Consider the following 57,671-nt stretch of genomic DNA (forward strand, 5'->3'; position numbering starts at 1 on the left):
TCCACGGCACCGATGCGGTGGAGACGTTCGTAGATGCCGTTCTATCTATTCAGGAGCATGTTGATCCTCAGCTGATCAAGCCAAGACGGCTGGATAAGAAACGGTATACCGAGGAGAAAATGCGGAAGATCAAAGAAGGACTCCACGCCAAAAAACCTGCCACTCCGTATGACGATCTATGGTCTATGGATCAGTCGCAGTCAGCGTCCGGTCCGGCCGAGCCGGCCGGGCAGCCCGCGTTCCCTCCGGCACCGGAGAAGGATCTCGTCTGGTTCATTCAGGAATATTCGGAGACTTTAGAAGATTGGCAGCGGGATATCATGAGTATGCTAAGGGAAGAAATGCTTTATTTCTGGCCCCAAATGGAGACCAAGATCATGAACGAGGGCTGGGCCTCGTACTGGCATCAGCGGATTATCAGGGAGCTGGATCTGTCCAGTGAAGAGACGATTGAGTTCGCCAAGCTGAACTCGTCAGTCGTGCAGCCCTCGACTCAAAGCCTGAACCCCTATTATCTGGGACTGAAGATCTTCGAGGATATTGAGAGACGCTGGGATAAGCCGACTCCCGAGGAGCAGGAACGCTTCGGCAGACAGCCTGGCAAGGGCAGAGAGAAAATATTCGAAGTGCGGGAGCTTGATTCCGACATCTCTTTCATTCGCAGCTACTTAACGAAAGACTTAACCCGTGATCTGGATCTCTATGTGTTCCAGAAGCAGGGTTCTGAATGGAAAATTACAGACAAAACATGGGAGACCATCCGTGATCAGCTCGCACTATCCAGAGTGAATGGCGGCGCGCCATATATTGTAGTGCAGGATGGGGATTACCAGCGCAGCGGCGAACTGGTGCTCAGACATCAATATGAGGGGATTGAGCTTGACCTCAAATACTTAGAGCGGACGCTCCCCCATGTATACCGTCTTTGGGGCAAGACCGTGCATCTCGAGACCGTGATTGAGGATAAAAAGGCGATATTCAGCTTTGATGGTCAGAAGCATTACCGGAAGTTCGTAAGCTGAACAAGAGAGGAATATGTCTTCAATCCGTGGGCAACCTGCGGATTGAAGACTTTTTGCCGTGCGGAGCATAGTTCTTAACACGCCTGGGGATTCTAAGCTAGTATTCCACAATATTTCAGTTAAAAAGGAGTAACTTACATGGCTATCTTGGGTGGTAATCCTAAAGACGAACCTCTGCATTATGGTGAAATTTTTGGAGTATGGCAGTTCTCCACGAAGAGCAAGGCAACCCTATCGGGCTATCAGGCTTTTCTGAACCATGCCGGTGACAAGGACTTGAAGAAGATCATCGAAGACCTCATCGATCAAGCGACCCGGGAGATTAAAGAGGCGGACGAGCTTCTGCTGGCGAATGGCATCCCTCCAGCTCCAGCCTTACCTGAAAGGCCATCAGCCGATCTGGAGGAAATCCCGGCAGGCGCCCGTTTCACAGATCCGGAGATTGCTGCATCTATCGCGGCTTCTATATCTATGGGAGTTATTGAATGCAGTCAGATTATCGCCATCTCCATCAGGGAAGATGTGGGTGCTCTCTTCCTGAAGAACCACGGGCTTAAAGCCGCACTTGGCGTTCGGGTTCTCCGCCTGCTTAAGGACAAAGGCTGGCTAATTCCACCTCCTCTGCTGATAAAGAGACCTGAGGAAGTTTAAAGTGTCTTCGCAGCAAAAGGAGTTGTGACAAAAGTAAGTTAAGTTGGCCTCACTCTATTGTACGAGAGGCCAGTTACTCAAAGCAGCACAAAGAGGCCGCCCCTTAAGATCTGGAATCTATTGGGACGGCCTCTATTTAGAACGCTTATTACCTATTCAACAAGCTTCCCACATAGCGCAGCAGCTCATTCGCACATACCGGGCAGTAGTCATGATTCTCGATCAGACGCTTGCTTACTTCATTAATACGCTTAAGCTGGTTCTCATCCGGCGTCTTGGTTGATGTTGTGATCTTGACGATATCTTTCAAATCCACGAACAGCTTCTTCTCAATTGCTTCCCGAAGCCGCTCATGATCGTTATATTGGAACTTCCGTCCCTTTCTGGAATAGGAAGAGATTCGGATCAGGATCTCCTCGCGGAACGCCTTCTTGGCATTCTCGGATATCCCGATCTGCTCCTCAATGGAGCGCATAAGCCGCTCATCCGGATCAAGCTCTTCATCTGTCAGCGGATCCCGGATTCGGGTCCAGTTGCAGAATGCCTCAATATTATCGAGGTAATTCTCGAACAGCGTGCGTGCAGATTCCTCGAATGAATAGACGAAGGCTTTTTGCACTTCCTTTTTAGCCAACTCATCATACTCTTTGCGGGCAATCGCGATAAAATTCAGATAACGCTCCCGTTCTTCGCGTGTGATAGAAGCATGCTGGTCCAGCCCATCCTTAATCGCTCTTAATATATCCAAAGCATTAATGCACTGAAGATCCTGCTTGATCAGCGCACTGGATATCCGGTTAATAACATAACGCGGATCCACACCAGACATGCCTTCATCCAGATACTCATTCTGAAGCTCCTTGAGGTCGGCAATTTTGTAGCCTTCCACCTCTTCCCCATCGTACAGACGCATCTTCTTGAGCAGATCTACCCCCTGCTTCTTGGAGTCTTTAAGACGGGTAAGAATTGAGAAAATCGCTGCAGACCGCAGGGAATGCGGAGCAATGTGGATATGCTTCATATCACTCTGGCCGATGAGCTTGGAGTAGATTTTCTCCTCCTGCGACACCTTAAGATTATAGGGAATCGGCATCACAATCATCCGGGACTGGAGTGCTTCGTTCTTTTTATTTGCGATAAAAGCCTTGTACTCCGTTTCATTCGTATGGGCGACGATAAGCTCGTCAGCACTAATCAGCGCAAATCTCCCTGCTTTGAAATTCCCCTCTTGCGTAAGCGACAAGAGATTCCAGAGAAACTTCTCATCGCACTTCAGCATTTCCTGGAATTCCATCAGCCCCCGGTTGGCCTTATTCAACTCACCATCGAACCGATAAGCTCTTGGATCGGATTCAGAGCCGTATTCGGTAATAGTCGAAAAGTCAATGCTACCTGTGAGGTCGGCAATATCCTGGGACTTGGGATCAGAGGGACTGAAGGTACCAATCCCAACCCGGGCATCCTCTGAAATCTCCAGCCTTGTCACCCTGACATGTTCAATGTTATTATCATATTCCGTCTTGAGCCTCATTTGGCAGACCGGGCATAAATTCCCCTCTATTCGAATTCCAAGCGCCTGCTCCACATCGGGACGCAGTTCAAGCGGAATAAGATGAAGCGGATCCTCATGCATCGGGCAGCCCTCAATAGCATATAAGGCACCTTTATCTGTACGCGAGAACTTTTCCAGGCCCCGCTTGAGAAGCGTGACGATTGTGGATTTCCCTCCACTAACCGGGCCCATCAGCAGCAGGATTCTTTTACGGACATCCAGCCTGCGGGCAGCGGAATGAAAGTATTCCTCCACCAGCTTCTCGACCGCACGATCGAGTCCAAAGATCTCCTGTTCAAAAAACTTGTAGCGTTTTTGGCCATTCACTTCTTCTACACCATAAGATTCAATCATGTCGTATACCCGGGCATGAGCTGTTTTGGCCGGAGACGGGTCTTTCTTCAGCAGCTCGATGTATTCTTTAAAAGTACCGCTCCACGCCAACCGATCACTTTCTGCCCGGTATGCTGCAACGCGTTCAAAAATATCCATGCTTGGTACCTCCTGTGCTTCCGATATGAACTACGCATCTTTGTCTGTCCCTGAGAGCAGTACGCCGTGAGCTTTGACAACGGTTAAAAAAGGATATTACATACTTATGCGAGCTTATACAATTAATTGACGATTTTATCAGAACTATATTTTATACCTATCGGAAAAATGGGTTTATTACGGACATAACTGGCCCACTTCGTTCGCAATTTGAGGCGGGGCCTTATGATATACTTTATATACTATGACTATCCGCGCAGACTTCGCGCCAGGAGAGGAGCACGAACCTATGGCGGTTCAACACGAGACGGAATTGTATAAGCCGCTAAAGCTTTTTTTCGAGGAGCAGGGCTATGAGGTGAAGAGTGAGGTGCGGCACTGTGACCTGGTGGGATTCCGGCCTGATCAAGCCGAACCCCTGATCGTTGAGATGAAGAAGACCTTCAATCTTGCTCTGCTGCTGCAAGGACAGGCGCGGCAGAAGCTGAGTAAGGAGGTCTATCTTGCTGTAGAGCGGAACCGGCAGAAGAAAGGTGCTCATAATCAGCGCTGGGGTGAGATTACACAGCTGTGCCGAAGACTCGGGCTTGGGCTGATTACGGTAACCCACTACAAGACCAAGAAGCCTTTTGTGGAGGTTCTGTGCAGACCGGAAGGAATGGAAAGCTACGGAGGACCAAGACCGGTAAAGACCCGGGTTGCCCGGCTGACTAATGAGTTTCGGGAGCGAAGCGGGGACTACAATGTTGGAGGAAGCCGCGGACAAAAGCTGGTAACGGCTTATCGCGAAAAGGCGCTTCGGGTAGCCGAGGTCATGTCTCGCGTCGGCGGGCAGATGTCTCCGCGGGAGATCCGCGATCAGAGCGGTGTAGGTACCACTGCTGATATTCTGCAGCGCAACTATTACGGCTGGTTCCAGAGGATCAGCCGCGGGCGTTACAGCCTGACTCCGGCAGGACTTGCTGCGCTGGAGCAGTATGAGCAGGTGACGGCAAGCCATCGCCAATTCGCGGCCGCTGCAGAAATAGAAGACGCCACGCTGCTGTTAGACTGATGCTGGACACGAATGAAGTCCTATAACCGCGGGAGCCTGCCCTGAAGCTTGGTGAGTGGGCATGAGAATTAATCAACATTGAGAAATCAATCAGGTATGATATTTATCCAGTATGAGAATAAAAGTGAACGGGTCAAGTGAAGATCGGATCTGGCAGACACCGATTGCGCCCGCAAATACGATCACTTTCCAGCAGCACGGACTTCCAGCAGCGTGGCTATCCTTCCCAGCGGGCCGTGAACTCCTCAGCGGCATCGCAGATCCGCTGAAGCCCCAGCCGCAGCCGCGGCCGGCTCTGCTCCGCCAGCGACAAACGCAGCGTCCGCGGATTCCCCGCTCCCGCATAACACCGCGCGCCGGGCAGGAACGCCGCGCCCTTGAGCCGCGCCGCCCTAAGCAGGGCGGCGCTGTCCATCCCTGTCGGCAGCTCCGCCCACAGGAAGCGTCCGCGGCCGGCAGCGTGCTGGCAGGCAGCCCCGAGCGCCCGGCTGCCTGCCAGCACAGCAAGAGCCTCCGCTCGCCGCGCAGCGTACTCGCGGTTCAGCGCCGCAGCATGCTCCGGCCAGCTGAAGCCAGGCCGCACCAGCATCTGCGCCGAAGCCCCCGCCGGGCAGCTTATGCCTTCCGCGCTGCCCCGCCCCTCTCTCGCCTCCTTCAAGCGCTGAATCAGCGCCTCATTCGCTCGAATCCATCCGGCCTGGATGCCATGACCATCCAGGGACACGAGCTCGGCAATACGTCCGCCAAATCCCTGGTCTCTGCCGATCTCGTACAACGAACATTCTTCCCTTCCCAGCTCCACTGGTTCAGCAGCAAAGGGAGCCTCTGCGCTGCTTCGGTCTGACAAGAGCCATATATCTGCTTGCCCAGCGATCTCTACAATCTCCCGTCTGCGTTCAACACTCCACGAACTCCCTACTGTGTCCGAGCAATCAGGAGTGATATATATGAGTACAGGCTTATGCATGGCAATGCGGCTTCTCCACTCATCTGACAGCATGCCTTCCGCGTCGCAGCCTGCTTGAATGACCTTCACCTGTCTGCGAAGGAGAGCGGCAAGGACCACAGGTGAGACGGGAGTCTCTGTAAGCACGGTCTCCCCAGGCTTCAGCAGTTCCTCGAACAACAGCTCCACAGCCTCTTCTCTGCCGTTTGTCAGCAGCAAGGAAGTTCTCTCTGCGTAAGTTCGTTCATGATTTCCGAAAGCTCCTGTAATGAAGCCCGTTAAATGAGAAATCCATGGTTCCCCTAACCTGCTTGGTGTAGTGTAAGTCCCTGATTCGGCCTCCCCCTCACTTATGCTCCATATCCCCTTCTTGCCGGAAGGATATAGCTCCTTCTCTATCCCATCACCCGCAAGCGACACAAAATCTCGTTCCTGTTCTACGTGCCACAGATCCCCCTGGTTCATACCTGCACCGCTCCTCCCGGATTCAGATTTAGATTTAGTGTATGAGAAAGTCTGTCTCTCTTCTCCATAGTCATGAAATAATTTTGTCTCATAAACTTTGAAAACATTTACATATTTTGCGAACAAGAATAGGGAATGTTAAAATGAAATTTGGTGAAAATTCATAAAATTCTTTGAGGTGATACACATGTCTTACTCTACGGAGCCTGTTTCCACCCCTACTTCAGCGCGCAGCAAGAGAACCCGGGGAACGTCCGTAAAGGTGTTTCTCGTAATCTGGCTGCTGCTTATCGGTATAGGTATAGCGGCAACCTACTGGTACAGCCATCATCTGCAGCAGTCCATGCTCTCCACTCTCGATGCCAAGTGGCAGGCTCAGACGAATGCGATCAAGGCCGATTACAATTCTAAATTGTCCTCGTTATCGAAGGAAGTTAACCAGCTGGGCAGTAAGGTTCAGTCATTTAATGAGCTGCTCACCTTCACGAAAGATAATGCAAGCAATAAGACCGACAACAGCAACAAGCTCTACACCCAGCTTAATGAAGTCAAGAAGCAGCTGAATACACTTCAGAGCAAGATGGAGCTGCTCAAATGAACATCCAGGCCAAACAGCTAAACCGGTTCTTCTTGCTTGCAACCGCCCCCTTCTTCGGGCTGATTCTTGCCCTTCTTCTCGGAAGTGTACGGCTGGACTGGGAGGGACAGCCTGTGAAATTAGCTGCTCCGGCTGAACTTGATCAGCAGGTGAACCAGGTGTCTACCGCTATATCAGACGCCGAGGAGACCGCGAAATATACAATTTCAACGATTCGCAAATCGGCTGCCTTGTATCAGAAGACGACCTCAGCCATGGCTCAGGTGGTCACCGCTGCCCGGAAGACTTCCAGCCGGCCTGAAGCGATATATGACCGGCGCATCACTTCCAAGTTCGGTTCGTCGCCTTATGAGACCGTACAAAGCGACAAAATACGGATCGAACTGTACAAGATTAACCCTGGCAGCTATAAAGGCTATGCTATGAAGATCAAGCTGAAAGATCCTTCAGCTATGAAAATGGCGGTTGCCGCAGACAAGCTCGGCTCTTCGGAGACCACGATGCAGGCGGTCAAGCACAGCGGAGCTATCGCGGGAATTAATGCAGGAGGGTTCGCGGATTCAGGAGGCAAGCGCTATCCGCTGAGTACAACGATCCAGAACGGCAAATACCTGACCGGCTTCCAGCCAAGCTTCAAGGACTTGTCCTTTGTCGGGCTTAACCAGTCAGGCAAGCTGATTGGGGGTAAGTTCTCCAGTCAGTCACAGCTGGACAAGCTCAAGCCCTTGTTCGGGGCTACCTTCGTCCCGGTCCTTCTACAGAATGGGACCAAAACCCCAATTCCCCAGAAATGGCTGACCTCTCCCTACCGGGCGCCCCGCACGGTGATTGGCAGTTACAAGGATGATCAGCTTCTGGTGCTTGTGGTGGATGGATATGATGAGAATGGACATTCGGGAGCCTCCCTGCCAGAGCTGCAGGACAAGCTCTATAACCTCGGCGTGCAAAGTGCTTACAATCTGGACGGCGGCGGCTCCACTTCATTGATTCTGGGCGGCAAGGTGGTTAACAAGCCTTCCGACGGCGCCCTGCGGCCGGTCCCTACTCATTTTTTATTTTTCAAATAATATAGCTTTTAATTTTGTTCATGTGATGGTTATAATAGGAGTAGAGAGTATACGTTGGAGGTGGCTGCATGTCCTTTTCACTAACATTCTGGATTGTTTCATTAGTGTTTGCCTTGTTCGTAGCCGGAATCTTAACTGCATCCTATAACGATGACAAGACCAAAGGTTTATAAGAGGTTGGATTGAAGAAGAAGCCCTTCCAGAGGAAGGGCTTCTTCTTTTATTCTTCTTCCATGTTAAGAGGCACCGCAGAATTCTGCGGTGCCTCTCGTAACACGCAACTTACGCGTGTCGTGGCAAGTGATTCATTTCAACCAGGCATTGGCCACAAATCGACCGTTCTTTGAACTCGCTTACATCTTCCATATTGCCGCAGAATACACATTTGGGACGATAACGTTCAAGGATAATATGATCGCCCTGCACGAGAATTTCGACAGGATCCCCTTCATTCATTTGATATCTCTTGCGAAGCGATTTGGGTAAGACGATTCTCCCCAGTTGATCCACTTTACGGACCACACCAGCAGGTTTCATAAAAAAGCACACCTCTCCCGAAAAATATAAACAGACCGCGCATTTATAGGGTTCTTTCCTGAGGATATAATAAAGCATCCCCTTATATATATCGGCTAGAAAAGAAAAAGATGGAAGGTCTCTGAGTAAATATAATTCGTCATTTTTTTACTAAATCCTGCTGGGTCATCTCGAATTTGTGAAAAATCTTTTGAAATTCGCAACTTTGGTCGTATTTACAACCCGCAAACTCTATTCCATCCCAGGAAAATTCAATTGTCTGAGCGCTTCATACACAATAATCGCAGCAGAATTCGACAAATTCAGTGACCGGACTTTATCCGTCATGGGCATCCGGATTAGGCTGTCCGGGTGAGCCTGGAGGATTTCAGGCGGAAGCCCCTTGGTTTCTTTTCCGAACACGAAGAAATCACCATCCTGATACTGGAAGTCACTGTATCTCTGATCTGCCTTGGTGGTGGCGAAGAAGAATCTGCTCCCTTTATACATTTCCTCGAGCTCAGCAAAAGAATCATGATATTCAATATGGACAGCATACCAGTAATCAAGCCCGGCACGCTTAAGAGTCGCGTCATCCGTACGGAATCCAAGAGGACGTACCAGATGCAGGTGAATTCCGGTTGCTGCGCAGGTACGGGCAATATTTCCGGTATTTGCCGGTATCTCGGGTTCCACAAGTACAATATGTAAGGCCATGATGAACAAAGCACCTCTCTCTACAAAATCACTAGAAATACATCCTAATATTATATCATACAGCAAAAAAGATGATACCCGGAACTTAGGATATCATCTCTTGCTTCTTGCGCCAGAACTTAGCCGTTCTTTCTTTGGAATTCTCCCATGAAATCAACCAAAGCTTCGATGTGCTCGTAAGGTACAGCGTTATAGATCGAAGCACGCAAGCCTCCAACACTGCGGTGGCCTTTAAGTCCTACAAAGCCTTCCAGCTCAGAAGCCTTGATGAATTGCTTCTCAAGCTCTTCAGATGCCATACGGAAGGTTACATTCATGTTAGAACGGCTGTCACGATCTGCGAAGCCGTGGAAGAATCCACCACTGTTATCAATTGCATTGTAGAGAAGCTGAGCTTTCTCACGGTTCTTGGCCTCTATTCCGGCCAGGGAACCTTGTTCCTCGATCCATTTAAGCACCTGGTTCACCATATAGATTGAGAAGGATGGAGGAGTGTTATATAGAGAGTTGTTCTTGGTGTGTGTATCATATCTGAACACGGTTGGAATGTGCTTCGGTGAATTCTCAATTAGCTCTTCACGGGCAATAACTACGGTTACGCCTGAAGGACCAAGGTTCTTCTGTGCACCCGCATAGATCATTCCGAAATTCTTCACGTCTATGGAACGTGACAGGATATCGCTGGACATATCCGCAATCAAAGGCACACTTCCTGTATCCGGGAAGGCTTGGAACTGCGTACCTTCAATCGTCTCATTAGAAGTTAGATGCAGGTAAGCCGCATTCTCAGGCAATTGAAGCTCCGCAAGGTCTGGAACAGACTTGTATTGGTTGTCTTCAGAAGAAGCGGCAATGAATGTCTCGCCAATTAATTTGGCTTCACTGATCGCTTTGTTGGCCCAGCTGCCTGTCTTAACATAACCTGCAGTCTTGCCCTCACCAAGCAAGTTCATCGGAAGCATAGCGAACTGGGTGGATGCTCCGCCTTGCAGGAACAGAACCTTGTATCCTTCCGGATTGCCAAGAAGGTTCAGAAGACGGCTCTGAGCCTCATTGTGTACTCCCTCATAGACCGCTCCACGGTGGGACATCTCCATAATCGACATTCCATTATCCTGATAATCGACAAATTCAGCTTGGGCACGTTGAAGCACTTCCAAAGGCACAGCTGCAGGACCTGCATTAAAATTGTAGGCTCTCTTACTCATTGGACTCCCATCCTCTCTCTTCATCAAAGTAAGTTGAATATGACGGTGCATAGTTACGGTTTACTATAGCAACATTCTATCGATGCATCAAGAACATATTGGACAACTTTGGACAAGTTTGCAGAATTGACACATTAACGCTTTATCTTGTGAAAGAGCAACTGACGCTCTGCGTGGACTATTCAAGGATTCAGCAAGGTCTCTTACAGCAAAAGAGGCCGTCCCTCAGGTTCGAATTGACCTTAGGAACGGCTCCTCAGCTATCATATTACTATGCTGATCGGACTTCGATTACAGATCGTAGTATAGTCCGATTTCATGCGGATGTACGCGCATGGCTACAGCTTTTGCTTCTTTACGCTTCAAGGCTACAAAGTTATCAATGAAGTCTTGTGTGAATACGCCGCCTTCAGTCAGGAATTCGCAGTCGGCAAGCAGTGCGTCAAGAGCCTCATCCAGGGAAGCTGGAACGCTGCGGATTTCTTTCTTCTCGGCATCAGACAGATCGTAAATATTTTTGTCAAATGGTCCGTAGCCCTGCTTTTGCGGGTCAATTTTGCGTTTGATTCCGTCAAGACCAGCAAGCAGCATCGCTGAGAATGCCAGGTAAGGGTTAGCCGTGGAGTCCGGTGTACGGAACTCGATGCGGCAGCCTTTAGGGGTTACAGCCGCTACCGGGATACGAACTGCAGCGGAACGGTTACCTTTGGAATATACAAGGTTAACTGGCGCTTCATAACCAGGTACCAGACGCTTGAATGAGTTGGTACTTGGGTTGGTGAAAGCAATCAGAGCTGGGGCGTGGTGCAGGATACCCCCGATGTAGTGAAGAGCCATTTCACTCAGATTCGCATATCCGCCTTTTTCATAGAAAAGAGGTGTGTCGCCATCGAAGATAGATTGGTGAACGTGCATACCACTGCCGTTGTCACCGAAGAGAGGCTTTGGCATAAAGGTTGCTGTCTTGCCAAATTGTTGTGCTGTATTATGAACGATGTATTTATATACCATCAAATTATCGGCAGTTTTGAGAAGGGTGTCGAAACGGAAGTTGATCTCTGCTTGTCCTGCAGTTGCCACTTCGTGGTGATGACGCTCAATACGAAGTCCTGCTTCTTCAAGCAATCTGCACATCTCACTACGGATATCCTGCTGCTTATCGGTCGGCGCTACAGGGACATATCCACCTTTAACAGGTACTTTGAAGCCGAGGTTACCGCCCTCTTCATCACGGCTTGTGTTCCAGCCAGCTTCTTCGGAATTCACTTCATAGTAAGAGCGGTTCATGCTGCTCTCATGACGTACATCATCGAAGATAAAGAACTCGGATTCAGGTGCGAAGAATGCTGCTGTTCCTACACCGCTCTTCTTCAAGTATTCTTCGGCGCGAACAGCAATACTGCGGGGATCACGCTCATAACGGTTACCATCCGGGGTGAAGATATCGCAGAGAATGTTCAAGGTAGGATGTGCTGTAAAGGGATCAACAAAGCATGAGCCCGGATCCGGCATCATAACCATGTCAGATTCTTCGATACCACGGAATCCCGGGATGGAAGAACCGTCAAAAGCTACACCATTTACAAAAGTTTCTTCATCAACCTCTTTGGCTGGGAGACTGATGTGGTGTGCACGACCCGACAGGTCTACAAAACGGAAATCCACCCACTCAATTTGTTTCTCCTCAATAGTCTTCAAAACCTGCTGTACTGACATCATTAATCCTCCCAATCACGAACATTAAAGCAAGTAGTAACATTTAACGTTCATACTATATATTTTCTGTCGTCATTATAATCCCAAGCAAAAGCATCCGTCAATAGTTATGTAAGGTATTTTTATGATCCATGTCAGGTATCATCACATTGCTTAATATTGTAGATAGATAAGAGCCCTGCGCTATACAGCGAGGGCTCTTGTCTTGTATCAATTTACTAGAAGTATTCTAGACTTGCACAGGGTTTGCAGCTGCCTTAGATGCGGTAAATGTCCGGCCGACAATCGGCGCCAGCTTCTCCAGATCCTGCAGAAGGCCAGCGAATTGATCCGGGAACAGAGACTGTACACCGTCCCCGGTCATCGAATTATCAGGATCTGTATGCATTTCGATAATCAGGCCGTCCGCTCCAGCAGCTACGGAAGCCTTAGCCATCGGCTCCACCAATTCCCGTCTTCCCGTTCCGTGACTTGGATCCGAGATGACCGGCAGGTGGCTGAGCTGCTGCAGTACTGGAATTGCGGACAGATCTAGTGTATTCCGGGTGTAAGTCTCAAAGGTACGGATGCCCCGCTCGCACAGCATGACATCCGGGTTGCCACCCGCAAGAATGTATTCGGCCGCATTAAGCAGCTCATCATATGTCGCGCTGAATCCGCGCTTCAGCAGGACCGGACGGCCGCAGCTCCCCAGCTTCCGAAGCAGATCAAAGTTCTGCATATTCCGTGTTCCAATTTGGAGAATGTCGGCATATTCGGCACATACATCAACATATTCAGGTGTCATAACCTCCGTGATCGTCAGCAGGCCATGCTTCCTCCCTGCTTCGGCCATCATGATCAATCCTTCCACACCGACACCCTGGAAGCTGTACGGGCCGGTACGCGGCTTGAATGCTCCTCCGCGCAGTACTTGGCCGCCGGCGGCCTTGACCAGGCGTGCGATTTCGTCAATCTGCTCCGGAGTCTCAACGGCACATGGCCCTCCCATAACAACAAGCTCTCCTCCGCCGATTTTGACATCACCCATGGTGATAACTGTATTCTCCGGGTGGAAGTCGCGGCTGGCAAGCTTATAAGATTTGGAGATCTTGACCACGTTCTCAACATCCTTCATCTGGCGCAGATGCTCTGCAAGCTTAGGTTCAATATGTCCAATCAAGCCAATTACGGTACGATCATTGCCGCGGGATACATGCGCCTGCAGTCCCACATTCTCTATGACTGCGATAATCTCCTGGAGGCGCTCCTCGGGGGTCTGGTTAGAAATAATTACGATCATATTCATACTTCCTCTCGTAAGGTCTATAGTCTCACACGCTTATTAATTATTATAATTAAACCAAAGTCATACTTTCTCACTTAAACGCTTGTTTGCTTTTAAGCTTTTAAGCTTTTATGCTTTTAACCACTAAAGCAAATATACAGGATATTTACTCCTTCGTCAAGATACGGAATGAGCTATTTTGGCGACATGACCGTGGTACCGGATCGGCAGCTATAACAGACCCCTTCCCAACATAAAAAAGCGCCCCTTGCAGGGCGCCTTCGAAGCCTGATTATATAGTCTTAGCCGTATTCTTATCCTTAACTGGAGGAAGCAGCTTCTGCATATTCACCGTACGCACAATCTCCCAAGTCTCGGGCCGGTCAGGGTCATACTGCTCCAGATACGCGATAACCTCCTTGGTAATCGGAGTTGGCGTGGATGCGCCGGACGTGACTCCGACTTTCTTGACCCCCTCCAGCCATTCCCGCTTAAGTTCGGTCACATCCGCGATCCGGTAAGCTGTTACGCCTGCAATCTCCTCCGACACCTGAGCCAGACGGTTGGAGTTATTGCTGCGCGGATCTCCAACTACAATCACAAGATCCGTCTGGCCGGCCTGCTCAGCCACAGCCTCCTGCCGAACCTGGGTGGCCAAGCAGATCTCATTATGCACTTCAGCCCCCGGGTACTTCTCAACCAGCTTCTTGATAATATGCTTGATATCCCACTGGCTCATTGTAGTCTGATTCGTAATGATAATCCGGTCCGCGGTGAGGTTCAATTGGTCAATCTCCTCTTCCCGCTCGATAAGATGCACATGCTGGGGTGCGATCCCAATCGCTCCTTCGGGCTCGGGATGTCCCTTTTTGCCAATATAAATAATCTCGTACCCCTCAGAGACCTTCTCCTCAATAAGGACATGGGTCTTGGTCACATCGGGACAGGTGGCGTCCACCGTAGTCAGTCCCTTATCTCTGGCAATCTTCCTTACCTCTGGAGACACCCCATGGGCGGTGAAAATTACGGTGCCTTTGTCCACCTGACTTAGAATCTCCAGCCGGTTAGGACCATCCAGCGTGATGATACCCTCATCCTCAAAAGAATTGGTTACGTGGCTGTTGTGAACAATCATACCCAGTATATAAATCGGACGAGGAAGATCAAGGTTCTTGGCCGCCTGACGGGCCAGGACCATTGCATCTACAACGCCGTAGCAATAACCGCGCGGTGAAATTTTGACGACTTCCATGGATTATACCCCGCTTTCTTGGAGCTGCACTTTAGAACTCCCTTTAACAAACACCTCTAATTATACTCTATTGGAGCGGGGTCGGGAAGGCTGGGAGCCAGATAACAAAGGCTGTGCCCTCCCCCTTCCGGGAGATGACCTCCACAGATCCGCGGTGCTCGTCGATGATCCACTTGGCGATCGAGAGCCCGAGTCCTGTCCCCTGGGTTACCCCCCGGGACGGATCTGCCCGATAAAACCGTTCAAATATGTGCGGAATATCCTTCTGATCCATACCAATCCCTGTATCTGCGATTCGGATACCGATCTGGCCGCCTACCCGCACCGCATCAATCATCACTTTACCTTGGGGTGTATACTTGAAGGCATTCTCAATAAAGATGAACAGCATCTGCTGCAGATAGTCCCGGTTACCTTCCACATAAATGCCATCAATTGCCGAGAGATCGCCCTGAACCCAAGCCGCGGAACGGGTAAGGAACTGGGATCTGCGGATGACGTCCTGTACAATCGGAGACATAAGCAGCGGCTCCTTGGTAATCGTCTGTCCCGTATCAGCCCGGGCCAGGGAGAGCATATCATTCACGAGCCGGCTCATCCGCTTGGATTCATCAGCGATATCGCTGATGGCTTCCATCGATAGACTGCGAAGACTTTGCTCGTCCATTTGAAGACGTCCCTCCGCCTCCTGATCCCAGGCTTTCTTCAGCAGATCGACATTCCCACGTATGGTCGTCAGCGGTGTTCTCAACTCATGGGAAGCGTCTGATACGAATCTGCGCTGGGTAGCATAGGCTTCCTCCAATTCCTTATAGAACCTGTCTGTTCTTGATAACATCTGGTTCACCGTGCCAATCAGCTGCCCAATCTCATCATTGGGCCCCTCATAGTCTATACGGACACTGAGGTCATTACCCGTCTGAATCTGGTTAGCCGCTTCAATGACCTTGCCTATCGGACGCATTGATTTGCGGGCCAGGAACAGTCCTAAGGTAGAAGCACACAGCACAGTAATGAAGAATCCGAATACAAGTACTGTTTTCATCTGATCCATGAGGCGGTCTTCAGACATGGTATTCACAGCCAGAGACAGTACACCGAAGGGCTGGTCGGCTGAGGGCACAGGCAGTTCAAACAGGATAAAGGAATAGCCGTTCTTGGTGTACACAGAGAACTCCCCGCCATTAACCAGGGAATTCGGCTTGGGCACAGGCAGACTTAAATTGCGGTCCTGCAGGGCAGGCGCCAGGCTTGTAATCCCTGTACCATAGAAGCTGTATATCTGCCAGGAAATATTGTTGTCTTCCAGCCGGTTCTTCTGATCCCTGCTTAACTGAAGGTCAATATTCTGTCCGTCCGTATAAGTGTCCAGATTGCGTATTTGATTCGCCTGCTCCACGATCTTCCTCTTGACCTCAGAGTATATGTTATAGCGTACAAGTCCATAGATCGAAGCTCCGAACAGCACCAGAGTTACGGCCAGTATGCAAGTATACCATGCGGTCAGCCGCCATCTTATGGACATGGTTAGGAGTCTCCTCTTAGAATATAACCGGCTCCACGGATCGTCTGAATGACCCGCTTCCCGCCCTGCTCCTCCGTCTTTTGCCTGAGCATAGCAATATAGACCTCCAGAACGTTCGATTCCCCGCTGTAATCGTAGCCCCAGATTTTGTCCATAATCAGATCCCGGGTAAGGAGCCGCTTCGGATTCTGCATGAACAAGTACAGCAGCTCGAACTCTTTGGCGGTTAGTTCAAGTCTGCGCCCGGCTCTTAGGACTTCCCTGGAATCATAATCCAGAATGATATCCTCAAATACGAGCCGCTGGGCTTCCCCGTCCGCCGCGTTCTCTTTGCGCCGCAGCAAGGCCCTGACCCTGGCCAGCAGCTCTTCCAGAGCGAATGGCTTCACCAGATAGTCATCGGCACCCAGATCAAGTCCCTTGACCCGGTTCTCTACCTCATCCTTGGCGGTAAGCATGAGAATAGGGACGCTGCTCCCCCCCTCGCGAATCCGCCTGCAGACCTCAAATCCATCTACCTGCGGCATCATCACATCCAGTACGACCAGATCAGGATCTGCCGTCAGCATCATTTGAAGCCCTTCCATGCCATTAGGGGCGGAATGCACATCATAGCCTTCAAAAGCCAGACCGCGCCGCAGCATCGATATAATTTTCTCATCATCATCAATGATTAATATACTGGATCTCATGGGACCTCTCCTTTTGCAACCCAGCCCCGAGGACTGGTCCATCTCTACTACCTGTATTGTATCAAAATACTTCCCTGTAATTAAAACTATAGACCAGCATTGCTGTTCTTTTGGTGCTACAACAAGAAGCGGTAGGGTTCTCCCTGCCGCTTCTGCTTCATACGTGCCTGGTATATCAGCCCATCAGTCCTATTGAAGATTCTGGAAGCTGTTCTTGTCGCCGATCGTAACGGTAACATCCAGTTTAGTATCATTACGCACCACGTTCAGCTTAACTTTGTCTCCGACTTTATGAGTCTGAATATAAGCAATCAGATCTTCCTTGGTTGCATAGTTCTTGCCGTCAGCACCGGTAATAATATCATATGGGCGCAGATCCGCAATGTACGCGGGAGATCTGTAGACAATCTCGGAGACTACAGAGCCTTCCTTGACACTCGTTCCCATTTGCTTCGCAACCTCGTCCGTTAAGGTCATTAATGAAGCCCCGATGAAAGGTACCGGCTTCTTGGGAATTGCCTGATTGTTCTTCAATTTATCAAGAACTTCATTAATTGTGCTTGTCGGAATCGCAAAGCCAATCCCTTGAGAGTTCTCGCTCACTGCCACATTGATCCCGATGACCTCGCCTTTCAGGTTCAACAGAGGTCCCCCGGAGTTACCCGGATTAATCGAAGCATCTGTCTGCAGCAGATTCTCATATTTGCGGTCCTTCTCCCCATTCTCACCGGCTATGGCAATTTCACGATCCTTGGAGCTGAGAACACCGGCTGTAACCGAATGATCGAAGCCTTGCGGGTTACCGATAGCTACCAGCCATTCACCGACTTTGGTATTATCCGAGCTGCCAAGCGGAATGGAAGGGAAGTCACTGCCTTCAATCTTGAGAACGGCCAAATCCAGGTCATAGCTTGTGCCAAGCACCTTAGCTTCATAAGGCTTATTGGTGCCTTGAACCGTTACCTGTACAACCTCCGCATTATGGACTACGTGCTCATTGGTCAGAATGTAACCTGTTTTGTCAAAGATAAAGCCGGATCCAAGTCCTGTCGGTACAAGCTGATCACCTTGTGAAGAGGAGCCCGAACCGCTATCTTCGCCTCCGCTCTGCCCTCTGTCTCCGAAGATACCGCTATCCCCACCGAAGAAGAACTGGTTGAACGGATCTGTATTGCTGTTCCCCCGGCTTTGCTTGCTTGACTTCACCAGCGTCTCAATCTTGACTACGGCAGGCCCGGCATGATCTACGACGTCACTGACATCACCCGGATTGGTCATAGGGAATACAGCCTGCATGTTCTTTGAACCCGTGCTCTGCTCAGGCTGTGCCGTACTGCTGCTGGCAGGATACGCAGCGACTGGAGTCGCCGCCTGGTCTCCTGTGAACAAATTCTCTTTGTCCGCATAGAACATCCCGCCTCCAAGAATCAACATTCCGGCTAAAGCTCCGGCAACGAATGATTTCAAGGATGATTTGGATTTGGGCTTGCTGTTATACTGCCAATTTCCATTCCCATTCGCACCGCTGCCGGAACCAGACCCCTGTGATCTGGCGCCGCTCTCGTTAGACGGGCGGATATCATAAGGGGTCATGAGCGTTCTCACCGGCTGGGGCGGTGTAATTTCAACGTTGTTGGGCCGGGAAGAATCATCTCTATCGCCTTCCCTATTATCTTGACCGTACGATTGGAAAGGGCCATATGAATAATATGATGATCCGGATTCTTCTGGCTGCTGCGGCTTCTCAGGCGGGTTATCTCCAAAGCTGTGTCCGGGCTTATTTCTTTGTTCGTCCATGGTTGAGCATCCTCCTTATCCCATGTATGTAAGGGATCTTGTTTACTTGTTCTTATTGTGTACTATAAACCTTAAACACACCTTAAAAACAATTAAAAAGGAGATAAACCTTGGCAGCTCTAGGACACCCAGCCCTGACGGTGCGCGTAAATAGCAAGCTGTGTACGATCTTCAAGCTCGCATTTCATTAGTAGATTGCTAACATGTGTCTTCACCGTCTTAATACTGATATGAAGCTCTTCCCCGATATCCTTATTCGTCTTGCCTTCGGCGATCAGCAGCAGCACTTCCTTCTCCCGTTCGGTCAGACCGTATTCATCATTCTGAACGGTCCGCTGACGAAGTCCGCGTGTCAACGCCTGCGCCACATCTCCTGTCATCACCGGCATCCCTCTGTAAGCGCCCTGCAGCGCATAGATCAGTTCCTCCGCGGATACCGTCTTCAGGACATAACTGACTGCGCCGGCTTCAATAGCCTGAACAACAAGATCATCCTCCAGGAAGCTGGTCAGGATAACAATCTTCAGATTGGGATAACGGGCAAGCAGTGCTTTGGTGGCTTCAGCCCCGTTCATGACCGGCATCATCAAATCCATAAGAATAAGGTCAGGTACGATCCCGTCTTCCGCTGCAGTTAACATATCAACAACCTGCTTGCCGTCGCTCGCCTCTGCGATTACCTGAAACCGGGGATCCAGCATCAGGTAAGTTTTCAGTCCCATCCGGACCATATCATGGTCATCGACAATCATCACTTTCACCGTCTCACCGCTCATTGTTCACCGCTCTCTTCCTGTTCTTCGAATTTAGGAATATGTACACGTATGGTGGTTCCCGCTCCAGGCTTGCTGATCACTTCAACATGTCCGCCCAGCTTCTCGGCCCTCTCACGCATGGTGGTCAGACCGTAGGAGCCCTGTCTCTGAAAAGAAGAACTAAAGCCCTGCCCGTCATCACTAATGCTTAATACAACCTGCCTTGGTCCTTCGCGCAGCGACAGACTAACGAGGTTAGCGCCAGCATGCTTAACGATATTGGCCATGGCTTCCTGAATGATCAGGAACAGCTGGTGCTCCTTCGCTTCAGACAGCTAGCCCTGGATATCCAGTTCCTTCATTCCTTTTAGATTATTCTGACGGCAGTAATCCGGGAACCATTGATCCAGCGCCTCGGAGAGTGACTTGTCAACGAGCTCCATCGGTCTTAGCTGGGCAATGAGCGCCCTCATCTGCTTTTGCGCAATTTGAGACATTTGAATCAGCTGGTCCATGACTACCGAGGCCTGCTCTTCATTAATCTCCAGCACCTTTGGCAACGATGATGCCGCCATATGGATGGCAAAAAGCTGCTGGCTGACCGTATCATGCAGGTCTCTGGCCAACCTGCGCCGCTCTTCCAGCACGGCCTTCTCCGAGGCCTGCTCCTTCTCAATTACTTCCTGCTCACCAAGCTGCTGAAGCAGCTGCATCTTTTTCTCTACTGCGATCATCATGGTATTGAATTCCAGGTACACTCCGGCAAAGGTGGGATCGGGAATCGACGGCATCCTGACATGAAGATTTCCTTTGGCTACTTGAAGCATATTCAGATGCAGCACATCGATCCTCCGCTGAATCCGTTGTCCGGCCAAATAACCGATAATAATCGCCAACACCACAATCCCCACCATGTAATAAATCCACATGTGGGGGTTCATGATGAGGATATAACCGGATGAATTCAGGATGAACAGGGCTGCTGCTGCCATACTTCCTGTCAGAAGAAAGTAGTACAGCAGCTCCCACTTGGTGCTTCTAAGATTTCGCAGCATCATATCAGCCCACCATATTCACTCGAACGTCTCCTACAAACACACTGACGAAGAGCTTCACCCTGCGGCCGGCTTCCCCATAATGAGGAGAACTGGATTGTACATTGTTCAGAAATCCCCCTTGCTTCTCATTCAGTACCTTCATATCTCCAATGAACGAGCTTGTGGTTACTGAAATGGCAACATCCATCTCATCAGGCATGAATACCTTAACATCACCTATAAATGACGCCACGTTAATCCGGGTCTCTCCGTAAGGAATCTGCGCTTTCGTAAGGTCAATGACCGTATCTCCAATAAAGTGGGATATGTTCATGGGCTTAAGTTCGAAATAATCGCGTCCGATATGCACGTCACCGATAAAGCCGGATTTGTTAATCTTCTCCTGACTGCTGTAGGGACCACTGTAATTGTAGTGTTTGGGTCCCCCTTTCTTCTCCCAAGCATCCACAGGCGGAGCAGGCGGGGCAGGTGGCTTCTCGCCAAATTTCTCACCGAAGGCCTCATCCAGCGGTGATTTCATCTCCGGGTGAAAAGAAGGCTGGGTAGGCGGATAGGGAGGCTCCGGAGGAAATGGGGGCTCCGGGTAATCATAACGGTCCCTTCTCCGGCCTCTGCGTGAGGAGTCATGTCCCGGCTTGAACAGAATACATATCCCTCCAAGAATAAGAGCGGCCGGAACAAAGAACCGGAAGAAATCACCTGGAGACAGATCTACCAGCCCCAGATTTCTCCCAAGAAAATATACGCCGACAATCGTGATGATCAAACCGCCTATCGCTGAGGATCCGTAACGTCTACCGTTCATGACCTGGCTGAGTCCGGCAAAAATCACAAACACGGGCCAAAATGTGGAGAAAATGTATCCAATGCTAATCTGTGTATAGCCCAGCTGATTAAGCAGGAACAGCACACCGATTCCTATTAGGATAAGCCCTCCTATATATCTGCTGAATAGACCTCTTCTCATTCATCACGCCTCCAAATGCTGTAAACTTTAACTTGATTCCAGTGTACAACAGGATCAGCATGATGCAACAGCGGCGTGAGATTGAACTTGACCTCGGTCTTGAGACCGAGGGAGATAGGATTTATTTCCAGACTGAATCGCACTGCCCCATAGACATAAAGAAGCTGCCCCATCTTAAGATGGGACAGCTTCCTAGAGCGGCCGGTTAGCTGTTGCGGCGGCTGCGGCTTTGACGGCTGTTCTGAACAGAATTGTTGTTCAAAGAGCCCAACTTGTTGGAGCTGTTGCTTTCTTCAGCGAACTCCGCATTAAATTTCTCATCCGGAGTCTGGAAGTTCGTGTGAGTCTGGCCTTCAGCGTGAGAAGCTCTTGCCTTTTGAGCTACTGAATTCAGGTTACCTGTCTCCACAGCAAACTCTGCATCGTATTTCTCATTCGGAGTAAGAGATCCGCCTTGTCCACCCATGCTGCCTTGATTGGTTTGGTTGTTGCGTGGCATATTGTGTCACCTCCCTGTAATAAGTGCGGGGTAATCAAGTACCCAGTCCATAGTATGGTTAACGGGGCGGGGCATTATGCACCAAGCCTAAAAAGGCCCCTGCCAGGACTGTTCAGCTGGCAGAGGCCTATAATTATATCGATTCTTCCCACACATTTGCGGGGACCTGTTTGCTCACCTGCATAACTTGTCCCAGTTCCTTGAGCATCGCTTCGGTCAGCTTACCCCGTCCGCGCTTGACGACTTGAACCTCAACCTTCTTTTTGCCCCACTCTTTGTACACCTGCTTCGTGGTAGAGAAGTACAAATCAATCTTATTCCCCTTGATCGCAGAGCCCTTATCGGCAACAACCCCATATCCATAACCTGGAATGTAGAGAATGGTTCCAAGCGGGAACAATCTCAGATCAGCCGCAATCGTAGAGACAGTCTGTTTGTCCCTTCGCACCCTGACGCCTGAGTAAGTAATACCATACTGCGGATGCTTCCTGGTCTTGCCTGTTGATTCGATACCCGCGGTATATCCGGTTGCCATTACAGATACGGTTGTGAGCACCCGTCCATTATCAGGAGCAGCGAGCACGGCAGAAGAAGGATTACTTCGGTCAGCAGAGACAGAGGATCTGGCGGCTTTTTTCTTGCGCTGAACTTCTATTTCCCGTGCCCGGTTACGAATAGATGGGGCAATAACCCAGTCGGGATGAAGTGCCTGGGTGCTGTTCTTAACAACAGGGCTTCTCCAGCTGTTATCCTTCTTGCTATAAGACTCGCTGAGTTCCAGTGCTGCATTAACGAACCGCTGAAACAGGGATAACGGCTTGTTCTCTCTTGCGTATATCGTGCTGTCAGGTAGTATCAGACTGAATACCAACATGCCTAGTGTGAGTGAAATGCCTATCTTTCTCCAAAAATAAATACGGCGCATATGAATACCTCCCCCTTATTCGAGAGGTTCTCCAGATGCGCCGAACTTTATACCTGTCTATTACGGATGAACAAGTTCATTCCGTGTTAAATGACGTGGTTACGAATCTCTTCCTGCAGCAAAGCGACAGTCTCGTCAATCGTCTTCGCACCAATATCCCCTTCGCCCCGCTTACGCACCGAGACGGAAGAACTGTTCTTCTCGTTCTCACCAACGATGAACATGTAAGGCACTTTCTCAAGCTGAGCTTCACGAATCTTGTACCCCAGCTTCTCGTTCCGCAGGTCTGCTTCGACCCGAATGCCGCTGGACTGAAGCTTCTCGATCACTTCACGCGCATAGTCGTCAAACGCACCCGATACCGGAATGACCTTCGCCTGAACCGGAGACAGCCATAGCGGCAGAGACCCGGCAAAATTCTCAAGCAGGAATGCGGTCATGCGCTCCATCGTACTGATGATCCCGCGGTGGATAACGACCGGACGGTGCTTCTGCCCGTCATCGCCCACATACTCCAGCTCGAACCGCTCAGGCAGCAGGAAATCAAGCTGTACAGTGGACAGCGTCTCTTCCTTGCCCAGAGCCGTCTTGATCTGCACATCCAGCTTCGGACCATAGAAGGCCGCTTCGCCTTCCGCTTCAAAGAACGGAATATCGAGCGATTCCACAACCTCACGCAGCATGCGCTGGGACATCTCCCACATCTCATCGTTCTGGAAGTATTTCTCCGTATCCTGAGGATCGCGGTAAGACAGACGGAAGCGGTAATCGCGAATTCCGAAGTCATCATACACATGCTGGATCAGACGGATTACCCGCGCGAACTCATCCTTGATCTGGTCAGGACGGCAGAAGATGTGCGCATCGTTCAGTGTCATGGCGCGAACACGGTGCAGACCGGTTAATGCGCCGGACATTTCGTAGCGGTGCATAAGGCCAAGCTCGGCAATACGGACCGGCAGATCGCGGTAAGAACGCATATCGCTCTTGTAGACCATCATATGGTGAGGACAGTTCATCGGACGAAGAACAAGCTCTTCATTATCGAGAACCATCTTAGGGAACATATCCTCCTGGTAGTGTTCCCAGTGACCGGAGGTCTTGTACAGCTCCACATTACCCATTACTGGAGTGTAGACATGCTGATAACCGAGTCTTTCTTCCAGATCAACAATATAACGCTCAAGCGTACGGCGCAGCTTAGCCCCGTTCGGCAGCCAGATCGGCAGGCCTTGTCCGACAAGGTTCGAGAAGGTGAAGATCTTCAGCTCTTTCCCAAGCTTCCGGTGATCGCGCTTCTTAGCTTCTTCAAGAAGGTGAAGATAATTATCGAGTTCCGCCTTCTTCACGAATGCAGTACCATAGATCCGCTGCAGCATTTTGTTCTTACTGTTCCCGCGCCAGTAAGCTCCAGCTACGCTGAGCAGCTTGAATACCTTAATCTTGCCGGTAGAAGGCACATGAGGGCCGCGGCATAGATCGAAGAATTCACCTTGGTCATAAATGGTGATAATACTGTCTTCAGGCAGATCACGAATAAGCTCCAGCTTATAAGGATCTTCCAGCTCCGCAAAAATATCAAGAGCCTCCTGGCGGCTAACCTCGCGGCGCGTAATCGGCAGGTTCTCGCCAATGATGCGCTCCATCTCCTTCTCGATCTTCTGGAGATCTTCAGGATTAAGCGGGTGTTCAAGGTCCATGTCATAATAGAAGCCTTCTTCAATTACCGGCCCGATTCCCAGCTTCACTTCCTTATTGCCGAACAGGCGTTTCACCGCCTGGGCCAGCAGGTGCGCCGAGCTGTGGCGCATCATTTCAAGACCATCCTGGGAATCCAGAGTAATAATTTCAATTTGCGCGCCTTCAACCAGCTTCGTGTTCAAATCCACAACCTGTCCGTTCAGCTTACCTCCCACAGCGTTCTTGCGCAGACCGCTGCTTATGGATGCTGCCACATCTTCAAAAGTGCTGCCTTCCGCATACTCCCGTACGGAGCCATCCGGCAATTTAATGGATACTGCCATGTTCATCTTCCTCCTCAGATAGAAATCCGGTTCTTCAAGAAGCGGACAACAAAAAAAACACCCGCCCTCAAAAGGGACGAGTGTATGATATACCCGTGGTTCCACCCTAATTTGACTCCCGCTGTAACCGATCGATCCGCTTCAGCTTAAGTCCTTCATTAGCATTCTATAACGTGAATGACCCGGCGGTGCTTACTGAATTCGGGAGACCCGAACGTTCGGAGCCGCAGCTACAAAGGGGTAGAATAAAGTCGAAGCGGAGGAAATTTCAGCCGGGGTTCCTCTCTCTGCACGTTTCGTTGTTCCTTATTCCATGTCTCTGTCATGGCTGTTCTAATGATACTATTACTTCAGATATTATAGCGTTACGCACGCAGACCAGTCAAGGTGTACAGCTCCTTTTGCGGATGGGAAGGCTTCTTACGGCCCGTGGTTCCCCTGCTTACGCCCACCCTCCAAGAACGCCTTGCAGCGCGGGCAATACGCGCACATTTCGATCCGTTCCGCGAAAATCTGCCGGATTGTCGATATGATCTGCACTTCCGGCTCCCTGGTGTGAACGACGATCCGCCCTGGCGACAACGAGATCAGCGAGCTGACAATCACATCCTCGAGCTCAAGCTCATGGTCGGCAATCCGGGCCACAACCCCTCCCACCACAGCGGCTTCAAGCGGCAGCATGTGCTCGTTATAGATGGTGAAATCACTTCCACCCTTGTGCATCAGATGAACTACCCCGATCTGCGTCTCCTGGAAATGCACAAAATATTTCAGCAATCCGATAAATTCCTCATATTGCTTATCAAGTAAATACTCATCGACCACGTAATCCAGCGTCTCCCGGATGTGGTCTAAGTACTCCTTCATTCGAAAAGTTATGAAGCCATCCAGGTTCAGCTCGGTATGCTCTTCCATATAATTGCGAAGATGCACCGCCAGCTGTCCGCAGCGCCGGCTCCTGACTTCAGCCCCCTCCATCTCTGGACCTAACAGATGAAGACACGAATCAACAACTACGTTCTGTTCCTCCGCATCGGGAAAGCCGTACTCTTTGGAGACCAGGCGTCTTACGATATCCGCTTCCTTCTCTGTAATCACATACTCGGCAAGCGCGATAGACAGCTTCTCCCGGATCGAGATCGATCGCTTCACAAAGCTGTATGCGGTCTCATCACCCTCAAATACCGCACTTACCAGAGCTCCATCGGTTACAAAGCGCAGCTTGAACCCCGATTTTTCTCTATGTAAACCGTTAAATTTACGCCGGATCAGACGCGCGAACCGCTCGGCTTCTTTTTTGCTGCCTGCAGCTGTGGTGACTACACAGAACTCCATGGACTTGCCTCCTTCCCTTCTCTCTCCAAAGTATATGGTGGGAGCGGAGTGGATATACGGGCGGGGCGTATGGAAAAGAATGCAGGAAAGCGGCGTATTCCGCTTGATTCCAAGTGCCCATTGACCCTTGAGTATAGAGTAATCCATCATCTGACAGTCAATTCTTCCTAGTTAATGAATAGGAGTTAACAACTATTCTTCTTTTCCATACAATTCCTTACAATTAAAGTGAAATACAGCAGTAATCTATAAAAATTGGAGGGTGATAGATCAGTGCAGCTTACATGGCCTTTGCTCCAATGGAAAAGAGTTGTGGTTACGAGCCTTGCTTTACTCAGCATTACATGGACCTGCAGCCACTACCCGGTTTTTGCCGAATCGAAAGGCCCATGGACATTGGTCCAGGATACAGTCGGCATCCCCAAAGAAGCAGTACATACAAAGGACGGCGGATTCGCGCTTCTCCAGGCTGCGAGCAGGGAATTCACATTGACGAAGACAAGCCCTGAAGGAGTCATTGAATGGATCCGGACCCTTACGCCCGAGCTGCCTTCCGCACCAGGCTTGGGATGGTCTCTCTCGGAGACCTCGAACTACTCCCTACAGCAAGGTCAAAATGGAGGATTTGTGATTACCGGAGCTGTTGATTGGTACAAGCATACAGACTTTTACATGATAACTACAGATGCTGAGGGCCGTTATTTAGACACAACCCTACTCTCCAACAATCGTTCAGGCTCGCTGCTCTCATTCCGCATGACCCAAGACGGCGGTTACATCCTTGCGGCCCAGGTCGAGAGGAACATGGCTTCAGCAATCATGATCAAGAAGTTCACTTCCAGCGGGGAATTCGTATGGGAGAGCTCCCTTCCTTATAATCAGGACGGACCCGTTCCGGCACTGCAGCTTACACCGGATGGAGGTTATGTAATCAGCGGTTCCACGATCACCAAGCTGGATTCATCAGGTCATCAGCTGTGGAACCGCAGCAATCCAGAGTTGTTCCCTAGTGCCAGCCGAGTCATCGAGACTCCTGATCACAATCTGATTAGCATCCAGACAGACGGATATACCCTTAAGGCATCCAAGATCGATCAGAACGATCAGATTTTGTGGACTACAAATATCAAGACAGGGGTCGGAATCACCATTGAGGATGTACAGCTTACCCTCGGCGGAGATCTGTATATTGGGGGAAATATTATGGCTGGACATTCCCTGGAGAATGAATATATCGTTGCCCTTCATGGAGATGGAAGCCACGAAGAATTCAAATATTTGGGAGGTGGATGGACCCAGGAATTATTGATACAGGTTATTCCTCTGTCCAACAAGGAATTCGTTACCTATGGCACTTCGGACGGGTACGGATATCTGGTAAAAGCAAGCTTCCAACCTCCCGTACCCGACCCGGAGGTTCCCGTAGCCCAGCTTAAGCTGGATTCTGTCTCATACAGCCTCATTCCAGGCGATATGCTGGATACCCGTCTGATTGTCCAGGATCAGCAGGGCAGATCCAAGGACGTTACATCCCAGGGGAACTATGTGGTTGATGATAGCAGCATCGCCCTGGTTGACAAGGAAGGGAACATCACCGGAATTCGTCCAGGCGAGACGATCCTGCACGCATTCTTCGGGGATCAGACCGTCACTGCGAAGATTTATGTGTTCAAGTCTGCGGTGAATGGCCTTAAGCTGGATTCGGACGAATACAGCCTGATGCCCGGCGAGTCGTTGGATACCCGTCTAACCGTCAAAGACGGAGCCGGAGTGAAGGATGTTACCCCGAAGGGAACCTACTCCACCGGGAATCCGAAAGTTGCGGTGGTGGATAGTGAAGGGAATATTACAGCGACCGGCCACGGGGAGACTGTACTCACGGCAAGCTATCAGGGCGTGGAAGTTACAGCTAAAGTGATTGTGTATTAACGAGCCTTGCACAGGTCTAATAGTGAATTTCTATCAAAACTATGATGGAAGGGTGATTGTTTTGACACATTTTCGTGCTCGATTAATCTCTATTCTCTTGATTGCTTCAGTGCTTCTCCTCTCTCCCTCCACTTTCAATGCCAATATCAGCTCTGCCAGCAGCATCAGCCCAAGTGCCCCTCCCTTAGAGCAGGATTGGACGAAGCTCACAGGTTCACAGGAGAACTACAACTCGGCGGTGAAGGCGGCAGCGACAAGGGACGGGGGAGTCATTCTTTTAGGATCCGTCACCTCACGCTCGACCTTTGAACATGAAGGTCTGATTATCCAGAAATTGAACAAACAAGGCGAATTAGAGTGGGAGCGTATGTATAATGAGTCTACCCTGCAGTCGGGCGACTACCTTATTGGCCAGGATATTCGGCAGACCCGGGATGGGGGATATATTATTGGCGGGCAAGTGTCCTTATATCCGGTTGAAGGAAAAGCATTCCTGGTCAAACTCGGTCCTGAAGGCCAGTATGAGTGGAGCAAAGTCTATATTTCACATTTCTGGAACGAAGACTTTGAGCGGGTACGCGAGACCAAAGACGGTAACTTCATTGCTAGTGTACGAACCTGGAATCGCTCGGACACCTCAACCCCGGCCGCCTTTTTGACAGATTCCAAGGGCAATCAGCTCTGGTATAAGAAATTACCTGCTTATGAAGGTCAAGATTTCAGGGATGTGATTGAGCTTCCCTCAGGCAGCTATCTGGCTACTGGACTCACCGAGCGGAAGAACGCTGTCCAAGTGCCTGTTCTCATTCTAATTAATCCTAAAGGTGAGCTTGCGGACAAATTATATGTTCAGGGATCGAATGGCTCACATCCGGCGGTTCCTCTTCAGCTGGAACAGCTTCCCGCTGCCAAGAGCTATATCGCCCGCACGGCCTCTAGTCTGCAGAACATCACTGCCTCCGGCAAAGTCTTGTGGGAACTGCCTTTCTCATCCCTTCCTGATGGGGAGCTTACCCATTACTCGCAGCTATCTATTGCATCCGATGGCGCCCCTATCCTGATTGGGTCAAGCAACACAGGAACCTCCATTGAATTGCGGATTCTTAAAGTATCCAGCACAGGAGAGTTCCTGTGGAGTTACCATACGCCAATTCTTAACTTGGAATCGATCGCACTTGGCGAGGCGACACCTGACGGAGGAGTGGCTGTCAGCTACACAACCCCGAATAGTGGGCAGATTGGAGTCATTAAGCTCAAAGTTTCAGAATCGCCTGGCTCCGGTGAAGGAAGCTTGTATCTGGATTCGGATGAATATTCGATCACGCTGGGCGATACCTTTGATCTCCGCACACTCTACAAAGACAGCAGTGGTATAGAACATAATGTGACCACTGAGGCAGAATATAAGAGCTCAAATCCAGATGTAGTATCGGTTGATCTTGAGGGTAATATTACAGGAATTAACCCGGGCACGGCTACTCTTACGGTATCATATAAGGGTCTTACCTACAGCTGCCCGGTGCTTGTAGTTAAGCCCTATACGCCCGCACAGGCTGAGCAATAATTTATACAATTCTATAGTAGGAATTTCGGACAATGGAAAAAGGCGCGGTTCCCCTGCTAAAGGGTAACTGCGCCTTTTGTGTGTATATCAACCGAATCTATTTCTCTATAATTAGTTCTGCATTACAAAGTCATTGTCAACATTCGCACGCTCATCATCGAACACGCGAAGAATATCATAACGGGTATTCCGCTGCGCAGGAATCTTACCTGCTTCGCGGATCAGCTTCAGGATGGAGCCGATGTTCACTTTGTGTGTGGCGCCTGCCGAGGAGACTACGTTCTCTTCGATCATTGTACTTCCAAAGTCATTGCAGCCATACTGAAGGGAGAGCTTGCCGACCTCCGGTCCCATCGTGACCCAGGACGACTGGAAGTTCTTAATATTATCCAGTGTAATCCGGCTGATCGCTACCGTCTTCAGATACTCCTCTGGCGTCTGGCGATCCAGCTTCAGATTCGTATTGTCCGGCTGGAAGGTCCACGGAATGAAGGCCAGGAAGCCTTCGGAGTCATACCCATTCTGAATGCACTCATCCTGTGCATCACGAACGCGGTGCAGATGCAGCGCACGTTCTTCCATCGTCTCGCCAAGGCCGATAACCATGGTAGCCGTGGTATTCATGCCGATCTTGTGGGCTGTCTTCATGACATCCATCCATTCGGTCCATGAGCCCTTAAGGCGGCTGATCTTGCGGCGTGTCCGGTCATCCAGAATTTCAGCGCCGCCGCCTGGCAGGGAGTCAAGCCCCGCTTCGTGAATCTGACGTACAACCTGTTCAAGGGTAAGGCCATCCGAGACAACAACCATCTTCTGTATCTCTGCCGGGGAGAAGGAGTGCATCGTAATCTCCGGGAAGCGCTGCTTAATCGCGCGAAGCAGATCCGTGTAGTAGCTGAACGGCAGGTTCGGGTTCGTACCGCCCTGCATAAGAATTTCGGTTCCGCCTACATCCATCGTCTCCTGGATCTTCTGGAAGATCACTTCGTCTGGAAGCACATACCCCTCTTCCGACCCCGGTCTGCGGTAAAATGCACAGAAACGGCAGTATACATCACATACATTCGTATAGTTAATATTCCGCCCGATGACGAAGGTAGCAATAGGATCGGGATGCATGCGGTTCATGAGAATATTGGCGGTATGCCCCATCTTCTCTACTTCATTGGATTCAAAAAGTGCCGTTGTATCCTCAATGGTAAGGCGTTCGCCCTGCAGTGCTTTATTTAAAATTGAGTCTATCATACAGAACCTCCTAACAAGAGTCTGGTAATTATATTCATTATTTCATCGTAACATACCGGGCCAAGAAAAACAGCACCCGAAACGCCCGGGTGCCTGTACCAAATCAAGGAATTTGAACATTTATTGAACTAGTAGGTCATCCTATTTAATGCCTTGCGCTTAACGCTAATTAACTATTCTGAAGAGCCTGCTCCAGATCCGCAATCAGATCATCAATATCCTCAAGACCGACCGAGAAGCGCAGCAGCCCATCTGTGATTCCGCGTTCCGCACGCACTTCAGCAGGCATAGAGGCATGAGACATCATAGCCGGATATGATAAAATACTCTCCACAGCGCCCAGGCTCACCGCCACCAGCGGCAGCTTCACGCGGCTGAGCAGCTGCTTCGCCCGCTCGCCGGAGCCCACGTCGAAGGATACGACCGCGCCATAGCCGGTCGACTGCTTCTCCTGCACCTCCCGGCCCGGATGCTCCGGCAGGCCGGGGTAGTACACAGCGCCGATGTCATCCCGGCCGCTGAGCCAACCCGCGAGCTTACGCGCGCTGATCTCACTGTGCGCCATGCGCGCAGCCAGCGTCTTCATGCCTCGCATAAGCAGCCATGATTCCTGGGCACCAAGTACTGTGCCCAGTCCATTTTGCAGATACTTGAGCTGCTTCGCAAGCTCTTCGCTGCCTGCCACGGCAAGGCCGGCCAGCACATCACTATGGCCCCCAAGGAACTTGGTCGCGCTGTGCAGCACAATATCCACACCTACCTCCAGCGGACGCTGATAATACGGGGTCATGAACGTATTGTCGACAATGCTGAGCAGTCCATTCTGTTTCGCCCACTCCGCCACAGCTCCGATATCCGTGATCTTCAATGTTGGATTCGATGGCGTCTCCATATAGACGGCTTTGGTGTTCGGCTTGAGCGCCGCCTTCACCGCGTCCAGATCCGTCATATCCACGAACGTCGTCTCAATATTCATCCGGCTGAGGATGGTAGTCAGCAGCCGGTATGTACCGCCGTATACATCTTCCGTTACGATAATGTGATCTCCCGCCGACAGCAGCATGAAGGTTGAAGAGATGGCAGCCATCCCGCTGGAATAGGCGAACCCGCGAACCCCGCCTTCAAGCAAGGTAATGTAGTCCTCCAGAGCCTGACGGGTAGGATTCCCCGACCGGCTGTAATCATGGACCGGAGGATTGAAAATATCATGGTGATGAAAAGTAGAAGCCTGATAGATCGGCACACTGGACGCCCCGGTGGTCGCGTCTACCTCCGATCCAAAATGGATCAGCTTCGTATCGAATTTCCGTTCTTGTCCGCTCATTATGCTTGTCCTCCTTCAATTTCGACCCTTGCCGCTTCGATGGCCTGATCCAGATCAGCAATCAAATCATCCACATGCTCTATTCCCACCGAGAAGCGAAGCAGACGATCGTCCACGCCCACCGCTTCACGAATCTCTAGCGGAATATCCGCATGGGTCTGAATGGCCGGATATGTCATCAGCGACTCCACTCCGCCAAGGCTCTCCGCGAACGCAATCAGCTTCAGACTGCGCAGGATCGGCTCAACGAACCGGGCATCACGAACTTTGAAGGAGAAAATCCCTGTATTGCCGCTCGATTGTCTGCTCTGGATGGCATAGCCAGGATGTTCGGGCAGCCCCGGATGGAAGACTTCCGCAATCTCCGGATGAGCATCCAGATGCTTCGCAATCGCCAGCGCACTAGCCTCGTGGCGGTCCATACGAAGCGCGAGTGTCTTCATGCCGCGCATTAATTGGTAGGAATCCGTAGGGCTCAGCACGGCGCCGATCGAATTGTGCAGAAAGGCGATCTCTTCCGACAATTCCTTTCCTTTGGTAACAATCAGGCCTGCCAGCACATCATTATGACCGCCGAGGTACTTGCTCGCACTGTGAATGACAATATCCGCTCCAAGCTCAATCGGCCGCTGGAAATACGGGGTCATAAGCGTATTGTCCACAATGGTCAGAATTCCGTGCCGCTTGGCCCAGGTACAGGCAGCTTCAATATCCGTAATCATCATCAGCGGATTGGTCGGGGTCTCGACAATCAGCGCCTTGGTGTTCGGCTGGCGAACCTGCTCCAGCGCGTCCAGATCATTGGTATCCACGTAGGATGCGGTAATGCCATATTTGCCAAGAACCCGCTCGATTAACCGGTATGTACCGCCGTATAGGTCAAGAGATACAACCAGGTGATCTCCCTGGGAGAACAGCGTGAAGATCGTCTGAAGGGCCGCCATGCCCGAACTGCAGGCGAAGCCGGCATCTCCGGATTCAAGCGCAGCCGCTGCCTCCTCCAGCACTTTCCGTGTTGGACTCTTCGTACGGGAATAATCGAAGCCTGTGCTCTGGCCAAGACGCGGATGCCGGAAGGCTGTAGCCTGATAGATTGGGTAATTCACCGCGCCTGTTACCGGCTCTTCCACCGATCCAATCTGCGCAAGTCTGCTCTCAATGTGAAGCCTTTGATCTGTCATAAGTTGAACAACCCCCTAAGTTTAGATGTGATAGATATAATCTGCGTTCTCTTCCATATCGTAAGGTGTCTCCTGATACACATAGTAATTGAGCCAATTGGAAAATAATAAGTTCGCATGCGCCCGCCAGGTTGAAGGCGGCGTCCGTGTCGGATCATCCTTCGGGAAGTAGTTGACCGGCAGCGCGACATCAAGCCCTCTGCTGACATCGCGGTCATATTCCCATTTCAGGGATAACGGGTCATATTCCGAGTGGCCCGTGACGAAGATCTGCTTCCCGTCTTTGGTCGCAACTAGATAAATCCCGGAATCCTCCGATTCAGCCAGAATCTCGAGATCCTCCTTGCTTACAATATCCTCCCTGCGTACGGAGGTATGGCGGGAATGCGGCACATAGAACACCTCATCAAATCCGCGCAGCAGCTTAACATTAGGAATATTAATGCTGTGCGGGAACACGCCGAAGCATTTCTCCGGGAGCGCGACTTTCGGCACCCCGAAGTGGTGGTACAAGCCTGCCTGTGAGGCCCAACATATATGAAGAGTCGAAGTGACGTGAGTCTTCGTCCAATCAAAGATTTCCTTCAGCTCTTCCCAGTAATTAACCTCTTCGAATTCCAGCTGCTCGACAGGAGCCCCGGTAATGATCATACCGTCGAACCGGTGCTTCTTGATTTCGTCGAAGGTCTTATAGAACATCTCAAGGTGCTGCGCCGAGGTATTCTTGGAAGTGTGGGAGCGCGGGTGAAGCAGGACAATCTCCACTTGCAGCGGGGTGTTCCCCAGCAGACGCAAAATTTGCGACTCCGTTGTCTCCTTAGTAGGCATTAAATTCAGAATCGCGATCCGCAGCGGACGTATATCCTGCTCATAAGCACGGCTTTCATCCATCACGAAGATGTTCTCGTTCACGAGCACTTCCTTGGCGGGCAGGCTGTCAGGTATTTTGATTGGCATTGTTGTTCACTCCTTCTTGGTATGGGTGCGTTCTTCTTATGGTCAGAAGCGGGTGCATATAGAAAATGACCCTTCTCATACATAGAGAAAGGGTCATATTGAATATAGATATGCGCCTCTCTCATCTCTCAGAGACCCAGACCGCTCTAACGTCGGTCTGCAGTTCTGCAAGAATTAGCACCGTGCGATCGCTCGCCGGTTGCCGGGTTTCATCGGGCTGGTCCCTCCACCTACTCTTGATAAGAATTCGCGTATGAAGTTAATTTGGGCAGATGATAAAAATCACTTACAGAAACAATTGGATTCTTCATCTTGATCTTAATTATACAGAATTTAATTCGTAAGGCAAGATGCTTCGTTAGATATAAGGTATAAAATAAGCGATACAATACTCTTTGCTCGTTTTTGTTAATTCTCCGCCCTACGGCTTAACTCCCCAGAAAAATTATTAGTAATGGGTTGACTCGCATTCCAACTTAGCAATTTTATATGATACTGCTCTAATAATTGCTCTGCGCGGATTCCACTTTCAGTTGTAAACCTTCCATCTCTTGAAATTACAATGGCATTAGGAAAACTACTATCATTCTCCCCTTTACTCCCACTAGCTAACCTTTGCTTCCATTTGCGATACTTTCCTCTTCCTTCATCTGTTCCAAACCCATCAAATTCGCATATTAATATATCTTCTATAATCATTCGTTTCCCATCCAGCTCATACTCCAATTGAAATGGAAATTCTCCATAGGTGATGGACGGTCGAGTTGGATTCGGCAGCGAATGGATTCCAGCAAACAAGGATATCCAAGGCCATCCCACATAGATAATTAATGCTAGCACCAAAAAACATACCCAGCCTGTTGCGATAATCATTATTTTTTTCACTATTTACCTGCAAGGGCGTTCTCAACTGCATCCATTGGATGATTCGAAATACGTTCATTCATACTTGCATCGGCCCCCTTGGATTGAATTTAATGGTATTTAGCAAAGTTGCTTATTTTATCCTTTATAAACTTTTAACTGTTTCCTCTAGAATTTTAAAAGATTCATAGATCGAGCCTTTATTTTGGTACTCTAAAAAGTTCTCAATTATCCTATCAGGTCTCCTTTGGATTTCTCCAATTTCCCCTATATGTGTTAATACAGGGAGCCCCATTTCATCCTTTCCCCACTCGGCTCTTAAATGAAAGATAAATACTTCACCCACAAAATAGGTGGAAGATAGAATGTTCTCATTACTGGGATTACCAACTTAATCATTATTGATTAATGGTGCCAATTTGAAAACGGGTGTAATTTGTATTGTTTTGTTAAAAAGCTGTCGAATATTATTGGAATTAACAGGGAACTATGAATCCTGTCATATTCTGACTGGCGTTTAACTATTTAACTTGTATTGCTGAATTTGTTAATCAAGAATTCCGGTGATATTTTTCATACCATTTACACCGCACCTCCCCGCCCCTTGTGCCATATGCTATTTCATAAACCGCCAAGGGACATTTTCCTTGAAAATTTTCAGCGTGCGGCGTTATACTAGACGAGTATTACAAGCCCAGAATCCAAGAGGTGAAGTTAGAAATGGAAGGCGACCCGAGTAGTCCGCAGAGCTATGCCCCTGCAGAACAACTGCATAGAGAACAAATCAGCAGGACACTTGCGGGAGGAAGGGGCTCTTTCGTTTCCCGGTGCCATTACTGCCTTGACTTACGGTAATGCTCCGGCTGCTGATTTCTTTTCTGTGCTCTTATGTGTACCCGCATAGACAAGAGCATATCCCTTCACAGCGAAGGGTAAAGGAGTGAAATCAGATGAAAATTCGCCATGTTAACGCCGGTGTATTCACTGTGGTGGAAGATTTGGAGCTAACCCTTACGCCGCCGACGGAAGGATTCTACTGGATTGATGCCGACGCTGAGGACCTTGCACTGCTGCAGCCGGCTTTTGCCCTGCATGATCTCGCAGTCGAGGATTGTCTGACTGAAGAGGAGCAGCGTCCGAAGATTGAAATTTATGATAATCACTACTTCATTGTTGTGAACAGTATTCGTTTTGATGATGAAGAGATATTCCTGCGTGCACTAAGCATGTTCCTGGGACGCCATTATATTATTACGGTAACCAAGCAGAAGATTAACGAGCTCCGCGCTATCAAGCCTATCCTGTGGGAACAGGAAGTCAACGAGCCGGACCGGTTCCTGTACCTGCTGATTGACCTAGTGGTCGATAACTACTTCCTTGTCGGAGACCGGATCGAGGATAAGATTGAGAAGCTGGAAGAGGATATTCTGGTTCACACCAAGCGCTCTCATCTGAATGAAATTATCGGTCTGCGAAGCGAGATTCTCTGGCTGAAGAAGATGCTGGGTCCGCAGAAGGAAGTTATTAATATTCTTAATAAGAAAGATCTGCGCCTGATTGACGATCAGCTGCAGAAGTACTTTAGCGATATATATGAGAATGCGGTGAAGATCTCCGAGAACTTTGACACCTTCCGGGAGCTGATGGGCAACTTGCGTGAAGCCTATCAGTCCAGTATCGCCAACCGCGCCAATGAAATCATGCGTGTATTTACCGCCATTACAACGATCTTCATTCCGCTGACTCTGATCACGGGAATCTACGGGATGAACTTCGACAATATGCCGGAGCTCCACGGAAGATACAGTTATTTCATTGTAATCGGGATTATGGTCACTTTAGGTTTTGGCATGTTCTATATTTTCCGCAAAAAAGACTGGATTTGAGCTCACCGCTCCATCCCAGATCAGCTTAAAGGACGAAACGATCCCCTGCCTTCCCGGCAGCCGGAGAGCTTCGTCCTTTGTTGTTCCTAGCCGGCGCTCCGCACGCCGGATCCCTGCCGCCGGTAACGGATGCGGATCAGACGCAGCTGCTCATACAGCTTCTCCACATTGCTCTCGGCAGGAAGCTCTGCACCATACACCCGCTGAAGGACGGGCTTAAGGAGGGTGTCGCCTAGTTCCTGATAAGCCTGCCATACAGCCATCTGCTCTGCTTCCGGGACTTCCCTGAGTTCCGCAAGCAGCAGAGATTCAAGCTCATACCCGTCTTTCTCCAGGTCTTCAAGCAGCTCCACGGTCTCGCGCCGGTCAAGTCCTGTCCGTCTGCACATCTCCTCGACATCACCGCCTTCCGCCATCGCTTCCAGCATGACTCTGCGCAGACCGAATTTCTCCATCTCCACCCGGTATTTAGCTTCCTTCTGCTTATAGAGCCAGGAGCGGAATTCTTCTTCATCCAGCGTTCCTTCCACCCAGTTCAACGGGAAAATAAACGGCCGTTCGCCCTGCTGCTGTGTCAGCTCGAGCAGCTCTCCACCATACTCGGCAGATTTGGATTCGCCCACACCCGGCAGCTGCAGCAGCTCCTCGCGTGTGCGCGGCTGGAACACGCTGATCAGTCTCAGCAGACGGTTGCTGGCAATCAAATACGGTGCCTTACGTTCCGCAGCTGCCCGTCTGCGCCGCCATGCGCTCAGCTCTGTGAATAACGCCTCGTTCGGATTGAGCTCACTGTAGTATACGAGCTTTTGGGCCAGGACGGCCTTCCCCTTGCTGTCTTCTCTCTCATGAAAGATCCCGTCTATAACCGGCCGGAAGCCTTCACCGAGCTTCATCGCTAACTGATGACGGTAGACATGGAGCATCTCAGACCAGGAAGCCCCTTCATACCAGAGGGTCTCGGATTCGTCATCGGCGGACAGCTCGTTCCAGCCCATTCTCCATACTCCCTCATCTTCACCGATCCACACCTGAGCACCACTTGGCATAAGTTCATCCGTCTTTCGCTCCATACTGTTGAGAAATATAATCCGCATTATCCAGCACCTCCTATAAATCAGCACACAAAAAAGCACCTCTCCGGCTTATCGCCAAAGAGGTGCTTCCCCATTTGTATACTGTTATCCCTATCATACCTTAATCTGGAAAAAAGTCAATTAGCAGTATAAAGGCCATCCGTCCCCTTTCCTGATATAATAGGAATGACTTCATACAGTTGAGGAGGCAGTACCTAATATGACGTTTTCTGAGAATGATCTGGATTTCCTGTCTGACTCTACGGAGCAGACCTCTACCCGATTTATCACATTCATTGGCCATTCCATGAAACGCTTCGATCTGGCCATTACAACGACTAACCGCTTCTACGGGAAGAAGCTGGTTACCGATCTGCTGGCTGGTAAGACGGCCATCCTGGGCTCGGACGATCTGGACCAAGAAGGCTATCTCGAGCATGTCTATAGTCTGGACGAGGAAGAAGGCGAGGAACTACGCGGATTCCTGTATCAGGTGCTCGGCGAGCCGCATTTTACAGATTAATTCGGGTGATTGATGAGGCGGGGATATCCCCGCTTTTTGTGTTTAACCCTCTGATGTACTGAGTATGGTGTATTGCCAAATTAACGGCTCATTGTATTTTTGTTCCAACGATCAAACCTGCTACCAACCTTCTTCCCCATCTGGCATCTCCCCCTCTTCTCTTCTCTCTAAACATATGTAAGTCAACTAAGCTTGTACCCTAGGCACCCTTTACAGGTAAATTCAGGTTTGCTAGAATGTCTACATCAATTGTCAACCATATATAACGAAATAGGTTAACAATATACATAGTGAGGAGACTTGAGACATGAATACATTAATGGTCGATCATGTAAAGTGGATGGCGCTGGCCGAGAAGGCTCTAAATGGAGAGCAAATTACGATAGAGGAAGGACTGTCGGTGCTTCAAGCCGAGGATGAAGAGGTGCTGCCGGTTATGCATGCAGCGTTCAAGGTGAGACGCCATTATTATGGCAAGAGAGTCAAGCTTAATATGATTATCAACGCGAAAAGCGGACTCTGTCCGGAGGACTGCGGCTATTGTTCGCAATCAATCGTCTCCACGGCTCCTGTGCAGAAGTACACCCTTCTGGATAAGGAGACACTGCTGGCAGGAGCGCGGGAAGCGCTGCAGCGCAAAGCTGGAACGTACTGCATTGTGGCTGCCGGCCGTGGACCAACCGAGAAAGAGCTGGAGCAGGTGGTGGATGCCGTTAGAGAGATTCGTGACACTATGCCGCTCAAGATCTGTGCCTGCCTGGGCATCCTGAAGGATGATCAAGCGAGGCGTCTCGCGGATGCCGGCGTGCACAGATACAACCATAATCTGAATACGAGCAAGGCCAATTATTCATCCATTACAACCACCCATACTTATGAACAGCGGATTCAGACAGTGGACACAGTGAAGTCCTATGGCATGTCCCCCTGCTCCGGTGTCATCATTGGCATGGGTGAGACGGATCAGGAGATTGTCGAAATGGCCTACGCCCTTCGTGAGCTGGACGCGGACTCCATTCCGATCAACTTTCTCAACGCCATTCCCGGAACACCGCTGGAGAACGCCGGACGCACGCCTGCGCTTAAGGCGCTTAAAGTCCTTGCGTTGTTCCGGTTGATCTGTCCGACCAAAGAGATCCGGGTAGCAGGAGGACGTGAGATTAACCTTCGCTCGCTCCAGCCTCTCGCTTTGTACGCAGCCAACTCGCTCTTTGTTGGCGACTATTTGACAACGGAAGGTCAGGACATTACAGCGGATCACCAGATTATTGAGGATTTGGGATTTGAAATTGAACTAAACGCGCTCTAGAGAACTGTGACTCATCTCCCCCCGCATTCTCTCAAAGCTCCTTCACTCACTCCCGCTCCGCGCTTATCCGGGCACACAGCAGCAGCACAAAGGACATGAGCACCATGAGTCCGGCCCACAGCCAGGCCGAACTCAGATCATTCGTGTCCACCGCGATATAGATGGCCGTAGGCAGTGTCTGTGTCCTGCCCGGAATATTGCCGGCGAGCATCAGAGTTGCGCCGAATTCTCCCAGACTTCGGGTGAAAGCCAGAATGAATGCCGTCAATAGCGAGCGGCGTGCCAAAGGCAGGATAACAAAGCACAGGAGCTGGAACTCCGAGGCCCCCATGGAGCGCCCTACCGCAAGCAGATCCCGGTCAATGGAGGTGAACCCTGCCTTTAGAGTCTGGTAAGCAAGAGGAAAAGCAACTACGGATGCAGCAATCACCGCAGCTCCCCAAGTGAAGACAATAGGCATGTTGAAGAGTGTCTCGAAGGCTTGACCCACCCAGCTCCGCCGTCCAAAAATCACAAGCAGCAGGAACCCGACAACCGTAGGGGGCAGCACTAATGGAAGCATAAATAGTGTCTCTATCACGGTAAGGCCCGGGAATTTGCGAATCGTCATTCTCCATACGGCCCATATCGCACAGACAAAAGCAGCGGTTCCCGCGAGCAGGGCTACTCTGAGCGAGAGAATGACCGGTGACCAGAAATCCAGAGAATTCATCATGATTTATCCAACCACATAATAGACCACTTGCCCCCTGCAGTTCTCTTCACCGGCTCGTCCTTGTCTGACCAGCTCAATCAGATGAGCCAATGCTTCGGACATGGCGAATCGCATCTGATGTATGCCCAGCTTGCTTCCAAATAGAGAGGTGCAGACCTCGAAGCATGTGCGGGGCCGCTCCGCCAGGAATCCCTCAATTACGCTCAGACGCTCCTCGTGATGAAGCAGCAGCGCCTCCAGCCGCTCCCTGAAGTAATCGAATGGATGCCGATGTCCTGGATAGGCGAAATCAACCGGATAACCAGCCAGCTTCAGCATGGCATCGAGATAGGACTGCAGCGGCTGCGGGTCACTTCCGGGCAAGAAGCTGATATTCGGGGATATCTGCGGAAGAACCGCATCCCCGCACAGCATCGTTCTGCTCTCCGCATGATAGAATGACATGTGTCCCGGAGCATGTCCGCCTGTCTCAATGGGCAGCCATAAGCGGTCACCCATTTCAAACGGTGTTCCCTCATCGATATAGGATACAAGCGGCTCCGGAGTCACCTGGGGCAGGAAGCCGGCCAAGTGTGCTGGAAGCTGACGGGTCCACTCCAGCGGCATACCATGAATCTGGTATAACGCAGGCAGCTCATCACTAACCAGACTGCCTCTTCCCCACATGAACCTCGTCTCCGCGTGCGCGCGCCGTGACATCCAGACACTTGCGCCTGTGTAAGACTGGATATAACCCGAGAGGCCATAGTGATCGGGATGATGGTGGGTCACCACCACCGAGGTGATCTCCTCCCTAGCAAAGCCAAGATTATTCCATATCTCCTTCCATTCCCCAATGCTTGTCTCCGTCTTGGGTCCCGGATCAACAATTGTAATCCCGTTGCTGCCACGAAGAATATAGCTATTCACCCACCGCAGCGGCGGGGCCATTGAGATCTTCACTTGAATAGTGCCATCTTCCCATTGTTTGATTTCTGACATGCCTCTTCAACCTCAGCTTCCCGACAGAATCATACGAGGTGAATGTACAGGCTCGTATTTATGTTTATCATCGCTGTCATGGACGGTTCCAGCTTCAGTCAAGCTTCAATCTGCTAGGAGGTCCCCCATAGATCCCATCCAGGCTTTCTGTCAGGAGCCTGAAGATCAGTGATTACTCCTTATTTTACCTTCTTTCCCTTCTGAACTCAAAGCAAAACAATGGACCGTATGTGCTCCATATATAAAAACAGCCGGGTTCCTATGAACCCGGCTGTACTCTGTTCTATTGATTATTCAGTTGCTCCGGCACCGGCTGCTCCGGATGTTTTGGTATTCAGATTGTTCACAATCTTCGCTTTGGCTTTAGTCTCTTCAAGCCATTCCGGCTGCAGTTGAGCTGCCTGCTGGGACTCCAGACCATCACGAATCTGATCCTTACGTTCTTCCAATGTGGCTGTATGGGCTTCCTTGCGATCTGTCAACTTCAAGATCTGGAAGCCGGCCTCCGATTTCACTACCCCGCTAAGCTCATCCTTCTTAAGCTTGAATGCGGCTTCTACTACCGCTGGATCCTGCTGACCTTTAGCGAAGAAGCCCAAATCTCCACCTTTAGATTTGGTCGCTGTATCCGTAGATTTCTCCTTGGCAAGCGCAGCAAAGTCACTTCCGCCCTTCAACTGCTTAAGAATAGCATCTGCTTCTGCTTGCGTGGCTACGGTAATGCTCGACACCCGTACTTGTTCAGGTGTATTAAAGGACTCTTTGTTCTGGTCAAAGAACGATTTAACCTCCTCGTCCGTCACTTTAATTTTGGAGCCAAGAAGCTTTCTAAGTTCAAGCTGCTTAACCACCATTTTCTTCAGATCGTCCCGGGTCATGCTGTTCTGCCCAAGCGCCTGGTCTAATGCTGTCTTCGAACCATACTGTTCTTCAAGGTATCCGATTTGCTTATTAATATCCGTATCCGTAATCTTGATATTTGCCTTGGTCACTTCCTGCTTCAACAGCTCTTCATCGATCATTGCGTCCAAAGTCTGTGCTCCGCCTGCTTTCACCAGCTCGTCATACAGCTTGTCCTTAGTGATCTCCGCCCCGTTAACCGTAGCAACAGGTGCGTTATCCGCCTTGCTCTTCTCTGTTAATGGCTTCACCAGAAGAATAACCAAGGCAACAGCCAGAATCAAGGAGACGACCATCCAGATCAGACTTTGTCTCTTCGCAGCTGTTACCGCCGGGTTGCCGCCCGCACTCTGCTCGGTTACATACGCCTTCTTGTCAGGAGATGAATAAGCAGCAGGCTCCTGAGCTTCTGTCTGCGGCGCTGCTGCCGAGGCTTCCACTTGTACCCCCGTGTTCTCTTCCGTTGTCTCGGGGCTTGTACCTTGCCCCAAGTTCTTCTGATCTTTGTCTTCCATGTGAATAATTGACTCCCCTCTAACGCTTGTTTAGTATCACTTTACCAGAATTGGCACCTGTTAACCTTAACAAATCATAAAAAAACCAGCTTGATTTTTAAGGAACTCTTAATGAAAACCCGTGATTTTCTTTACCTAGTAGATGAACTTCATTTTTGTTTGTGCGGCAAAAGGAGTAAAATAGGACTATACCGTATTTTAGGAGGATTGGCATGACTATAGATTATAAAGCTTACTTCGAGAGCCTGCGGGAGCAGCACCTGGACCAGCTCAAAGAGCTCCTTACCATTCCAAGTATCTCCGCACTCTCCGAACACAAACCGGATGTGGCCACAGCCGCCACCTGGATCGCCGATGCGCTTAGAACAGCTGGACTTGAACATGTAGAGATCCACCAAACCAAAGGACATCCGATTATTTATGCCGATCATCTTCATGCGCCGGGCAAGCCGACCGTTCTCATCTACGGGCACTATGATGTGCAGCCGGTGGACCCTCTTCACCTGTGGGAGACCCCGCCATTCGAACCAAGCATTCGGGATGGCAAGCTGTATGCCCGGGGAGCCACCGATGACAAAGGCCAGCTCTTCCTGCATATCAAGGCGGTTGAAGCCCTGTTAAGCCAGGAATCGAAGCTGCCGGTCAATATCAAGTTCTGTATTGAAGGTGAAGAAGAAGTCTCCAGCCCGAACCTTCCTATATTCCTGGATGATAACAAAGAGAAGCTTGCCGCAGATGTCGTGGTGATCTCGGACACTTCCCTGATTGAGAAAGGCACGCCGGCGATCAGTACAGGTCTCCGTGGATTGTGCTCCCTTGAAGTGTCCGTACATACCGCGAATACCGATCTGCATTCCGGCACCTTCGGCGGCGGTGTGCCGAATGCTCTGCATGCCTTGGTCTCGCTGCTCGCGTCCCTTCATGATGAGCAGGGCCGAGTCGCTGTAGATGGCTTTTATACAGGGGTGCCTGAGCTATCCAGTGAGATGCGGGAAGAGTTCGCAAAGGTGAACTTTAATGAAGAAGGGCTGCGAACAGACCTGGGGCTTGATACGCTGTATGGGGAAGAAGGATATTCCTTCGTTGAACGAACAGGTGCGCGTCCGACCCTTGAACTGAACGGGGTATACGGCGGATTCCAGGGTGAAGGCTCCAAGACGGTTATTCCGAAAGAAGCTCATGCCAAGATTACATGCCGGCTGGTCGGGGATCAGGATCCGCAGGATATGCTGGATAAGATCGAGCGGCACCTTCATTCCCATATCCAGCCGGGCGCAAAGGTCGTCGTGAAGCAAATGGAAAAGGCGTTCGCGTTCAATATTGATCCTTCCCATCCGATGCTGCAGAAGGCCGCGGACGCTTATGAGCGGGTGTACGGGACACGCGCGATCTTCACGAAGGACGGCGGCTCCATTCCTATCGTAGCTACCTTGTCCCGCGTGCTCTCTGCCCCAGCGGTCATGATGGGCTTTGGACTTCCGGATGAGAATCTCCACGCGCCAAATGAGCATTTCAATCTGGAGAACTTTGATAAAGGTCTTCTTACTTTAGTTGAGTATTTCAAGCTGATCTAAGAATTCAGCAGTAGGATATCCATACAAAAAGCCATACCGGTGAATCTCCTTGCGGAGCACCGGTATGGCTTCTTCGCTTGCATTCTGTGAACCAAGCAGCTTCTATTCCAATACTTCTGTCTTGAATACATTGTCAACCTTGGCACCAAGCCGCTTCTTGAGAGGAACCTTGATGTCTCTTCCCAGCTCATTGAAAAAGGTGCTGATCTCGCATTTTACATTCTCGGCAATTAATGTAATGTATCCATCCTCAGCAATGTTCCGGTTATCCTCGGCTGGAACCGAGACCTGAATATCATACTTTTTCATGAGTGTACGGATATATCTCGCAAAAATTTCAAGCAGCTCCTCGTTGTTGAAATTCTCGATTGCGATTTTACCCTTGTTCGTGAAATTCAAATTCACTTTCACAGATCTTCCCCCTTTTCGTCAAACCACTTACGGTGTTCGTACTAACCAGTTGAATGTAGGGTCACAAAGAAAAGGCTGCCGTCCTGACTTTTGAAACTCACTTTTAATGGCTCTACTATGTATCATACCTCTTTTTCGGGGTAAATTCATGCTTTCCCAAATATTTCTTCAATTAGCGGCAATTCAGAGGGGGTACACACAACAAAAAGCCTTCTCGGGTTCCCCTGCGGTATCCATCGAGAAGGCTCATGCTTCATGCCGGGTGAAGCACCCTCAAATCTTTAGTTCCCCAAGCTTAATCAGCTCGACTACTGCCTGTGCACGACCTTTGACGTTGAGTTTCTGCATGACATTTGAGATGTGGTTACGCACCGTCTTCTCACTGATAAACAGCTGCCCGGCAATATCACGCGTCGTTTTATCCTGCACGAGCAGTTCGAAAACTTCCCGCTCACGATGTGTTAATAAAAACTTGCTGTTGCGATCGCTGCCCTTCAAAATGTGTCACCCCTCCTTGCTCGGGTTTTGTGGTTTAACAAGCAAGGGATACAGTCAACACATCTTATGAATGGCATAAGGAGAAGGTGCGGTGCATAGGGAAAAATGGGCATACTCAGCGGGCAAGCACGGGCACCGGACAGCAGGAACCCTTATACCTAGGTCCGGTTGTCAGGTGTCAAAAGTTACTTCATTGCTGTGCGGTGCTCTCTTCCGCGGCTTCCGGTTTCTTTTTGCCGGTATCCGTGAGCTTGACGTTCCTCATCACCAGAGCAAGGGCTGCCCCTGCGAGTACAAAGAACAAGCCATACAGGAAGACACTGTGCAGGGACTCCACAAGCGCGTTCTTGAGGATTGGATCCACCGTCTCCATCAGCTGCGGTGGAATGACCTTCTGCATCTCCGGCGTCTGTACGGCAGAGTAGATCTGCTGGGGATTGTGCTCAATCATGTCATTGAACTTATCGACCAGCGGTCCCGCTCGCTCCGGCAGCCGATCCAGCAGCGGCTTCAGATCACTCGACAGCATGCTGCCTGACTTGTTATTCATAATGGCACCCAGCAAAGTCATCCCGAACGTTCCCCCGATGGAGCGGAAGAACTGGGATGATGAAGTCACTACCCCAAGCTGTGATTTGGGGAAGCTCTCTTGAAGGGCAAGCGTTAGTATCGGCATGACCAGGCCCATTCCCAGACCAATCACGACCATATAAGCTGTGGCAGTAAGCTGCGTGGTGTCTATGGACAGCCTAGTCAGCAGATAGAAGCCGGCCGCCATCACGAGCATGCCCAGAATGATCTGGAGCTTAACTCCGAGGCTGTACACCAAACGCCCGCCTAACACACTGGTCAGAATCATGGCAAGCATCATGGGGGTCATAATCGTTCCGGACTGGGTTGCGCTAATTCCCACGACCCACTGCATAAAGAGAGGCACGAACATGATGGCCCCGAACATCCCGATGGCCATGAAGAAGCCGATCCCGTTCAGCATGGAGAAGGTGCCATTCTTGAACAGAGAGACCGGCAGTATCGGATCCTCCGTTCTGGACTCAATGAAGACAAACGCGGTAATCGAGATTAGGGCCAGGGCGAACATTCCGATAATCTGCCAGGAGTCCCACTCGTACTTCTCCCCTCCAAAGCTCAGTGCCAGCAGGAGGGCTACCACACCAATGACCATGGTAACGGTACCCGCCATATCCAGTCTGACAGGTCCCCTGTTGAGATGCTTCGGCAGTCCCTTCGCAATAAAGATGACAGCAAGCACACCAACCGGGAGGTTAATGTAGAACACCCAGGTCCAGTTCCAGGCATCCACAATCCAGCCCCCGATCTGCGGGCCGAGGACGGAGGACAATCCGTACAGAGCTCCGAAGATCCCCTGCCACTTGGCGCGCTCCTTTCCTGTAAATAAATCCCCGATAATAATCATGGCCATCGGCATCATGACGCCGCCTCCCAGACCCTGAATAGCCCGGAAGATAATCAGCTCCGTCATGTTCTGGGACATCCCGCAAAGCGCGGATCCCACCATAAATATGATTAGACCGGTGATATAGATGACCCGGCGGCCAAACAAATCCGCAAGCTTGCCGGCCAGCGGGACAACCGTAGTCGAAGTCAGCAGATACGCGGTGGTTAACCAGGTGATCAGAGAGAGACCGCCCAGATCCTTGACTATCGTTGGCATCGCTGTTCCTACGATCGTTCCATCTAACGCCGCGAACAGCATCGCGATCATTAGCCCGGTAATGAGCAGCTTTCTCTTGGAGGCATCCCGTGCAGAGTCCTCAGTTATTGATTCTGACAATGTAATCTATCCCCCTTAGATTGACGCGCTTAAGAGTTCATTCTTCCTTACTTGGCTTCTCTATAGCTGCGAACTTCTCGAACACCCTCACGAGTGTGTCCAGCTCGTTCGCATCCAGATGTGAGAAATAATACTTGATGATCTCCCGCGACTTCTTCCTGGCTTCCTTCAGAACCTCTTCCCCCTGTGCAGTTACTGACACAAGCACGGCTCTGCGGTCCTGCTCATCGTGGCGCCTTGCCACATAATTACTCTGTACCAGACGGTCAATCATGACCGTGATGGCGCTCGGCTTCACGTCCAGCTTCTCAGCCAGATAAGAAATATTGCAGGATTTCTCTTTCGAGATCAGGCCCAGCATATGGAACTGGGGACCGGTAAGCCCAAGCTCACGGTGAACCATAATTTCGGATTCCATCTTGCGGATTGTATTCTTCCAGGCCGCCTCAATTCTGTCGATATAGCCATCGTAATCCAACAGTCCATCACCTCAGATCAATGTCTTTCCTATTTAATATTTAAACACTTTATTATTTAACTCATGGAAATATAATACCTGCCTGAAAAATTGTCAATACTTAGGTTGGAGTCCTTGAAAAGCAGCAAAAAATGTATTATTATCAAATCAAAATGATTTTCTTATTATTGATAATAATTATAAAAATAATTTTCAAAGGTGGCGCTTTTCTTGTCTCCCATCCTTCATGCATTGGAACAACAACTGGATTCTCTACCGCCTCAAGAACGGCGTCTCGGTGAGAAGATTCTCGAGTCTCCCTCCTCTGTCGTCCATCTCGGTATTACCGAGCTTGCACAGGTGTGCGGGATCAGTCCTTCTACGATTACCCGTTTCTGCAAGACATTTCATTTCAAAGGATTCCCTGATTTCAAAATGAAGCTTGCCAGTGAACTCGCCCGGAAGCCGGCCGAGAATGCCTACCAGGACGTCATTGCCGGTAATTCTCTGGACAAGATTGCCCAGGCGATTGAAGCCAATCACCTGGCTTCGATTACCGGTACGACCCGGCTGCTGGATATAAGCCAGATTGAGCAGGCGGTTACGGCGCTGTGCGGGGCTGGACGTATTGATCTCTATGGCGCCGCCACCTCTTCCATCATTGCCCAGGACTTTTACCAGAAGCTGGTTCGTATTGGCAAGCACAGCACCGCCTTCGCAGATTCCCATATGCAGATTACATCCGCTTCCAGTCTCGGGCCTGGGGATGTAGCCCTCGCCTTGTCCTATTCCGGAGAGACCTCGGAGACAGTCAGCGCACTGCGGTGCGCGAAGGACAGCGGCGCCTTTACAATCTCCCTTACCCAGTACGGCAGCAGCACACTCGCTTCTCTGGCGGATATCTCGTTGTTCTCTTCCTCCCTTGAGAAGGGGATGCGGCGGGGGGATATGGCTTCCCGGATCGCACAGCTGCACGTGATCGATATTCTTTTTACCGGAATGGTGAGCAGGGAATTTGAGGACTATATCCCGAGGCTTGAGAGTTCTTATCACAACGTACGCAGATACCGCACAAATTCTTAAGAAGGGAAGTGGGTCCAATGCTGAACATCGTTAAGGTATCCAGTGACGAACAATTCAATGAGGTGGGAGCAGGTCTGGTTGCCGGGCTTCTGCAGTCCAATCCCCGCGCGATTCTGGGTCTTGCAACAGGCAGCACCCCGGTAGGCGTATACAGTCAACTGATTGAGCTGTTCCAGAAAGGGCTGATCAGCTTCGCGCAGACCCGAAGCTTTAATCTGGATGAATATATCGGCCTGGCACCGGATCACCCTGAAAGTTACCGGCGCTTCATGAATGAGAAGCTCTTCAACCATATCGATATAGATATGAGAAATACGCATGTTCCTGATGGTACCGCAGCTGATCCGGAACAGGCGGCTCTTGAATACACCAGGATGCTGGATGAGGCCGGGCAGATTGATCTGCAGCTTCTCGGAATTGGACATAATGGCCATATCGGGTTCAACGAGCCTGCCGATGAGCTCCAGGCACATACACATGTGGTTGAACTGAAGAAGGACACCCGCGCGGCGAATGCCCGTTTCTTCAATTCTGTTGACGAGGTTCCCACCCATGCGATGACCATGGGCATTGGTTCCATACTGAAATCCCGGCAAATTCTGCTTATGGCCAAAGGGGCAAGCAAGGCCGATATCCTGAAGCGTGCCCTTACAGGACCGTTAACGACCCAGTGTCCGGCCTCCCTGCTTCAGACTCATCCGAATGTTGTTATCCTGGTTGATCAGGCTGCCGGGGGACGGTTATCATGAGCAATCCGAACAGCCGTAGCTTCCGGATTCTGCACGGTCAAGTCGTCACTCCGCACGGGATAGTCAAGGATGGAGCCGTCACGGTTATTGACGGAATCATCCATGATGTCGGTTCCTCATCTGAATTCGCTCCAGAAGGAGCTGATCCGCCGGTTGAGGTTATCGATGCCAAGGGTGCCTATGTTCTGCCAGGCTTCATCGATATCCATGTCCATGGAGGATTGAAAGAGGATTTCACCAACTCCACTCAGGAATCGCTGGATATAATTACGAAGTTCCATGCGGCCCAGGGCACCACAGCCATGCTGGCTACAACGATGACCACACCCAAGGAGGTTCTGGATCAGGTGTTGGAGGAAGTCCATGCCTACAGATCCCAAGAGATGCCCTATGCACAGCTCGAAGGCGTTCATCTGGAAGGGCCCTTCATCAGCCCGAAATGGCCTGGAGCGCAGAACCCCGAGCATATCGTGCCTCCGAATAAAGATTGGATAGAAGCTTGGGAAGCCAAGTATCCCGGCCTGATCAGACAAGTTACACTGGCCCCTGAGCGCGAAGGGGCACATGATCTGATCCGTTATCTCCGAAGCAAGGGAATCGTGGCTGCGGCGGGCCATACCGATGCAACCTATGAGGAGGTCATGGCTGCCGTGGACGCTGGCCTGCATCACTCCGTGCACATGTTCAACGCGATGACTCCGCTCCATCACCGGAAGCCTGGAGCGGCAGGCGCCATTCTTAGCTCTCCGCAGATCAGTACTGAGATTATAGCCGACGGCATTCATGTTCATCCCGCGGCCATCTCTATTATTGCCCGGCTGAAGACCGCGGAGAACTTCATTCTCATCACGGACGCGATGTCTGCGGCGGGTCTTGGCGATGGAGAGTACATGCTTGGCGACCTTCCGGTTATTGTAGAGGATCATGTATGTACGCTTAAGGAAAGCCCGGGAACGCTTGCAGGAAGTACCTTGACCATGATTCGCGGCTTCCGTTATCTGGTTGAGCAGGTGGGGCTCGGTGTGGAGTATGCTTCCCGCATGGCCAGCGGCAATCCTGCCAGGCTACTTGGGATCGAGAACCGTACCGGTTCTATCGAGACCGGGAAGCAGGCCGATCTTCTGCTTGTAGATCAGCATAAGCTGGAATTAATGAAAGTCTGGATCAAAGGACGGCAAAATAAGTAACAGGACAATGGCAAAGGACCAGGCGGCGGATATCTACTTGATATCGGCCGCCTGGTCCTTATTTACTCCTGATTCCTGCCCAGCTTCCTTAGCGTGTAGTCCCGCCTGAGAAGCCATTTCCCGGCTGAGGACCATTCCCGATGCCATTTGTGTTCCGCTGAGTCGGTGTATATCCACTCGGACCGGTCATGGTGCCTGTACGTGAAGGGAATATACGCTGGATCAACGTGCTGAAATCATTCTCTACGCCGCGAAGCAGCCCTCCTCCCGGAGACTGGGTTGCATAACCGCTGACGCGGGACACAAACTCAGGATGTCCAGAGATATGCACATTCTGGATATGCGGCGCGCTGGCCTTGATTTTGCCTTCAATCTCAATCTTTAACGATTGAGGAATCTGATCCAGCGGGCCGGTACCGTTCGTGCCAAAGCTGCCTTGCGTCCCATAAGTCCCGTAGGTTCCTGTGGTTCCCTGATTTCCTGTAGTCTGCCCGGGATGATTCGTATTCATCGTTCCGTTCCCGGTAGTTGTACCCATACCTCTGCTGTTCATGATGTTCCCGTTCATTCCGGTTGTATGGGTACCTCCGCCCCCAATTCCAGGAGCATAGCCGAAGCCTGTGCCCGCTGAGGATCTCGGACCGTTCCCTCCCCCGTAAGAGTAGTACGAGTTCCCCGAGATGCCTCCGTTCATGCCGCCATAATAGTCCGTGCCCAGGCTGGTTCCGGCTCCTCTGCCGTCAGCACCGTAGGTTCCATAAGTACGGGTACCGCCTGTTCCGGCTGAGCCGTAGGTTCCCCCTCTGGCTGCATCAAGAAGACTTCCGGCAACACCGGATCTTCCAATGCTGTGGCGAAGCCCATCTGATCCATTGCGGTTGCCAGCACGTGGTGCGACACTCTTCGCATTATAGCCTGCGCCTGAGGTACCATGAGGCCCGTGAAGGGTCACGGCTACATAGGCGTCACGGTCCGTTACAAGCACTTGGGCGGATCTGATCTGGCCGAGCTGGGATACTTTTTTGCTCAATAGCGGGCTGTACTTGAGACCCGTAATCCGGTTATTCTGCACAGAGTTCAGATCATACCGATTCCCTGTCTTTGCATTCTGGGTACGAAAATCATTGTTATTCCCATTCCTGCCGCATCCTGTAAGACCGACCAGACCAGCAACCAGGGCAGCCGATAACGTCAAGCTAACAACCTTACCTCCACGCATGAATTCATCCCCCATCATCATTGTAGTAGAAATAATGACTAACAAGGATTAGAATGCGCCCTGCGCCCCGCGGGTATTCAGTTAAGATTTAGCAGGGAATGAACATGGCCATTATATATACCCACACCATAATTAATAGGCTTTCATACCATATTCTAGTAACTCAAGAACCTCTGCGGAAGGATGAGCCTCATGAAAATCTTGTTCGCGTTCTACGTACCGAGCGGGGGAGTTGAGACCTTGAACAGACTCCGGTGCGAAACCCTGCGTCAATATGGAGTTGAAGGACATCTGCTCTATACCAGCCCCGGTTCGGGGCTTCAAAATATTTCAAATACTCCAACCTACGTCACCAATTATGATGAAGACATCTCGCAGATCCTGGAGGCCCAGAAGTTCGATGCCATTGTGGTCACTTCTGACTACTTGATGACCCAGCGGCTTCGGCGGCTTCATTTCCCCGGACCCATTATATTTGAAGCGCAAGGATTCGGAACCATGGAGCAGGCCCACCGGTTAGTCCAGGATGCCTCTTCCTACCTGCAGTCTTACTGCCAGGCTGTGCTCCTCCCTCCTACCTCCCACCTCATTGAACTGTTCAATCAGGTATGCCCTTGGCTGCGTCAGTTCATTATGCTGAACATGGTGGACACCTCGGTATTTCATCCCCACGAAGTCGGGGCACCTCCCCGTCCTATCCTGGGATGGGTAGGAAGGCTGGAGAAGAACAAGAATTGGACCGAGTATTTGACTATCGGCCACCGTCTCTCGCAGCTCATACCTGATCTTGAGCTGCACATGCTCACAGACGAGACGCTGGCTGCACCCGAAGAGCAGCACCGATTCAAGAAATGGGTGGCTAACTGGAATTTGACCCACCGCTTGCAAACCGTGTCTAATGTACCGCACAGCCAAATGCCCATCCAGTATTCGAGGGTCGCCGCTTCAGGAGGGTTCCTCCTATCCACCTCCATGGTGGAGGGATTCGGTTATGCCGTGGCTGAAGCGATTGCCTGCGGCTGCCCGGTGGTAAGTACGGATTCCGATGGAGTAAGGTTATTTATTAAGCATAATCAGACCGGTAAATTCTACAGTCTCGGAAATATCGATCAGGCTGTCAATGAAGGACTGGATGTAATGCGCAATCTTCCGTTAAGGCAGTATATACGCGAACAGGGCATCCGGCTTATCACCGAATCTTTTGCCCCCGCTAAATATGCGGAAGCGTTCATCCATATGATGAACTCCCTTGATGTGAGTTAGTCTGATCGTGACCTGAACTTATAATGCGCCCAAGTGTGTCCTGCCCTCAGGTTCACAGCAGGTCCTAAGCCAAGGATTAAAAGCCAGACCTGGCGGGCAGATCACCCTTGCCTGGTCCGGCTTTCTGCTCTGTCACTCATGCTAGTCTGCCAGCTTGTGCAGCTGATGTTCACTTAGTATACCGATCACAACCCCATATTCATTCTTCAGATACATTCTAATTACACAATGCCCGGGTGTGAACCGGTTCGTTACAATCCGCAGCTGCATGGGTTCCTGGTAGATCCCGACATTTTGAATCAGAGCACTTCCATCAGGTGAATTGGCAGGACCTATCCGGTAGAGAAATCTGAACAGTTCATTCCTGGTATCCTGCGCATCCAAGTAGACCTCATACGTCTGTACTCCAGAGTTCGCGATAACAATATCCATCAGATGAATGGTGAAGCCTTCAAGCAGACTCCTGTTCATCGTAAAGGTGTAGTAAGCCACCGTACCTCCCCCTTTGTGACAGTATATGATGATCATCCAGGTCAGTTTGGACCCCGGCGGACAAGAGGGCAGCCAAGCCGGCGCCCTTTTTGCTCCCGGTCTCGTACCTTGAGACGACCGCTACATAAAATAAACAAGATACCCCTTTAAGCGCAGAGGAGGCTTCATCATGAAAATATTGCTCGTGACCTATTGGTGGTTAACAAGCATGGGCGGGATTCGCACCTACATGAATCAACTCGCAGACCGTCTGAGAACTCACGGGCATGAAGTGGACCTGATGGGGACTGACCTCGCCACGAACTCCGTCTATGTGGCGGGAGGGGACCGCCGGTTCTACAAAGACCCGGTTCTTCCCCTGATCCGCCGGAATCTTGCGGGCGCGCCGCTTCCTCAGCTTCATGCTTGTCCTGAGGCTATGGCCATCGAAAGTGACCGGTATGCGTTCGAGATGGGCGCCGCTGTTCTTGGCGTGAATCATTATGACTTGATCCATGCCCAGGACCCTATCGCGGCTCTCTGTATTAGAAGAATACTGCGCAGACCGGTTCCTCTGCTTGTCAGCTTCCACGGCTCCCTGGCAAGGGAAGGCTATCATGACTCCCGTTCTGTCCATCCCGGTCTCACCTGGACTGAATTTCGCGCAGGCACCTATGGCAAGCACTACAGTGCACTGGAATACCTTGGGGCAGAGGCTTCAGATCTTGTGCTTGTCAGCTCCAGTTGGATCAAGGGGCTCATTGTAGAGTCCGGAATTCCTGAGTGGAAGCTCCGCCAGGTGCCTTACGGAGTAGATATACATGCATTTCTGGCCAAGGCAGCCGCAGAATTCCCCAAAGCCAAAAAGCCTGACAAGAAGCTCATCATGTATACGGGACGGCTTGAATATGTGAAGGGTGTCCACATACTTATAGAAGCTCTTGGGCTTCTAAGCCGAACCCGGAGCGATTGGAACTGCTGGATTATCGGGGATGGCGGTATGCTTGCGAAGCTCCGTAATCGCTGTCATGAGCTTGGAATTGACCAGGATGTGGAGTTCCTGGGCAAGATGGATAATATCCCCTCAGCACTGGGGAAGGCGGACATCTATGTTCAGCCAAGCCTACAGGACACCCAGCCATTCTCGCTGACCGAAGCGCAGCTTGCCGGAGTTCCATCTATCGCTGCGAATGCTACAGGAATGCCCGAAATGATCCGGGAGGGTGTGACCGGATTATTATTCGCTCCCGAGGACCCCGCTTCCCTGAGCGCTCAGCTCAGCCGCCTGCTCAGCAGTCCCGCGGAGCGCAGCTCGCTTGGATATCAAGCCCGCCAGTGGGTGCTCGCTAACCGCACGCTCGCCCAGATGTATCAGGGAACCTGGTGGGTCTATCAGGAACTGACAGGAGGTTAAGGACAACGAATGGAACTTAAGGTGCCTAGTGACTTGTATAACGCGTGGTTTCTGTATCCTGCCGGATCATCGGGGATGGAAGTGGATTATTTCATATTGAATACCATCATGGAGAGCCTGCCGGACAACTATGTCATCCCCGATCCGAAGGTGATGAGCCGGATCGAATAGAAGCTGAGGAAGATAAGCAGGCTTACATCCCGGAGTGCCGCTTCAGCGTCACCCGCACACAAACAGCCGCAATCACGACCTGAATTCAGGTCATGATTGCGGCTGTTGTTATATTTGGCGCCAGAGGATCTTGTTCACTGCCTGCTGAAAGGCCTTCACACTGCGCTCCCAGGTGTACTCATAAGACACCCGCTCACCTTCTTGCGCCAAAGACTTCCGGAGAACGGGGTCTTCAATTAACCGGATTACATCCTTCGCCAGACGGTTCTCGTACCGGTAAGACATCAAGCAATTCCGCTCATGTCTCCCATACTTCAAGTTCCCGCCCGAGTACACCGTGACAAGCGCAGCGCCGCACCGCATAGCCTCCAGGCCTGGAAGCGATCCCGCATCGTACGTGCCTGAGCTTACGAATATATCCGTGTGATTATAATGATAACGCAGCTCGGTATCATTGGCAGGAGTCAGAATCCGGTACCTTCCGGTATCCCGCAGCCCCTGCAGGTTAGGGGATTCCCGGAACTCATTGGGAGGGCAGATTAGATTGATAATCACTTCAGGATGAAGCGCCTGAACCAGGTTCAGCTGGGAGATTAAGTAATCCTGCTCACGGTGCCAGGAGAATTCACTCTCGATCCTCCGCAGAATGGCGGATATATTCAGAGGCTCCGCAATCTGCTCCCGGATCTTGAGATTCTGGAAATAAGAGCTGACGCCTATCGGCACAATATGGCCCTTGACCCCGTGCAGAAGCTGAACTAGATCCTGCTGCCATTCGGAGAGTACCAGCAGATTATTGGTCATATGATAAGTGGGGAAGGAGAGATGATTGTCGTAGAGGAATGCCGGTTCATAGCATAGGGAGAGCCGGATATGAACTCCCTTGCCCATCTCGCTTGCGGTCTGGGAACAGGCTACAGTTGTGAAGAAATTGGATACGATGACATCCCCTTGAGGGAAGTCTTCCGCATATAAGTCCATATTTGCCGTCTGGATAATATGCGCGTGAACCTCATACTCTACCACACCCTGCCTGGGCATAAGAATGGTCACCTCATGGCCAAGTCCGATAAGCCCGTTCGTAATCTCTGCCAGCATCCGCTGAGCCCCGCCATGACATAACGTTACAATTGGAAATGTGAACTTCATCCCTGGCCCCTCTCTTTCTCAATCAAGGTTCGCAGGGAACTGCCGTATTTGCCCTGGATGACCAGCATATCCTGCTGAATCTCATCCCAGTGGTTCAGTGTCCCCATCGTGCCATGTACACGGTACTCAAGCAGGCATTCATCCAGATAGTGAAAATCGAAATACTGCAGCAGCCGAAGCCAAAGATCATAGTCATGCGTATAACGGCGCTGTTCATCAAACATTCCGATGCGTTCAAAAATATACATATGCAGCAGGATACTGCACCCATTGACAGGACACCCGCTGAGCAGGGTCTCGTAGAATTCCTTCTTGGTCGTAAAATTGGCGTGGATCTCCCCCGTCCGGCTTCCGGCGGCATTAATATAATAATAGGCGGTATGGCTTGCAATCGAGCCTATTCTGTCCATGTGGGCAAGCTGCCGTTCAAGCTTCTCCGGAACAAAGCGGTCATCCGCGCTGAGCCAGGCAAAGTACTCGCCGGTGGACTTTGAGATGCCATAATTCAAGGCGCTGGCCGTGCCTCCATTCGGCTTGTAGAAATAACGAATCTTATCCTTATAGGGTTCGACCAGATGCTGGTACTGCGTAGAGCCGTCATCCACCACAATAACCTCAATGTTGCTGTAAGTCTGGGCAAGTGCGCTGGTGATGGCCTGATCGACATATTCGCAGTTATAGAATGGGATCACGATCGACACTTTAGGTTGAGCATTCATGTCATGCACCACTTTCCCGCTATGTTTTACTGATTTCAGTCCTTACCCGTCAGCTGCTTCCAGGCAAAGATCGCATCAACAGGCGGATGATCCACCCCGTAGGCCTCCACAAATGAAGGGTTCTCCGCGTGATGGAAATTCTTGAACACCTTCACGTTATATCCGAGCTCAAGCAATTCGCCGCTCTCCCAGCCGCTATAATGCTTTTGATATTCCTCACCGCTGAGGCCGTAGTTATCTACCCCCTCCTGGGGGAAGAACCCCCGCGGCGTGAATATGATGACCTGATCTCTTGCAATGCTCTCCGCACTCTTCAGAACATGAAGCCCATCCTTTTTCGTAAAATGCTCCAGGGAATCAATCAGTGTCACTGCAGAAACAGAGCGCGGCATGAACAGCTCACCTATCCGCCTGGCGTCCGCATGTA

Annotated in this window: 53 protein-coding genes, 1 pseudogene and 1 riboswitch (2 of these 55 only partly in view); of the genes and pseudogenes, 17 read left to right on the forward strand and 37 right to left on the reverse strand. The window is 50.7% G+C overall.

The window, feature by feature from the left end; all coding sequences use genetic code 11:
• Positions 1 to 1,022: the 3' portion of a SpoVR family protein gene (locus tag LDO05_RS14065; protein ID WP_251376004.1), read on the forward strand. Its footprint begins 421 nt before the window's first position; the window shows 1,022 of its 1,443 coding nt (coding positions 422–1,443); its start codon lies off the left edge, out of view; the stop codon is at positions 1,020 to 1,022.
• A gap of 138 nt (positions 1,023 to 1,160) precedes the next feature.
• Positions 1,161 to 1,673, forward strand: coding sequence for a DUF3231 family protein (locus LDO05_RS14070; protein WP_251376005.1), 513 nt, complete (start codon positions 1,161 to 1,163; stop codon positions 1,671 to 1,673).
• Between the two features lie 148 nt (positions 1,674 to 1,821).
• On the opposite strand, the gene LDO05_RS14075 is transcribed toward LDO05_RS14070, so the two are convergent.
• A complete protein-coding gene (locus tag LDO05_RS14075; protein ID WP_251376006.1) occupies positions 1,822 to 3,717 on the reverse strand; it encodes a PrkA family serine protein kinase in 1,896 nt (631 codons plus the stop codon).
• Between the two features lie 289 nt (positions 3,718 to 4,006).
• Between LDO05_RS14075 and LDO05_RS14080 the strand changes: the two genes are divergently transcribed.
• Complete coding sequence (locus LDO05_RS14080; RefSeq protein WP_251376007.1) at positions 4,007 to 4,771, forward strand: DUF2161 family putative PD-(D/E)XK-type phosphodiesterase; 765 nt, start codon at positions 4,007 to 4,009, stop codon at positions 4,769 to 4,771.
• A gap of 217 nt (positions 4,772 to 4,988) precedes the next feature.
• Here LDO05_RS14080 and LDO05_RS14085 read toward each other — a convergent pair whose 3' ends face one another.
• Complete coding sequence (locus LDO05_RS14085; RefSeq protein WP_251376008.1) at positions 4,989 to 6,182, reverse strand: aminotransferase-like domain-containing protein; 1,194 nt, start codon at positions 6,180 to 6,182, stop codon at positions 4,989 to 4,991.
• A gap of 187 nt (positions 6,183 to 6,369) precedes the next feature.
• On the opposite strand from LDO05_RS14085, the gene LDO05_RS14090 reads away from it, so the two are divergent.
• Entirely contained in the window at positions 6,370 to 6,780 is a 411-nt protein-coding gene (locus LDO05_RS14090) for a hypothetical protein (protein ID WP_251376009.1), read from the forward strand.
• On the forward strand, positions 6,777 to 7,847 hold the full coding sequence (locus LDO05_RS14095; protein WP_251376010.1) for a phosphodiester glycosidase family protein: 1,071 nt from the start codon (positions 6,777 to 6,779) through the stop codon (positions 7,845 to 7,847). The genes LDO05_RS14090 and LDO05_RS14095 overlap by 4 nt, the downstream gene beginning before the upstream one ends.
• 282 nt (positions 7,848 to 8,129) lie before the next feature.
• Here the strand turns inward: LDO05_RS14095 and LDO05_RS14100 are convergent, their stop codons facing one another.
• The 16 genes and pseudogenes from LDO05_RS14100 to LDO05_RS14175 form a co-directional block, all read right to left on the reverse strand.
• Positions 8,130 to 8,384, reverse strand: a complete 255-nt coding sequence (locus LDO05_RS14100; RefSeq protein WP_068622459.1) for an AbrB/MazE/SpoVT family DNA-binding domain-containing protein — start codon at positions 8,382 to 8,384, stop codon at positions 8,130 to 8,132.
• A gap of 231 nt (positions 8,385 to 8,615) precedes the next feature.
• A complete protein-coding gene (trmL, locus tag LDO05_RS14105) occupies positions 8,616 to 9,080 on the reverse strand; it encodes a tRNA (uridine(34)/cytosine(34)/5-carboxymethylaminomethyluridine(34)-2'-O)-methyltransferase TrmL (RefSeq protein WP_251376011.1) in 465 nt (154 codons plus the stop codon).
• Between the two features lie 119 nt (positions 9,081 to 9,199).
• Entirely contained in the window at positions 9,200 to 10,288 is a 1,089-nt protein-coding gene (gene serC / locus LDO05_RS14110) for a 3-phosphoserine/phosphohydroxythreonine transaminase (protein ID WP_251376012.1), read from the reverse strand.
• Positions 10,289 to 10,579: 291 nt separating this feature from the next.
• Positions 10,580 to 12,004 (reverse strand): type I glutamate--ammonia ligase, encoded by a 1,425-nt coding sequence (gene glnA / locus LDO05_RS14115; protein WP_251378732.1) that lies wholly within the window; start codon positions 12,002 to 12,004, stop codon positions 10,580 to 10,582.
• Positions 12,005 to 12,233: 229 nt separating this feature from the next.
• Complete coding sequence (gene aroF, locus LDO05_RS14120) at positions 12,234 to 13,286, reverse strand: 3-deoxy-7-phosphoheptulonate synthase (RefSeq protein ID WP_251376013.1); 1,053 nt, start codon at positions 13,284 to 13,286, stop codon at positions 12,234 to 12,236.
• A gap of 277 nt (positions 13,287 to 13,563) precedes the next feature.
• Positions 13,564 to 14,523 (reverse strand): 4-hydroxy-3-methylbut-2-enyl diphosphate reductase, encoded by a 960-nt coding sequence (locus tag LDO05_RS14125; protein WP_251376014.1) that lies wholly within the window; start codon positions 14,521 to 14,523, stop codon positions 13,564 to 13,566.
• A gap of 67 nt (positions 14,524 to 14,590) precedes the next feature.
• A complete protein-coding gene (locus LDO05_RS14130; protein WP_251376015.1) occupies positions 14,591 to 16,048 on the reverse strand; it encodes a HAMP domain-containing sensor histidine kinase in 1,458 nt (485 codons plus the stop codon).
• A gap of 2 nt (positions 16,049 to 16,050) precedes the next feature.
• The gene (locus LDO05_RS14135; RefSeq protein WP_251376016.1) at positions 16,051 to 16,740 is read right to left on the reverse strand and encodes a response regulator transcription factor; all 690 of its coding nucleotides are present in this window, start codon (positions 16,738 to 16,740) and stop codon (positions 16,051 to 16,053) included.
• A 189-nt stretch (positions 16,741 to 16,929) separates the two neighbouring features.
• Positions 16,930 to 18,537 (reverse strand): S1C family serine protease, encoded by a 1,608-nt coding sequence (locus LDO05_RS14140; RefSeq protein ID WP_251376017.1) that lies wholly within the window; start codon positions 18,535 to 18,537, stop codon positions 16,930 to 16,932.
• A 119-nt stretch (positions 18,538 to 18,656) separates the two neighbouring features.
• A complete protein-coding gene (locus LDO05_RS14145; protein WP_251376018.1) occupies positions 18,657 to 19,313 on the reverse strand; it encodes a response regulator in 657 nt (218 codons plus the stop codon).
• A pseudogene (locus LDO05_RS14150) lies at positions 19,310 to 20,347 on the reverse strand (sensor histidine kinase). Before LDO05_RS14150 ends, LDO05_RS14145 begins: the two are co-directional and overlap by 4 nt.
• Positions 20,348 to 20,351: 4 nt before the next feature.
• Entirely contained in the window at positions 20,352 to 21,317 is a 966-nt protein-coding gene (gene liaF, locus LDO05_RS14155; protein WP_251376019.1) for a cell wall-active antibiotics response protein LiaF, read from the reverse strand.
• A gap of 205 nt (positions 21,318 to 21,522) precedes the next feature.
• Entirely contained in the window at positions 21,523 to 21,816 is a 294-nt protein-coding gene (locus LDO05_RS14160; protein ID WP_251376020.1) for a hypothetical protein, read from the reverse strand.
• Between the two features lie 133 nt (positions 21,817 to 21,949).
• Positions 21,950 to 22,741, reverse strand: a complete 792-nt coding sequence (locus LDO05_RS14165; RefSeq protein ID WP_251376021.1) for a 3D domain-containing protein — start codon at positions 22,739 to 22,741, stop codon at positions 21,950 to 21,952.
• 86 nt (positions 22,742 to 22,827) lie between these two features.
• Positions 22,828 to 24,765, reverse strand: a complete 1,938-nt coding sequence (thrS, locus tag LDO05_RS14170; RefSeq protein WP_251376022.1) for a threonine--tRNA ligase — start codon at positions 24,763 to 24,765, stop codon at positions 22,828 to 22,830.
• 420 nt (positions 24,766 to 25,185) lie between these two features.
• The gene (locus LDO05_RS14175; RefSeq protein WP_251376023.1) at positions 25,186 to 26,100 is read right to left on the reverse strand and encodes a putative sporulation protein YtxC; all 915 of its coding nucleotides are present in this window, start codon (positions 26,098 to 26,100) and stop codon (positions 25,186 to 25,188) included.
• A gap of 273 nt (positions 26,101 to 26,373) precedes the next feature.
• Here LDO05_RS14175 and LDO05_RS14180 point away from each other — a divergent pair, with 273 nt between their 5' ends.
• Together LDO05_RS14180 and LDO05_RS14185 are read left to right on the forward strand one after the other, a co-directional pair.
• Positions 26,374 to 28,029 carry a hypothetical protein gene (locus tag LDO05_RS14180; RefSeq protein ID WP_251376024.1) on the forward strand — a complete coding sequence of 552 codons (1,656 nt, stop codon included), beginning with the start codon at positions 26,374 to 26,376 and terminating at the stop codon, positions 28,027 to 28,029.
• Positions 28,030 to 28,090: 61 nt separating this feature from the next.
• Positions 28,091 to 29,593: an Ig-like domain-containing protein gene (locus tag LDO05_RS14185; RefSeq protein WP_251376025.1), complete on the forward strand. Its 1,503-nt coding sequence runs from the start codon at positions 28,091 to 28,093 to the stop codon at positions 29,591 to 29,593.
• A 111-nt stretch (positions 29,594 to 29,704) separates the two neighbouring features.
• Here LDO05_RS14185 and mqnC read toward each other — a convergent pair whose 3' ends face one another.
• The 6 genes from mqnC to LDO05_RS14215 form a co-directional block, all read right to left on the reverse strand.
• Complete coding sequence (gene mqnC, locus LDO05_RS14190) at positions 29,705 to 30,838, reverse strand: cyclic dehypoxanthinyl futalosine synthase (RefSeq protein WP_251376026.1); 1,134 nt, start codon at positions 30,836 to 30,838, stop codon at positions 29,705 to 29,707.
• Positions 30,839 to 31,007: 169 nt separating this feature from the next.
• Positions 31,008 to 32,162: a trans-sulfuration enzyme family protein gene (locus LDO05_RS14195; protein ID WP_251376027.1), complete on the reverse strand. Its 1,155-nt coding sequence runs from the start codon at positions 32,160 to 32,162 to the stop codon at positions 31,008 to 31,010.
• Positions 32,162 to 33,343, reverse strand: a complete 1,182-nt coding sequence (locus tag LDO05_RS14200) for an aminotransferase class I/II-fold pyridoxal phosphate-dependent enzyme (RefSeq protein WP_251376028.1) — start codon at positions 33,341 to 33,343, stop codon at positions 32,162 to 32,164. Before LDO05_RS14200 ends, LDO05_RS14195 begins: the two co-directional genes overlap by 1 nt.
• Before the next feature lie 21 nt (positions 33,344 to 33,364).
• The gene (gene metA, locus LDO05_RS14205; RefSeq protein WP_251376029.1) at positions 33,365 to 34,300 is read right to left on the reverse strand and encodes a homoserine O-acetyltransferase MetA; all 936 of its coding nucleotides are present in this window, start codon (positions 34,298 to 34,300) and stop codon (positions 33,365 to 33,367) included.
• 118 nt (positions 34,301 to 34,418) lie between these two features.
• Positions 34,419 to 34,546: riboswitch (SAM riboswitch) on the reverse strand.
• A 162-nt stretch (positions 34,547 to 34,708) separates the two neighbouring features.
• Positions 34,709 to 35,185 (reverse strand): hypothetical protein, encoded by a 477-nt coding sequence (locus LDO05_RS14210; RefSeq protein ID WP_251376030.1) that lies wholly within the window; start codon positions 35,183 to 35,185, stop codon positions 34,709 to 34,711.
• 124 nt (positions 35,186 to 35,309) lie between these two features.
• Positions 35,310 to 35,510 (reverse strand): hypothetical protein, encoded by a 201-nt coding sequence (locus LDO05_RS14215; RefSeq protein WP_251376031.1) that lies wholly within the window; start codon positions 35,508 to 35,510, stop codon positions 35,310 to 35,312.
• 604 nt (positions 35,511 to 36,114) lie between these two features.
• Here LDO05_RS14215 and corA point away from each other — a divergent pair.
• Positions 36,115 to 37,050 (forward strand): magnesium/cobalt transporter CorA, encoded by a 936-nt coding sequence (corA, locus tag LDO05_RS14220; protein WP_251376032.1) that lies wholly within the window; start codon positions 36,115 to 36,117, stop codon positions 37,048 to 37,050.
• Positions 37,051 to 37,136: 86 nt separating this feature from the next.
• Here the strand turns inward: corA and LDO05_RS14225 are convergent, their stop codons facing one another.
• A complete protein-coding gene (locus tag LDO05_RS14225) occupies positions 37,137 to 38,144 on the reverse strand; it encodes an HRDC domain-containing protein (RefSeq protein WP_251376033.1) in 1,008 nt (335 codons plus the stop codon).
• A 199-nt stretch (positions 38,145 to 38,343) separates the two neighbouring features.
• Between LDO05_RS14225 and LDO05_RS14230 the strand changes: the two genes are divergently transcribed.
• Together LDO05_RS14230 and bioB are read left to right on the forward strand one after the other, a co-directional pair.
• On the forward strand, positions 38,344 to 38,646 hold the full coding sequence (locus LDO05_RS14230; protein WP_251376034.1) for a DUF3055 domain-containing protein: 303 nt from the start codon (positions 38,344 to 38,346) through the stop codon (positions 38,644 to 38,646).
• Between the two features lie 319 nt (positions 38,647 to 38,965).
• Positions 38,966 to 39,955, forward strand: a complete 990-nt coding sequence (gene bioB / locus LDO05_RS14235; RefSeq protein WP_251378733.1) for a biotin synthase BioB — start codon at positions 38,966 to 38,968, stop codon at positions 39,953 to 39,955.
• Between the two features lie 46 nt (positions 39,956 to 40,001).
• Here bioB and modB read toward each other — a convergent pair whose 3' ends face one another.
• The 3 genes from modB to LDO05_RS14250 all read right to left on the reverse strand — a co-directional run bounded on the left by modB (position 40,002) and on the right by LDO05_RS14250 (position 43,066).
• On the reverse strand, positions 40,002 to 40,670 hold the full coding sequence (modB, locus tag LDO05_RS14240) for a molybdate ABC transporter permease subunit (protein WP_251376035.1): 669 nt from the start codon (positions 40,668 to 40,670) through the stop codon (positions 40,002 to 40,004).
• A 3-nt stretch (positions 40,671 to 40,673) separates the two neighbouring features.
• Complete coding sequence (locus LDO05_RS14245) at positions 40,674 to 41,651, reverse strand: MBL fold metallo-hydrolase (RefSeq protein WP_251376036.1); 978 nt, start codon at positions 41,649 to 41,651, stop codon at positions 40,674 to 40,676.
• 290 nt (positions 41,652 to 41,941) lie between these two features.
• On the reverse strand, positions 41,942 to 43,066 hold the full coding sequence (locus LDO05_RS14250) for a peptidylprolyl isomerase (protein WP_251376037.1): 1,125 nt from the start codon (positions 43,064 to 43,066) through the stop codon (positions 41,942 to 41,944).
• A gap of 218 nt (positions 43,067 to 43,284) precedes the next feature.
• Between LDO05_RS14250 and LDO05_RS14255 the strand changes: the two genes are divergently transcribed.
• Entirely contained in the window at positions 43,285 to 44,640 is a 1,356-nt protein-coding gene (locus LDO05_RS14255; RefSeq protein WP_251378734.1) for a dipeptidase, read from the forward strand.
• Between the two features lie 102 nt (positions 44,641 to 44,742).
• Here LDO05_RS14255 and LDO05_RS14260 read toward each other — a convergent pair whose 3' ends face one another.
• The 4 genes from LDO05_RS14260 to LDO05_RS14275 all read right to left on the reverse strand — a co-directional run bounded on the left by LDO05_RS14260 (position 44,743) and on the right by LDO05_RS14275 (position 47,840).
• On the reverse strand, positions 44,743 to 45,051 hold the full coding sequence (locus LDO05_RS14260) for a hypothetical protein (protein WP_251376038.1): 309 nt from the start codon (positions 45,049 to 45,051) through the stop codon (positions 44,743 to 44,745).
• Between the two features lie 273 nt (positions 45,052 to 45,324).
• Positions 45,325 to 45,549 (reverse strand): helix-turn-helix domain-containing protein, encoded by a 225-nt coding sequence (locus LDO05_RS14265; RefSeq protein WP_068620025.1) that lies wholly within the window; start codon positions 45,547 to 45,549, stop codon positions 45,325 to 45,327.
• 190 nt (positions 45,550 to 45,739) lie between these two features.
• Positions 45,740 to 47,350 carry an MDR family MFS transporter gene (locus tag LDO05_RS14270; RefSeq protein ID WP_346657648.1) on the reverse strand — a complete coding sequence of 537 codons (1,611 nt, stop codon included), beginning with the start codon at positions 47,348 to 47,350 and terminating at the stop codon, positions 45,740 to 45,742.
• A gap of 49 nt (positions 47,351 to 47,399) precedes the next feature.
• A complete protein-coding gene (locus LDO05_RS14275; RefSeq protein ID WP_251376039.1) occupies positions 47,400 to 47,840 on the reverse strand; it encodes a MarR family winged helix-turn-helix transcriptional regulator in 441 nt (146 codons plus the stop codon).
• Positions 47,841 to 48,050: 210 nt separating this feature from the next.
• Between LDO05_RS14275 and LDO05_RS14280 the strand changes: the two genes are divergently transcribed.
• Genes LDO05_RS14280 through nagA form a run of 3 tightly spaced genes read left to right on the forward strand, consistent with a single transcriptional unit; the run spans position 48,051 to position 50,838 of the window.
• Complete coding sequence (locus LDO05_RS14280; protein ID WP_251376040.1) at positions 48,051 to 48,902, forward strand: MurR/RpiR family transcriptional regulator; 852 nt, start codon at positions 48,051 to 48,053, stop codon at positions 48,900 to 48,902.
• Between the two features lie 17 nt (positions 48,903 to 48,919).
• Positions 48,920 to 49,651: a glucosamine-6-phosphate deaminase gene (gene nagB, locus LDO05_RS14285; RefSeq protein ID WP_251376041.1), complete on the forward strand. Its 732-nt coding sequence runs from the start codon at positions 48,920 to 48,922 to the stop codon at positions 49,649 to 49,651.
• Positions 49,648 to 50,838 carry an N-acetylglucosamine-6-phosphate deacetylase gene (nagA, locus tag LDO05_RS14290; protein ID WP_251376042.1) on the forward strand — a complete coding sequence of 397 codons (1,191 nt, stop codon included), beginning with the start codon at positions 49,648 to 49,650 and terminating at the stop codon, positions 50,836 to 50,838. Before nagB ends, nagA begins: the two co-directional genes overlap by 4 nt.
• A gap of 88 nt (positions 50,839 to 50,926) precedes the next feature.
• On the opposite strand, the gene LDO05_RS14295 is transcribed toward nagA, so the two are convergent.
• Positions 50,927 to 52,078 carry a YhcN/YlaJ family sporulation lipoprotein gene (locus LDO05_RS14295; RefSeq protein ID WP_251376043.1) on the reverse strand — a complete coding sequence of 384 codons (1,152 nt, stop codon included), beginning with the start codon at positions 52,076 to 52,078 and terminating at the stop codon, positions 50,927 to 50,929.
• Positions 52,079 to 52,249: 171 nt separating this feature from the next.
• On the opposite strand from LDO05_RS14295, the gene LDO05_RS14300 reads away from it, so the two are divergent.
• Positions 52,250 to 53,320 (forward strand): glycosyltransferase family 4 protein, encoded by a 1,071-nt coding sequence (locus LDO05_RS14300; RefSeq protein ID WP_251376044.1) that lies wholly within the window; start codon positions 52,250 to 52,252, stop codon positions 53,318 to 53,320.
• A 141-nt stretch (positions 53,321 to 53,461) separates the two neighbouring features.
• On the opposite strand, the gene LDO05_RS14305 is transcribed toward LDO05_RS14300, so the two are convergent.
• On the reverse strand, positions 53,462 to 53,791 hold the full coding sequence (locus LDO05_RS14305) for a hypothetical protein (RefSeq protein ID WP_251376045.1): 330 nt from the start codon (positions 53,789 to 53,791) through the stop codon (positions 53,462 to 53,464).
• A gap of 190 nt (positions 53,792 to 53,981) precedes the next feature.
• Between LDO05_RS14305 and LDO05_RS14310 the strand changes: the two genes are divergently transcribed.
• A complete protein-coding gene (locus LDO05_RS14310) occupies positions 53,982 to 55,205 on the forward strand; it encodes a glycosyltransferase family 4 protein (protein ID WP_251376046.1) in 1,224 nt (407 codons plus the stop codon).
• Between the two features lie 9 nt (positions 55,206 to 55,214).
• Positions 55,215 to 55,376 carry a hypothetical protein gene (locus LDO05_RS14315; RefSeq protein WP_251376047.1) on the forward strand — a complete coding sequence of 54 codons (162 nt, stop codon included), beginning with the start codon at positions 55,215 to 55,217 and terminating at the stop codon, positions 55,374 to 55,376.
• 108 nt (positions 55,377 to 55,484) lie between these two features.
• Here the strand turns inward: LDO05_RS14315 and LDO05_RS14320 are convergent, their stop codons facing one another.
• The 3 genes in view from LDO05_RS14320 to LDO05_RS14330 are tightly spaced (at most 35 nt apart) and all read right to left on the reverse strand, a layout consistent with a single transcriptional unit that may run on beyond the window.
• On the reverse strand, positions 55,485 to 56,525 hold the full coding sequence (locus tag LDO05_RS14320; RefSeq protein WP_251376048.1) for a glycosyltransferase family 4 protein: 1,041 nt from the start codon (positions 56,523 to 56,525) through the stop codon (positions 55,485 to 55,487).
• Complete coding sequence (locus LDO05_RS14325) at positions 56,522 to 57,244, reverse strand: glycosyltransferase family 2 protein (RefSeq protein ID WP_251376049.1); 723 nt, start codon at positions 57,242 to 57,244, stop codon at positions 56,522 to 56,524. Before LDO05_RS14325 ends, LDO05_RS14320 begins: the two co-directional genes overlap by 4 nt.
• Before the next feature lie 35 nt (positions 57,245 to 57,279).
• Positions 57,280 to 57,671: the 3' portion of a class I SAM-dependent methyltransferase gene (locus LDO05_RS14330; RefSeq protein WP_251376050.1), read on the reverse strand. Its footprint extends 196 nt past the window's final position; 392 of the gene's 588 nt are visible here — the last part of the coding sequence; its start codon lies beyond the right edge, outside the window; the stop codon is at positions 57,280 to 57,282.

The sequence above is a fragment of the Paenibacillus sp. YPG26 genome (assembly GCF_023704175.1).
Classification (GTDB): domain Bacteria; phylum Bacillota; class Bacilli; order Paenibacillales; family Paenibacillaceae; genus Fontibacillus.

What these genes read in the sequence shown, in the direction of transcription:
- LDO05_RS14070 (WP_251376005.1), top strand. Translation starts at nt 1,161, where the DNA reads ATGGCTATCTTGGGTGGTAATCCTAAAGACGAACCTCTGCATTATGGT.
- LDO05_RS14075 (WP_251376006.1), bottom strand. Translation starts at nt 3,717, where the DNA reads ATGGATATTTTTGAACGCGTTGCAGCATACCGGGCAGAAAGTGATCGG.
- LDO05_RS14080 (WP_251376007.1), top strand. Translation starts at nt 4,007, where the DNA reads ATGGCGGTTCAACACGAGACGGAATTGTATAAGCCGCTAAAGCTTTTT.
- LDO05_RS14085 (WP_251376008.1), bottom strand. Translation starts at nt 6,182, where the DNA reads ATGAACCAGGGGGATCTGTGGCACGTAGAACAGGAACGAGATTTTGTG.
- LDO05_RS14090 (WP_251376009.1), top strand. Translation starts at nt 6,370, where the DNA reads ATGTCTTACTCTACGGAGCCTGTTTCCACCCCTACTTCAGCGCGCAGC.
- LDO05_RS14095 (WP_251376010.1), top strand. Translation starts at nt 6,777, where the DNA reads ATGAACATCCAGGCCAAACAGCTAAACCGGTTCTTCTTGCTTGCAACC.
- LDO05_RS14100 (WP_068622459.1), bottom strand. Translation starts at nt 8,384, where the DNA reads ATGAAACCTGCTGGTGTGGTCCGTAAAGTGGATCAACTGGGGAGAATC.
- trmL (WP_251376011.1), bottom strand. Translation starts at nt 9,080, where the DNA reads ATGGCCTTACATATTGTACTTGTGGAACCCGAGATACCGGCAAATACC.
- serC (WP_251376012.1), bottom strand. Translation starts at nt 10,288, where the DNA reads ATGAGTAAGAGAGCCTACAATTTTAATGCAGGTCCTGCAGCTGTGCCT.
- glnA (WP_251378732.1), bottom strand. Translation starts at nt 12,004, where the DNA reads ATGTCAGTACAGCAGGTTTTGAAGACTATTGAGGAGAAACAAATTGAG.
- aroF (WP_251376013.1), bottom strand. Translation starts at nt 13,286, where the DNA reads ATGATCGTAATTATTTCTAACCAGACCCCCGAGGAGCGCCTCCAGGAG.
- LDO05_RS14125 (WP_251376014.1), bottom strand. Translation starts at nt 14,523, where the DNA reads ATGGAAGTCGTCAAAATTTCACCGCGCGGTTATTGCTACGGCGTTGTA.
- LDO05_RS14130 (WP_251376015.1), bottom strand. Translation starts at nt 16,048, where the DNA reads ATGTCCATAAGATGGCGGCTGACCGCATGGTATACTTGCATACTGGCC.
- LDO05_RS14135 (WP_251376016.1), bottom strand. Translation starts at nt 16,740, where the DNA reads ATGAGATCCAGTATATTAATCATTGATGATGATGAGAAAATTATATCG.
- LDO05_RS14140 (WP_251376017.1), bottom strand. Translation starts at nt 18,537, where the DNA reads ATGGACGAACAAAGAAATAAGCCCGGACACAGCTTTGGAGATAACCCG.
- LDO05_RS14145 (WP_251376018.1), bottom strand. Translation starts at nt 19,313, where the DNA reads ATGAGCGGTGAGACGGTGAAAGTGATGATTGTCGATGACCATGATATG.
- liaF (WP_251376019.1), bottom strand. Translation starts at nt 21,317, where the DNA reads ATGAGAAGAGGTCTATTCAGCAGATATATAGGAGGGCTTATCCTAATA.
- LDO05_RS14160 (WP_251376020.1), bottom strand. Translation starts at nt 21,816, where the DNA reads ATGCCACGCAACAACCAAACCAATCAAGGCAGCATGGGTGGACAAGGC.
- LDO05_RS14165 (WP_251376021.1), bottom strand. Translation starts at nt 22,741, where the DNA reads ATGCGCCGTATTTATTTTTGGAGAAAGATAGGCATTTCACTCACACTA.
- thrS (WP_251376022.1), bottom strand. Translation starts at nt 24,765, where the DNA reads ATGGCAGTATCCATTAAATTGCCGGATGGCTCCGTACGGGAGTATGCG.
- LDO05_RS14175 (WP_251376023.1), bottom strand. Translation starts at nt 26,100, where the DNA reads ATGGAGTTCTGTGTAGTCACCACAGCTGCAGGCAGCAAAAAAGAAGCC.
- mqnC (WP_251376026.1), bottom strand. Translation starts at nt 30,838, where the DNA reads ATGATAGACTCAATTTTAAATAAAGCACTGCAGGGCGAACGCCTTACC.
- LDO05_RS14195 (WP_251376027.1), bottom strand. Translation starts at nt 32,162, where the DNA reads ATGAGCGGACAAGAACGGAAATTCGATACGAAGCTGATCCATTTTGGA.
- LDO05_RS14200 (WP_251376028.1), bottom strand. Translation starts at nt 33,343, where the DNA reads ATGACAGATCAAAGGCTTCACATTGAGAGCAGACTTGCGCAGATTGGA.
- metA (WP_251376029.1), bottom strand. Translation starts at nt 34,300, where the DNA reads ATGCCAATCAAAATACCTGACAGCCTGCCCGCCAAGGAAGTGCTCGTG.
- corA (WP_251376032.1), top strand. Translation starts at nt 36,115, where the DNA reads ATGAAAATTCGCCATGTTAACGCCGGTGTATTCACTGTGGTGGAAGAT.
- LDO05_RS14225 (WP_251376033.1), bottom strand. Translation starts at nt 38,144, where the DNA reads ATGCGGATTATATTTCTCAACAGTATGGAGCGAAAGACGGATGAACTT.
- LDO05_RS14230 (WP_251376034.1), top strand. Translation starts at nt 38,344, where the DNA reads ATGACGTTTTCTGAGAATGATCTGGATTTCCTGTCTGACTCTACGGAG.
- bioB (WP_251378733.1), top strand. Translation starts at nt 38,966, where the DNA reads ATGGTCGATCATGTAAAGTGGATGGCGCTGGCCGAGAAGGCTCTAAAT.
- modB (WP_251376035.1), bottom strand. Translation starts at nt 40,670, where the DNA reads ATGATGAATTCTCTGGATTTCTGGTCACCGGTCATTCTCTCGCTCAGA.
- LDO05_RS14245 (WP_251376036.1), bottom strand. Translation starts at nt 41,651, where the DNA reads ATGTCAGAAATCAAACAATGGGAAGATGGCACTATTCAAGTGAAGATC.
- LDO05_RS14250 (WP_251376037.1), bottom strand. Translation starts at nt 43,066, where the DNA reads ATGGAAGACAAAGATCAGAAGAACTTGGGGCAAGGTACAAGCCCCGAG.
- nagB (WP_251376041.1), top strand. Translation starts at nt 48,920, where the DNA reads ATGCTGAACATCGTTAAGGTATCCAGTGACGAACAATTCAATGAGGTG.
- nagA (WP_251376042.1), top strand. Translation starts at nt 49,648, where the DNA reads ATGAGCAATCCGAACAGCCGTAGCTTCCGGATTCTGCACGGTCAAGTC.
- LDO05_RS14295 (WP_251376043.1), bottom strand. Translation starts at nt 52,078, where the DNA reads ATGATGATGGGGGATGAATTCATGCGTGGAGGTAAGGTTGTTAGCTTG.
- LDO05_RS14300 (WP_251376044.1), top strand. Translation starts at nt 52,250, where the DNA reads ATGAAAATCTTGTTCGCGTTCTACGTACCGAGCGGGGGAGTTGAGACC.
- LDO05_RS14305 (WP_251376045.1), bottom strand. Translation starts at nt 53,791, where the DNA reads ATGAACAGGAGTCTGCTTGAAGGCTTCACCATTCATCTGATGGATATT.
- LDO05_RS14310 (WP_251376046.1), top strand. Translation starts at nt 53,982, where the DNA reads ATGAAAATATTGCTCGTGACCTATTGGTGGTTAACAAGCATGGGCGGG.
- LDO05_RS14315 (WP_251376047.1), top strand. Translation starts at nt 55,215, where the DNA reads ATGGAACTTAAGGTGCCTAGTGACTTGTATAACGCGTGGTTTCTGTAT.
- LDO05_RS14320 (WP_251376048.1), bottom strand. Translation starts at nt 56,525, where the DNA reads ATGAAGTTCACATTTCCAATTGTAACGTTATGTCATGGCGGGGCTCAG.
- LDO05_RS14325 (WP_251376049.1), bottom strand. Translation starts at nt 57,244, where the DNA reads ATGAATGCTCAACCTAAAGTGTCGATCGTGATCCCATTCTATAACTGC.